The sequence below is a fragment of the Amycolatopsis sp. NPDC026612 genome (genome assembly GCF_040638285.1).
In the GTDB taxonomy this organism is placed as follows: Bacteria; Actinomycetota; Actinomycetes; order Mycobacteriales; family Pseudonocardiaceae; genus Amycolatopsis.
Window position 1 is genome coordinate 114,303 of record NZ_JBEZYB010000003.1, and the last position, 55,464, is coordinate 169,766.

At 71.6% G+C, this 55,464-nt stretch carries 59 protein-coding genes (2 of these 59 running past the window's edge); 36 read left to right on the forward strand and 23 right to left on the reverse strand.

Features of this window, described 5'->3' with window-relative positions:
- A protein-coding gene (locus AB0F15_RS04445) for a hypothetical protein (protein ID WP_360265032.1) crosses the window boundary here: on the reverse strand, window positions 1–296 show its 5' portion. 175 nt of this gene lie to the left of the window's left edge; only the first 296 of its 471 coding nucleotides appear in the window; its start codon is at window positions 294–296; its stop codon lies beyond the left edge, outside the window.
- 140 nt (window positions 297–436) lie between these two features.
- On the opposite strand from AB0F15_RS04445, the gene AB0F15_RS04450 reads away from it, so the two are divergent.
- Entirely contained in the window at window positions 437–937 is a 501-nt protein-coding gene (locus AB0F15_RS04450; protein ID WP_360265035.1) for a GNAT family protein, read from the forward strand.
- 2 nt (window positions 938–939) lie between these two features.
- On the opposite strand, the gene AB0F15_RS04455 is transcribed toward AB0F15_RS04450, so the two are convergent.
- Complete coding sequence (locus AB0F15_RS04455) at window positions 940–1,239, reverse strand: hypothetical protein (RefSeq protein ID WP_360265038.1); 300 nt, start codon at window positions 1,237–1,239, stop codon at window positions 940–942.
- Window positions 1,240–1,312: 73 nt separating this feature from the next.
- Window positions 1,313–2,089 carry an IclR family transcriptional regulator gene (locus tag AB0F15_RS04460; RefSeq protein ID WP_360265041.1) on the reverse strand — a complete coding sequence of 259 codons (777 nt, stop codon included), beginning with the start codon at window positions 2,087–2,089 and terminating at the stop codon, window positions 1,313–1,315.
- 112 nt (window positions 2,090–2,201) lie between these two features.
- Between AB0F15_RS04460 and aceB the strand changes: the two genes are divergently transcribed.
- Together aceB and AB0F15_RS04470 are read left to right on the forward strand one after the other, a co-directional pair.
- Entirely contained in the window at window positions 2,202–3,779 is a 1,578-nt protein-coding gene (gene aceB / locus AB0F15_RS04465; protein WP_360265044.1) for a malate synthase A, read from the forward strand.
- Window positions 3,779–4,966, forward strand: a complete 1,188-nt coding sequence (locus tag AB0F15_RS04470; RefSeq protein WP_360265047.1) for an aldolase — start codon at window positions 3,779–3,781, stop codon at window positions 4,964–4,966. The genes aceB and AB0F15_RS04470 overlap by 1 nt, the downstream gene beginning before the upstream one ends.
- A gap of 10 nt (window positions 4,967–4,976) precedes the next feature.
- On the opposite strand, the gene AB0F15_RS04475 is transcribed toward AB0F15_RS04470, so the two are convergent.
- The gene (locus tag AB0F15_RS04475; RefSeq protein ID WP_360265050.1) at window positions 4,977–6,194 is read right to left on the reverse strand and encodes a DUF2786 domain-containing protein; all 1,218 of its coding nucleotides are present in this window, start codon (window positions 6,192–6,194) and stop codon (window positions 4,977–4,979) included.
- Between the two features lie 93 nt (window positions 6,195–6,287).
- Here AB0F15_RS04475 and dctA point away from each other — a divergent pair, with 93 nt between their 5' ends.
- On the forward strand, window positions 6,288–7,568 hold the full coding sequence (gene dctA / locus AB0F15_RS04480; protein ID WP_360265052.1) for a C4-dicarboxylate transporter DctA: 1,281 nt from the start codon (window positions 6,288–6,290) through the stop codon (window positions 7,566–7,568).
- 39 nt (window positions 7,569–7,607) lie between these two features.
- Window positions 7,608–7,940 (forward strand): DoxX family protein, encoded by a 333-nt coding sequence (locus AB0F15_RS04485; RefSeq protein WP_360265055.1) that lies wholly within the window; start codon window positions 7,608–7,610, stop codon window positions 7,938–7,940.
- On the opposite strand, the gene AB0F15_RS04490 is transcribed toward AB0F15_RS04485, so the two are convergent.
- Both AB0F15_RS04490 and AB0F15_RS04495 read right to left on the reverse strand, forming a co-directional pair.
- Window positions 7,937–8,425 carry a MarR family transcriptional regulator gene (locus AB0F15_RS04490; RefSeq protein WP_360265058.1) on the reverse strand — a complete coding sequence of 163 codons (489 nt, stop codon included), beginning with the start codon at window positions 8,423–8,425 and terminating at the stop codon, window positions 7,937–7,939. The genes AB0F15_RS04485 and AB0F15_RS04490 overlap by 4 nt on opposite strands.
- A gap of 4 nt (window positions 8,426–8,429) precedes the next feature.
- Window positions 8,430–9,764, reverse strand: a complete 1,335-nt coding sequence (locus AB0F15_RS04495; protein ID WP_360265060.1) for a PucR family transcriptional regulator ligand-binding domain-containing protein — start codon at window positions 9,762–9,764, stop codon at window positions 8,430–8,432.
- 137 nt (window positions 9,765–9,901) lie between these two features.
- On the opposite strand from AB0F15_RS04495, the gene AB0F15_RS04500 reads away from it, so the two are divergent.
- Genes AB0F15_RS04500 through pucD form a run of 4 tightly spaced genes read left to right on the forward strand, consistent with a single transcriptional unit; the run spans window position 9,902 to window position 14,818 of the window.
- A complete protein-coding gene (locus tag AB0F15_RS04500; protein ID WP_360265063.1) occupies window positions 9,902–10,765 on the forward strand; it encodes an FAD binding domain-containing protein in 864 nt (287 codons plus the stop codon).
- A complete protein-coding gene (locus AB0F15_RS04505; RefSeq protein WP_360265066.1) occupies window positions 10,756–11,223 on the forward strand; it encodes a (2Fe-2S)-binding protein in 468 nt (155 codons plus the stop codon). The genes AB0F15_RS04500 and AB0F15_RS04505 overlap by 10 nt, the downstream gene beginning before the upstream one ends.
- Window positions 11,220–12,560, forward strand: coding sequence for an 8-oxoguanine deaminase (locus tag AB0F15_RS04510; RefSeq protein ID WP_360265069.1), 1,341 nt, complete (start codon window positions 11,220–11,222; stop codon window positions 12,558–12,560). Before AB0F15_RS04505 ends, AB0F15_RS04510 begins: the two co-directional genes overlap by 4 nt.
- Window positions 12,557–14,818 (forward strand): xanthine dehydrogenase subunit D, encoded by a 2,262-nt coding sequence (gene pucD / locus AB0F15_RS04515; protein ID WP_360265072.1) that lies wholly within the window; start codon window positions 12,557–12,559, stop codon window positions 14,816–14,818. Before AB0F15_RS04510 ends, pucD begins: the two co-directional genes overlap by 4 nt.
- Here pucD and AB0F15_RS04520 read toward each other — a convergent pair whose 3' ends face one another.
- The 6 genes from AB0F15_RS04520 to AB0F15_RS04545 form a co-directional block, all read right to left on the reverse strand.
- Window positions 14,819–16,396 (reverse strand): ricin-type beta-trefoil lectin domain protein, encoded by a 1,578-nt coding sequence (locus tag AB0F15_RS04520; RefSeq protein ID WP_360265075.1) that lies wholly within the window; start codon window positions 16,394–16,396, stop codon window positions 14,819–14,821.
- 116 nt (window positions 16,397–16,512) lie between these two features.
- On the reverse strand, window positions 16,513–17,073 hold the full coding sequence (locus tag AB0F15_RS04525) for a TetR/AcrR family transcriptional regulator (protein ID WP_360265584.1): 561 nt from the start codon (window positions 17,071–17,073) through the stop codon (window positions 16,513–16,515).
- 52 nt (window positions 17,074–17,125) lie between these two features.
- Window positions 17,126–18,007: a factor-independent urate hydroxylase gene (gene pucL, locus AB0F15_RS04530; RefSeq protein ID WP_360265078.1), complete on the reverse strand. Its 882-nt coding sequence runs from the start codon at window positions 18,005–18,007 to the stop codon at window positions 17,126–17,128.
- A gap of 2 nt (window positions 18,008–18,009) precedes the next feature.
- Window positions 18,010–18,327, reverse strand: coding sequence for a hydroxyisourate hydrolase (gene uraH / locus AB0F15_RS04535; protein WP_360265081.1), 318 nt, complete (start codon window positions 18,325–18,327; stop codon window positions 18,010–18,012).
- Window positions 18,324–18,782 (reverse strand): 2-oxo-4-hydroxy-4-carboxy-5-ureidoimidazoline decarboxylase, encoded by a 459-nt coding sequence (gene uraD / locus AB0F15_RS04540; protein WP_360265084.1) that lies wholly within the window; start codon window positions 18,780–18,782, stop codon window positions 18,324–18,326. Before uraD ends, uraH begins: the two co-directional genes overlap by 4 nt.
- A 55-nt stretch (window positions 18,783–18,837) precedes the next feature.
- Window positions 18,838–19,314: a helix-turn-helix domain-containing protein gene (locus tag AB0F15_RS04545; RefSeq protein ID WP_360265087.1), complete on the reverse strand. Its 477-nt coding sequence runs from the start codon at window positions 19,312–19,314 to the stop codon at window positions 18,838–18,840.
- A gap of 129 nt (window positions 19,315–19,443) precedes the next feature.
- On the opposite strand from AB0F15_RS04545, the gene allB reads away from it, so the two are divergent.
- The gene (allB, locus tag AB0F15_RS04550; protein ID WP_360265090.1) at window positions 19,444–20,772 is read left to right on the forward strand and encodes an allantoinase AllB; all 1,329 of its coding nucleotides are present in this window, start codon (window positions 19,444–19,446) and stop codon (window positions 20,770–20,772) included.
- A gap of 1 nt (window position 20,773) precedes the next feature.
- Window positions 20,774–21,787 carry an allantoicase gene (gene alc / locus AB0F15_RS04555; RefSeq protein WP_360265093.1) on the forward strand — a complete coding sequence of 338 codons (1,014 nt, stop codon included), beginning with the start codon at window positions 20,774–20,776 and terminating at the stop codon, window positions 21,785–21,787.
- Here alc and AB0F15_RS04560 read toward each other — a convergent pair.
- The 3 genes from AB0F15_RS04560 to AB0F15_RS04570 all read right to left on the reverse strand — a co-directional run bounded on the left by AB0F15_RS04560 (window position 21,784) and on the right by AB0F15_RS04570 (window position 23,981).
- Window positions 21,784–21,957, reverse strand: coding sequence for a hypothetical protein (locus AB0F15_RS04560; RefSeq protein ID WP_360265096.1), 174 nt, complete (start codon window positions 21,955–21,957; stop codon window positions 21,784–21,786). The genes alc and AB0F15_RS04560 overlap by 4 nt on opposite strands.
- 255 nt (window positions 21,958–22,212) lie before the next feature.
- Window positions 22,213–22,698 carry a CoA-binding protein gene (locus tag AB0F15_RS04565; RefSeq protein WP_360265098.1) on the reverse strand — a complete coding sequence of 162 codons (486 nt, stop codon included), beginning with the start codon at window positions 22,696–22,698 and terminating at the stop codon, window positions 22,213–22,215.
- Complete coding sequence (locus AB0F15_RS04570) at window positions 22,695–23,981, reverse strand: O-acetylhomoserine aminocarboxypropyltransferase/cysteine synthase family protein (protein ID WP_360265101.1); 1,287 nt, start codon at window positions 23,979–23,981, stop codon at window positions 22,695–22,697. The genes AB0F15_RS04565 and AB0F15_RS04570 overlap by 4 nt, the downstream gene beginning before the upstream one ends.
- A gap of 75 nt (window positions 23,982–24,056) precedes the next feature.
- Between AB0F15_RS04570 and AB0F15_RS04575 the strand changes: the two genes are divergently transcribed.
- On the forward strand, window positions 24,057–24,494 hold the full coding sequence (locus AB0F15_RS04575; RefSeq protein ID WP_360265104.1) for a VOC family protein: 438 nt from the start codon (window positions 24,057–24,059) through the stop codon (window positions 24,492–24,494).
- Between the two features lie 3 nt (window positions 24,495–24,497).
- Here AB0F15_RS04575 and AB0F15_RS04580 read toward each other — a convergent pair whose 3' ends face one another.
- Window positions 24,498–25,349, reverse strand: a complete 852-nt coding sequence (locus AB0F15_RS04580) for an SDR family NAD(P)-dependent oxidoreductase (RefSeq protein ID WP_360265107.1) — start codon at window positions 25,347–25,349, stop codon at window positions 24,498–24,500.
- A gap of 70 nt (window positions 25,350–25,419) precedes the next feature.
- Here AB0F15_RS04580 and AB0F15_RS04585 point away from each other — a divergent pair, with 70 nt between their 5' ends.
- Both AB0F15_RS04585 and AB0F15_RS04590 read left to right on the forward strand, forming a co-directional pair.
- Window positions 25,420–26,346: a LysR family transcriptional regulator gene (locus AB0F15_RS04585; protein WP_360265110.1), complete on the forward strand. Its 927-nt coding sequence runs from the start codon at window positions 25,420–25,422 to the stop codon at window positions 26,344–26,346.
- 83 nt (window positions 26,347–26,429) lie between these two features.
- Entirely contained in the window at window positions 26,430–27,284 is an 855-nt protein-coding gene (locus AB0F15_RS04590; RefSeq protein WP_360265113.1) for a sigma-70 family RNA polymerase sigma factor, read from the forward strand.
- Here the strand turns inward: AB0F15_RS04590 and AB0F15_RS04595 are convergent.
- Together AB0F15_RS04595 and AB0F15_RS04600 are read right to left on the reverse strand one after the other, a co-directional pair.
- Window positions 27,281–27,907 carry a (2Fe-2S)-binding protein gene (locus AB0F15_RS04595; RefSeq protein WP_360265116.1) on the reverse strand — a complete coding sequence of 209 codons (627 nt, stop codon included), beginning with the start codon at window positions 27,905–27,907 and terminating at the stop codon, window positions 27,281–27,283. The genes AB0F15_RS04590 and AB0F15_RS04595 overlap by 4 nt on opposite strands.
- 19 nt (window positions 27,908–27,926) lie before the next feature.
- A complete protein-coding gene (locus AB0F15_RS04600) occupies window positions 27,927–28,775 on the reverse strand; it encodes a putative RNA methyltransferase (RefSeq protein WP_360265118.1) in 849 nt (282 codons plus the stop codon).
- Between the two features lie 173 nt (window positions 28,776–28,948).
- Between AB0F15_RS04600 and AB0F15_RS04605 the strand changes: the two genes are divergently transcribed.
- The 4 genes from AB0F15_RS04605 (at window position 28,949) to AB0F15_RS04620 (ending at window position 34,777) form a co-directional block, all read left to right on the forward strand.
- Window positions 28,949–30,337: an ammonium transporter gene (locus tag AB0F15_RS04605; protein WP_360265121.1), complete on the forward strand. Its 1,389-nt coding sequence runs from the start codon at window positions 28,949–28,951 to the stop codon at window positions 30,335–30,337.
- Window positions 30,334–30,672, forward strand: coding sequence for a P-II family nitrogen regulator (locus AB0F15_RS04610; RefSeq protein ID WP_091306756.1), 339 nt, complete (start codon window positions 30,334–30,336; stop codon window positions 30,670–30,672). Before AB0F15_RS04605 ends, AB0F15_RS04610 begins: the two co-directional genes overlap by 4 nt.
- Before the next feature lie 10 nt (window positions 30,673–30,682).
- Complete coding sequence (locus AB0F15_RS04615; RefSeq protein ID WP_360265124.1) at window positions 30,683–32,992, forward strand: [protein-PII] uridylyltransferase; 2,310 nt, start codon at window positions 30,683–30,685, stop codon at window positions 32,990–32,992.
- A 90-nt stretch (window positions 32,993–33,082) separates the two neighbouring features.
- A complete protein-coding gene (locus AB0F15_RS04620) occupies window positions 33,083–34,777 on the forward strand; it encodes a DUF262 domain-containing protein (RefSeq protein ID WP_360265127.1) in 1,695 nt (564 codons plus the stop codon).
- Here the strand turns inward: AB0F15_RS04620 and AB0F15_RS04625 are convergent.
- The 3 genes from AB0F15_RS04625 to AB0F15_RS04635 form a co-directional block, all read right to left on the reverse strand.
- Window positions 34,774–36,078 carry a GGDEF domain-containing protein gene (locus AB0F15_RS04625; RefSeq protein WP_360265129.1) on the reverse strand — a complete coding sequence of 435 codons (1,305 nt, stop codon included), beginning with the start codon at window positions 36,076–36,078 and terminating at the stop codon, window positions 34,774–34,776. The genes AB0F15_RS04620 and AB0F15_RS04625 overlap by 4 nt on opposite strands.
- 195 nt (window positions 36,079–36,273) lie before the next feature.
- The gene (locus AB0F15_RS04630; RefSeq protein ID WP_360265132.1) at window positions 36,274–37,035 is read right to left on the reverse strand and encodes a glucose 1-dehydrogenase; all 762 of its coding nucleotides are present in this window, start codon (window positions 37,033–37,035) and stop codon (window positions 36,274–36,276) included.
- A 32-nt stretch (window positions 37,036–37,067) separates the two neighbouring features.
- Window positions 37,068–37,655, reverse strand: a complete 588-nt coding sequence (locus AB0F15_RS04635) for a TetR/AcrR family transcriptional regulator (protein ID WP_360265135.1) — start codon at window positions 37,653–37,655, stop codon at window positions 37,068–37,070.
- Between the two features lie 121 nt (window positions 37,656–37,776).
- Here AB0F15_RS04635 and AB0F15_RS04640 point away from each other — a divergent pair, with 121 nt between their 5' ends.
- Window positions 37,777–38,139 (forward strand): hypothetical protein, encoded by a 363-nt coding sequence (locus AB0F15_RS04640; RefSeq protein WP_360265138.1) that lies wholly within the window; start codon window positions 37,777–37,779, stop codon window positions 38,137–38,139.
- A 53-nt stretch (window positions 38,140–38,192) separates the two neighbouring features.
- Window positions 38,193–39,074, forward strand: a complete 882-nt coding sequence (locus tag AB0F15_RS04645) for a Ku protein (RefSeq protein ID WP_360265141.1) — start codon at window positions 38,193–38,195, stop codon at window positions 39,072–39,074.
- Window positions 39,075–39,451: 377 nt separating this feature from the next.
- Here AB0F15_RS04645 and AB0F15_RS04650 read toward each other — a convergent pair whose 3' ends face one another.
- Entirely contained in the window at window positions 39,452–39,925 is a 474-nt protein-coding gene (locus tag AB0F15_RS04650; RefSeq protein ID WP_360265144.1) for a MarR family transcriptional regulator, read from the reverse strand.
- Window positions 39,926–39,934: 9 nt separating this feature from the next.
- Complete coding sequence (locus AB0F15_RS04655) at window positions 39,935–41,722, reverse strand: ABC transporter ATP-binding protein (RefSeq protein ID WP_360265147.1); 1,788 nt, start codon at window positions 41,720–41,722, stop codon at window positions 39,935–39,937.
- 196 nt (window positions 41,723–41,918) lie between these two features.
- On the opposite strand from AB0F15_RS04655, the gene ffh reads away from it, so the two are divergent.
- The 16 genes from ffh to AB0F15_RS04735 form a co-directional block, all read left to right on the forward strand.
- A complete protein-coding gene (gene ffh, locus AB0F15_RS04660; protein ID WP_360265149.1) occupies window positions 41,919–43,454 on the forward strand; it encodes a signal recognition particle protein in 1,536 nt (511 codons plus the stop codon).
- Between the two features lie 8 nt (window positions 43,455–43,462).
- Entirely contained in the window at window positions 43,463–44,539 is a 1,077-nt protein-coding gene (locus tag AB0F15_RS04665) for an amidohydrolase family protein (protein WP_360265587.1), read from the forward strand.
- A gap of 46 nt (window positions 44,540–44,585) precedes the next feature.
- Window positions 44,586–45,311, forward strand: a complete 726-nt coding sequence (locus AB0F15_RS04670; protein ID WP_360265151.1) for a type II CAAX endopeptidase family protein — start codon at window positions 44,586–44,588, stop codon at window positions 45,309–45,311.
- A gap of 119 nt (window positions 45,312–45,430) precedes the next feature.
- The gene (locus AB0F15_RS04675) at window positions 45,431–46,231 is read left to right on the forward strand and encodes a type II CAAX endopeptidase family protein (protein ID WP_360265154.1); all 801 of its coding nucleotides are present in this window, start codon (window positions 45,431–45,433) and stop codon (window positions 46,229–46,231) included.
- A gap of 171 nt (window positions 46,232–46,402) precedes the next feature.
- Complete coding sequence (gene rpsP, locus AB0F15_RS04680; protein ID WP_360265157.1) at window positions 46,403–46,846, forward strand: 30S ribosomal protein S16; 444 nt, start codon at window positions 46,403–46,405, stop codon at window positions 46,844–46,846.
- A complete protein-coding gene (locus tag AB0F15_RS04685; RefSeq protein ID WP_003103110.1) occupies window positions 46,843–47,082 on the forward strand; it encodes an RNA-binding protein in 240 nt (79 codons plus the stop codon). The genes rpsP and AB0F15_RS04685 overlap by 4 nt, the downstream gene beginning before the upstream one ends.
- 29 nt (window positions 47,083–47,111) lie before the next feature.
- A complete protein-coding gene (gene rimM, locus AB0F15_RS04690; protein ID WP_360265160.1) occupies window positions 47,112–47,624 on the forward strand; it encodes a ribosome maturation factor RimM in 513 nt (170 codons plus the stop codon).
- Window positions 47,625–47,715: 91 nt separating this feature from the next.
- Window positions 47,716–48,495, forward strand: coding sequence for a tRNA (guanosine(37)-N1)-methyltransferase TrmD (gene trmD, locus AB0F15_RS04695; protein ID WP_360265163.1), 780 nt, complete (start codon window positions 47,716–47,718; stop codon window positions 48,493–48,495).
- Window positions 48,496–48,614: 119 nt separating this feature from the next.
- On the forward strand, window positions 48,615–48,983 hold the full coding sequence (gene rplS / locus AB0F15_RS04700; protein ID WP_020644463.1) for a 50S ribosomal protein L19: 369 nt from the start codon (window positions 48,615–48,617) through the stop codon (window positions 48,981–48,983).
- Window positions 48,984–49,014: 31 nt separating this feature from the next.
- Window positions 49,015–49,953 (forward strand): signal peptidase I, encoded by a 939-nt coding sequence (gene lepB / locus AB0F15_RS04705; RefSeq protein WP_360265167.1) that lies wholly within the window; start codon window positions 49,015–49,017, stop codon window positions 49,951–49,953.
- Window positions 49,954–50,042: 89 nt separating this feature from the next.
- On the forward strand, window positions 50,043–50,885 hold the full coding sequence (locus tag AB0F15_RS04710; protein ID WP_360265589.1) for a ribonuclease HII: 843 nt from the start codon (window positions 50,043–50,045) through the stop codon (window positions 50,883–50,885).
- Window positions 50,882–51,205, forward strand: a complete 324-nt coding sequence (locus AB0F15_RS04715; RefSeq protein ID WP_003096226.1) for a DUF2469 domain-containing protein — start codon at window positions 50,882–50,884, stop codon at window positions 51,203–51,205. Before AB0F15_RS04710 ends, AB0F15_RS04715 begins: the two co-directional genes overlap by 4 nt.
- A 281-nt stretch (window positions 51,206–51,486) precedes the next feature.
- Complete coding sequence (locus tag AB0F15_RS04720) at window positions 51,487–51,864, forward strand: YraN family protein (RefSeq protein ID WP_360265170.1); 378 nt, start codon at window positions 51,487–51,489, stop codon at window positions 51,862–51,864.
- Window positions 51,864–53,375, forward strand: coding sequence for a YifB family Mg chelatase-like AAA ATPase (locus tag AB0F15_RS04725; RefSeq protein WP_360265173.1), 1,512 nt, complete (start codon window positions 51,864–51,866; stop codon window positions 53,373–53,375). The genes AB0F15_RS04720 and AB0F15_RS04725 overlap by 1 nt, the downstream gene beginning before the upstream one ends.
- On the forward strand, window positions 53,372–54,514 hold the full coding sequence (dprA, locus tag AB0F15_RS04730; protein ID WP_360265175.1) for a DNA-processing protein DprA: 1,143 nt from the start codon (window positions 53,372–53,374) through the stop codon (window positions 54,512–54,514). The genes AB0F15_RS04725 and dprA overlap by 4 nt, the downstream gene beginning before the upstream one ends.
- 103 nt (window positions 54,515–54,617) lie before the next feature.
- Window positions 54,618–55,464: the 5' portion of a tyrosine recombinase XerC gene (locus AB0F15_RS04735; RefSeq protein WP_360265178.1), read on the forward strand. 134 nt of this gene lie beyond the right edge of the window; 847 of the gene's 981 nt are visible here — the first part of the coding sequence; its start codon is at window positions 54,618–54,620; its stop codon lies beyond the right edge, outside the window.

Genomic DNA, 55,464 nt, shown 5'->3' on the forward strand with positions numbered 1-55,464 from the left:
GCGCCGAAGTAGCGGCCGCCCGGCAGGGTGAGGCGGGCGGTGTGGCCCAGGACCACCGAAAACGCCGTGCCCGCACGGCTGCCTTCCTCCTGCAGCGTGAGGATCACCGGCGTCCGGCCCTTCGCGGCCAGGTGGTACCGCACGCTGATCTCGACCGTCCCCGTCGGGCTCTTCGCCGGGCGCGGCCACGCGGGTGGTGCGGTCTGCCCGTCGAGCGCGCGGTCGACGAGGCGGTCCAGCAGGTTCGAAGCGGCACCCTGTGCGAGCCAGGCCAAGGCGCCGTTGTTCGGGTCCATGCGGTCCTCCGCGATATTCGGATGACGGCGGCCGTGCGCCGGCGCAGAATCCGGGCATGCCCGGTTGACGCCCGTCCGCTCGTGCCCCTCCTCGTAACAGACGCCCCGAAGCCGTCGTTCGCTACGAGAGAGGACTCATCATGACCGTGATTCACGGCGATCGGGTGCGGCTGCGCCCGATCGGCCCAGCGGATCGCGCCCGTGCGCGCGAAATCCTGGCCACTCCCGAGGTCGCCCGCTGGTGGGGCGAACCCGATCGGGAGGCCGAAGGCCTGTACGAGGTCGAAGAGGGCTACTCCGTCTACGTCATCGAGGACGGCGGTGTGGTCGTCGGGCTGATCCAAAGCTCCGAGGAGCTGGACCCGCAGTACCGCCACGCGGGCATCGACATCGCGGTGCACCCGGATTTCCACGGCCGCGGCATCGGCACGGACGCGATCCGCGCGCTGGCCCGGCACCTGTTCGCCCGCGGCCACCACCGCTTGACGATCGACCCCGCGGCGGCCAACGAGACCGCGATCCGGGTGTACACGAAGGTGGGGTTCCGGCCGGTCGGAGTGCTGCGCCGCTCCGAACGCGGCCCGGACGGCACCTGGCACGACGGCCTGCTGCTGGACCTGCTGAAAGGTGAACTGACCTGAGGTCAGCCCTTGTCGACGACCTGCTGAAGCAGCCGGCTGATCTGCTCCATACCGATGGTCACCTTGGTGAACCCGCTGTCGACCTTGCCTTCGAGGTCGGCGAGTCGCTTGTGGTCTTCGACCTGGGTCTCGCGCAGCGCGCCCGTCGTCCTGATCAAAGCGTTGAGGAGCTGCTTGAACTCGGAGACGTCCCGATCCGCCGCGCCGGCGAGTACGCGAGCCGCGGTGGCGTCCTGCCGGGACTGACGCACCTGTTCCTCCAACGCGGTCACGCGGGCTTCGAGCTCTTCGAGGCTGGCCATGCCGCTTACCTTAGCGGCGGGGCCGGAGCCACTTCGCGGCAAGTCACCGAACGTAATGAATTATCACTCACAGTTAAACTGATAGCGGCGTCTGGGACAGGCTCGCCCCGAGGGCGTCCGCCACCCGCTGCACCGCCGGGGCGATGTGTGCCACCGCCTCGGCGGTCAGCCGGCCCGACGGGCCCGACACCGAAACCGCCGCCGGCACCGGCGCGCCCGGTACCGCCACCGCGACGCACCGCACCCCGAGCTCCTGCTCCGCCTCGTCGAGCGCGTACCCCTGCGAAGCGATCCGCGAGAGCTCCACCGCCAGCGCCTCCGGGTCGGTGAACGTGTGCGCGGTGTACGCGGGCATCCCCGTCCGGCCGAGCAGCTCACGCACCTCGGCCTCGGGCAGGTGCGCCAGCATCGCCTTGCCGACTCCGGTCCCGTGCGGCAACAGCCGCCGCCCGACCTCGGTGAACATGCGCATCGAATGCTTCGAAGGCACCTGCGCCACGTACACGACCTCGTCGCGCTCCAGGACCGCCAGGTTCGCTGTCTCGCCGACCTCTTCGACCAGCTCCGCCAGCAGCGGGCGCGCCCAGGCGCCGAACTGCATGCTCGCGTTCTCGCCGAGCCGGATCAGCCGGGCGCCGAGCGCGTAGCGGCGGTTCGTGTTCTGCCGGACGTACCCCAGGTCGACCAGGGTGCGGATGAGCCGGTGGATCGTCGGCATCGGCAGCCCGGACAACGTCGCCAGCTCGGACAGGCTGGCCTCGCCGCCGGTGTCCGCGAGGTGTTCCAGCAGCTCGAAGGCACGCTGCAGGGACTGGACGCCGCCGTCGCGACCGTTCTTCTCCGCCGGCACGGTGGCCCTCCTTACGTCGGCGTTGAGCTTCCGCTATGCAGAAACTATAGTCCGGCTGGTAGAAAACCGTAGGGCCGTTATCCAAAGATCCGAACCCTCGAGGTGTTTCCCCATGTCTTCTGAAGTCCAGGTGCTGGGCGACCCGGTCGAGCGCGGCGACGAGATCCTCACGCCGGAGGCGCTCGCCTTCCTCGCCGGCCTCCACGACGCCTTCGCCGGCCGCCGCGACGAGCTGCTCCAGGCACGGAGCAAGCGCCGCGAAGAAGCCCGGACCACCGGCAAGCTCGACTTCCTGCCGGAGACCAAGGAGATCCGCGAAGGCGACTGGCAGGTCACCGGCGCGCCGCCCGCGCTGCGGGACCGCCGCGTCGAGATCACCGGGCCGACCGATCGCAAGATGACCATCAACGCCCTCAACTCCGGCGCGAAGGTGTGGCTCGCCGACCTCGAAGACGCCAACACCCCGCACTGGGCGAACGTGGTGTCCGGCCAGGTCAACCTCCACGACGCCGTCCGCGAGACGATCACGCTGGAGAGTGGCGGCAAGAGCTACGCGCTGAAGGACGACGTCGAGCACGCGACGATCGTGGTCCGTCCGCGCGGCTGGCACCTGCCCGAGAGCCACCTGAAGTTCGGCGACCGCGAGGGCGTCGGCGCGCTCGTCGACTTCGGCCTGCACTTCTTCCACAACGCGGCCGAGCTGCTGAAGCGCGGCAAGGGCCCGTACTACTACCTGCCGAAGATGGAGAGCCACCTCGAAGCGCGGCTCTGGAACGACGTCTTCACCCACGCCGAGCAGACCCTCGGCATCGAGCACGGCACCGTCCGCGCCACCGTGCTGATCGAGACGATCCCGGCCGCGTTCGAGATGGAAGAGATCCTCTACGAGCTGCGCGAGCACGCCTCGGGCCTGAACGCGGGCCGCTGGGACTACCTGTTCAGCGTCATCAAGTACTTCCGCGACGCGGGCGAGAAGTTCGTGCTGCCGGACCGCAACTCCGTCACCATGACCGCGCCGTTCATGCGCGCCTACACCGAACTGCTGGTGCGCACCTGCCACAAGCGCGGCGCCTTCGCGATCGGCGGCATGGCCGCGTTCATCCCGAGCAAGGATCCCGAGACCAACAAGGGCGCCTTCGAAAAGGTCCACGCGGACAAGTCGCGCGAGGCCGGCGACGGCTTCGACGGCTCCTGGGTCGCGCACCCGGGCATGGTCGAGCTGTGCAAGGAGGAGTTCGACAAGGTCCTCGGCGACCGGCCGAACCAGCTCGACCGCACCCGCGACGAGGTGAGCGTCACCGCCGACCAGCTGCTCGACGTCGCTTCGACGCCGGGCGGGGCGACGGCGGCGGGCCTGCGCGCCGCGGTGGACGTCGGCCTCCGCTACATCGCGTCCTGGCTGGGCGGCAACGGCGCGGCGGCCATCCACAACCTGATGGAGGACGCCGCCACCGCCGAGATCTCGCGCTCGCAGATCTGGCAGTGGGTCAAGAACGGGACCACTTTGGACAGTGGCGACGCCGTCACGGCGGAGCTGGTGCGCGGCGTGCTGGCCGACGTCCGCGGCGAGCTGGCCGGCGAGCTCAAGCCGGAGCTGCTGGAGCCCGCGGTGGAGCTGTTCGAGCAGGTCGCGCTGGCCGACGAGTTCCCGGACTTCCTGACGCTGCCCGCGTACGAGCGGATCAAGTAGTGCGGCTTTCCGAGGACGTCTACGACGCCGCCGACGCGCGCCTGGCTGCGGCCGACGCGCGCGTCGCGGCGTCGTATCCGGGGGAGCGGCCGGGACGCCAGCCCGTGCACACGGTCTACGTGCCGGCGTCGCGGTACAAGACACGCCTGGTCGCCGACTGGGGCAAGCAGGCGATGCGGGTCTTCATCGAGCACGCGGACCTGCTCGGCCTCGACGCCGACGGGTACGAACGCGTCCGCGCGAAGCTGCTCACCGAGCCGATCGAGGACCTGCGGATCGACTTCGAGGACGGCTACGGCCGGGTGCCGGACGACGTCGAGGACACCGCCGCCCTGGCGGCCGGGCAGACCCTGGCGACGACCGGCGGGACACCGTTCTGCGGCATCCGCTTCAAGAGCTTCGAAGCGGCGACGCGCCGGCGGGGCATCCGCACCCTGGACCTCTTCCTCACGGGCTTGCTGGACAACGGGCCGCTGCCGCCCGGCTTCGTCGTCACGCTGCCGAAGGTGACGGCGGTCGACCAGGTCTCGGCGGCCGCGGAAGTGCTGGAGCGGCTGGAATCCGCGTACGACCTGCCCGGGAAGACGCTGCGGTTCGAGGTCCAGATCGAGACGTCCCAGTCCATTGTGGACGCCGACGGGACGCTGTCGGTGGCGCGGATCGTGCACGCGGCCGACGGCCGGTGCTCGGGCCTGCACTACGGGACGTACGACTACAGCGCGGGCATCGGCATCGCGGCGGCGTACCAGAGCATGGAGCACCCGGCGGCCGACCTGGCCAAGGGACTGATGCAGGTCGCGGCGGCCGGCACCGGCGTCCGCCTCTCGGACGGCTCGACCAACCGGCTCCCGGTCGGCGACGCGCTGCCCACCGCGTGGGCCGAGCACCTGCGGCTCGTCCGCCGTTCCCTGGAACGCGGCTTCTACCAGGGCTGGGACCTGCACCCCCACCAGCTGCCGACGCGCTTCGCGGCGACGTACAAGTTCTACCGCGAAGGCTTCCCGGAAGCGGTGGAGCGATTGCGCGCGTACGCGGCGAAGACGGCCGGAGGCGTGCTGGACGAGCCGGCGACGGCCCAGGCGCTGGCCGGCTACCTGCTGCGGGGCCTCGACTGCGGCGCGCTGGACGAGAGCGAGCCGGTGTTCGGGCGTCCGGAGCTGGAGAAGTACGCGCGCCGGGAGGCCTGAGCAGCGGCCGTCAGGAGTGCAGCCGGGCGCGGTCGGCGGCGGCCCGGCCCTCGCCCCAGCCGTCGTGGCTGCGCACGGTCACCGACTTGGTCACCACCTCCGGGAAGAGCGTGGCGAAGGTCGTTGCCACCCTCTTCTCGTGGGACGCCAGCACCGGCAGCAGACGGGCCGGGTCGGGGGACCCGGCGAGCGTGGTCTCCGCCGCCTTCTCGAGCCGCTCGCCGATCCGGGTGGCGTACGAGACCAGGAAGGACTGCCGGAACTCCCGGGACCGGCGCCCGCGGTCGTCCTGGCCGCCGGCGATCATGGCGCGGGTCGCCTGGACGAGCAGGGACGTCGTCAGCAGCGCGACGGCGTCCAGGTCGGCTTCGTCGCCGACGACGGTGACGAAGCCCCAGCGCGGTTCGAAGACGGCTTGGCAGCGGTTCGCCTTCGCGACCACGTGGGCCAGCAGCGACTTCGCGTCGAGGTACGGCGTGTCCAGCCAGAGCCGGCGGGAGGCCGGCGCATCGGGCACCGCCGCACCGGCCTCGACCAGCACGCGGTCGAGGGCGTGGCGGGTCATCAGCTCCTGCGCCTTCGCCGAAAGGGCCTCGGCTTCCTCCGGGAAGGAGCTCGACTCCGCCTTGGCCAGCAGCGCGCGGACCCGGCCGAGCTTCTTCTCGTCGACGGCGTGGTGTGAAGCCGGCCGCTGCCGCGTCGCGGTTCCCGGCGGCGGCAGGACGACGGTCACCGGCGGCAGGGTTGTCAGCAGGCCCAGGGCTTCGAGCACCGCCGTCACCGCCTCGGCCGGGGTGAGGAGGTGCTTCGCGGCCCACTGCGCGAGGTGCGGTCCGGTGTCCGTCCACCAGCGGACGGCGCCCGTCTCGGCGAGCTGGTCCCGCCATTCCGGGTGCACGGTCCCGGCCGCGAACTGCCCGGCGTAGGCGGCGAGCGTGTCGAGCACGTACGAGACGGCGAACTCGTCGACGCGGCGGCTCGCGGCCTGCCGGAGGTCCTCCGGCAGCCAGCCGGCCCGGCACGCCCGGCCGATCAGCTGCTGCCCGGCGAGATCCGCCCCCTGGGCCAGTTCGCCGGGGAGGTCGAAGCCCGGTGCCAGCCGGCGGGCGGAGTCCCCGGCGCGCGCGGTGTCGTGGGCGGCGGCGAGCAGCGCGTCGGCGAAACCTCCGGCCGTCGTCGGCAGCTCACCGACGTCGGTCCGGCGCCCTCCGCGCTTCTGCTTGGCCACGCCGCCGAGTCTGCCCCAGCGGTGTTTCCGGCCGTCGGATAGGTCACGAAAATGCTTAACACCGTGGGAACATCGGACGTCTAGGGTCCCGCCATGGCGGAGAACAAGAAGCGGTGGTGGACGTCCCCGTTCGGGCAGCTGCTCGTGGCCGTGGTCGCGGGGGTGCTCGTCGGGCACCTCTGGCCGGGGTTCGGCGCCCAGCTGAAGCCGGTCGGCGACGGGTTCATCCGGCTGATCAAGATGATCATCGCCCCGCTGATCTTCTGCGTCGTGGTGACCGGGATCGCGGCGGTGGGCGACCTCAAAGCGGTCGGACGAATCGGCCTCAAAGCCATCGTCTACTTCGAAGTCGTCACGACGTTCGCGTTGCTGTTCGGGCTGGTCGTGGCGAACGTCTTCCGGCCCGGCGCCGGCCTGGACATCAACCCGGCGACCCTCGACCCGAACGCCGTCGCCGCCCAGACCAAGGGCGGGCAGCTGCCGTCGATCGGGGACTTCCTCCTGCACACCATCCCCGACAGCGCGGTGAACGCGTTCGCGCAGAACCAGCTGCTGCAGGTGCTGGTGTTCGCGGTCTTCTTCGGGCTGGCGCTGGCCGCGATCGGGCGCGAGCGGGCGCCGCTCGTCCTGGACTTCGTCGACCAGGTGCAGAAGGTCATCTTCAAGGTGATGGGCTGGATCATGCGGGTCGCGCCACTGGGCGCGTTCGGCGCGATGGCGTTCATCATCGGCCAGTACGGCCTGTCCACGCTCGGCACATACGCGCGGCTGATCGCCGCGTGCTACGGCGCGGCCGCGCTCTTCACGCTGGTCCTCGCCGCGATTTCCCGCTTCTACGCCGGGGTCTCGGTCTGGAAGTTCCTCCGCTACGCGCGGGAAGAGTTCCTGCTCGCGCTCGGCACGGCGTCGACGGAGTCGGTGCTGCCGCGGATCATGGGCAAGCTGACCGACGCGGGCTGCTCGCGCGCGGCGACCGGGCTGGTCGTGCCGACCGGGTACTCGTTCAACCTCGACGGCGCGACCATCTACCTGTCGATCTGCACGGTGTTCCTGGCGCAGGCGTTCGGCGTGGAGATGTCGCTCGGGCAGCAGCTGCTGGCGGTGCTGATCCTGATGCTGACGTCGAAGGGCATGGCGGGCGTCCCGGGGTCGAGCTTCCTCGCCCTGTCGGCGACGGCCGCGGCGATCGGCGCGTTCCCGGTGGCCGGGGTGGCTCTGCTGCTGGGCGCGGACCGCCTGATGGATTCGATGCGCGTGTTCGTCAACCTGCTCGGCAACTGCGTGGCGACGTTCGTGGTGGCGAAGTCCGAAGGTCAGCTGGACCGGGCCAAGCTGGCGGAGACCCTGGACGGCGTGACGCCGGTCGCGGCCTGACCCCGGTCACCTTCCCGGTGGCGGGCCCGTCGAGAGGGTATGCACACCGCCGTCCTGCTCACGACGATCATCCTCAACGCCGGCATGGGCCTCGCCGACCTGGTCAAGGCCCGGTTCGTGCTCGCCACCTCGGCGGCCGTGGACGTCCCGCCCGGCTGGCTGCCGCTGCTCGGCACCCTGAAACTCGCCGGGGCCGCCGGCCTGCTGCTCGGCCTGCTCGGGGTCGAGCCGATCGGCGTGGCCGCGGCGATCGGGCTCGTGCTGTTCTTCGTCGGGGCGATCGTCGCCCACGTCCGCGCGCGCCGGTTCGCGACCGGCGTGGCCCCGCTGGCGTTCCTCGGGTTGGCGGTGGCGTCGCTGCTGGCGGTCTAACGCAGCCGCGGGAGCGCGTCGCGGGCGAACCGGTTCAAGGTCCGCAGGTCTTCGGTGAACCGCTCCCGGTGCTGCTCGGGCAGGGGCCGGAAGAAGAACTGCTCGACGTTCTCCACGTGCAGCCGGCTGGCCCGCACGGTCGTCTCTTCGCCGAGCGCGGTCAAGCGCACCAGCCGGCCCCGCCGGTCGCCCGGGGAAGCCGTGCGGGTCACCAGCCCGAGCGCTTCCATCCGGTCGACCAGCCGGGTCGCGCCCCCGGTCGTGAGCACCTGTTCCTGGGCGATGGAGCGCATGGTCAGCCCGTCCTCGCCCGTCCGGCCCACGGTCAGCAGCACCTCGTACATCAGCTGCGTGATCCCGCAGTCACGCTCCAGCGCCCGGCCCAGCAGGTAGCCGAGCCGGTCCGCCGCGCCCCGCAGCTGCCCGAAGGCCTGCACGCGGGCGTCGTCCGCCGCCTGCCGGGCCGACGTGATTTCGGGGTCCACGCCCTCATCCTCCCGGCTGCTCGCCCGCGCGCAAGGCGAGGTAGACGTCGAGCTGGTCGGTGAACTCGGTCAGGTCCGCCCCGAGCAGCTCGCCCGCACGGCCGATGCGGTAGCGCAGCGTGTTGACGTGGACGTGCAGGGCCTTCGCCGCCCGCGTCGGCGAGCCGGAGCACTCGAGGAACACCCGGACCGTGTGCACCAGCTCCGTGTGCTGCTCGGCGTCGTAGGCCAGCAGCGGCCCGAGCACCCGGCGGCGCAGCGCCGCGCGCAGCCCGTCCGGGACGCCGGCCAGCAGCAGCTGGTGCACGTCCACCTCGCCGGCCTGGACGACCGCCACCCGGCCCGGGCGCCGCGCCGCCACTTCCAAGGCGTACCGCGCGCTCTCCCCGGCCTCCTCCCGCGGCCCGGGATCGCTGATGCCGCACAAGATCCGCTTCGCCCGGAGCAGGGGTTCCACAGCGGACAGCCCGGCCGTGGACGGCGACGGCGCGGTCGCCGCGAACGACGTGTCCCCGGTGGACTCGAGCAGCCGCGCGCCGGGCAGCAGGTCGCCCAGGACGTCCCGGCTCTCGTCGCTGCCTTCGGTCCGCAACGCCACGACGCACACCTCGCCGGGCAACGACGGCTCGGGCCGCGGGGCCCGCGCCCGCGTGACCCCGACGAGCCCCGCCACCTCCTCGGCCAGTTCGGCCTGCCCGGTGCTCAGCGGCCCGGCGACGGCGAGCAGCCACGGCACCGCGTGCCGTCCTTCGACCGGGACCACCGTCAGCGGCCCGGGCTCGCGCGCCGCGTACCGGTGGACGACGTCGACGGCCGGCATCGGCAGCGGTGCCGTCCCGGCGACCAGCCGGCCCAGCCCCGACACCACCCAGCACGGCAGCCCCAGTTCCGCCGAAGCGCGCTCCAGCAGCGTCTCGACCGGCGCCTCCGCGGCGGCCTGCAAACGTTTGCGCGCACTGTCGGACGCCGCCGCCAGCGCCAGCACCACCTGCTCGGTGATCACCGAGAACGACAGGTCGGCGGGCACTTCCAGCAGCGGGATCCGGTGCCGGACGCAGGCGTCGACCACGTCGTCCGGTATCCCACCCGAGTCGGCGCCGGACGCGGCCAGCGCCGCCGCCCCCGACCGGGCCAGCGCGGCCACGAACGACTCGGCGTCGCCCGGTGCCCGCCACCAGAGCAGGCCGGAAAGCACCAGCTCACCGGCCGACAGGTACCGTCCGGGGTCGGACAGCTCCGTGACGTAGATGCGCGTCACCGGCCGGTCGAGCAGATCGCTCCCGGCCCGGGGGCGCAGCCGCAGGCCCGGCAGGTTCAGCAGAGTTTTCACGGTCGTCATCAGGCTTGTAGGAAAGCACAACCGCCCCGGCGTTCGCTCCTGTGCGTTTCATGCGTGCTGCCGTTGCCGCCCGGCCGTGATCCGTCGTCTACTGGTCTATCGCCCTCACGACGGAGCACCGTCTCTAAGGAGCAGCAGTGGAGTTCCTGCGTCCCGCGACGCTCGCGGAGGCACTGGCCGCCAAGGCCGAGCGGCCGGCCGCCGTGCCGATCGCCGGCGGCACCGACGTCATGGTCGAGCTGAACTTCGACCACCGGCGTCCCGAAGCCCTGCTCGACCTCACCCGGGTGGGCGAACTGGCGGAGTGGTCCACAACGGACGGAACCGTCCGGCTCGGCGCCGGCGTCCCGTACAGCCGCGTCATCACCGAACTGGGTGAATCCCTCCCCGCACTGGCCATGGCCTCGCGCACGGTCGGGTCACCGCAGATCCGCAACCGCGGCACGGTCGGCGGCAACCTCGGCGCCGCCTCGCCGGCCGGCGACACCCACCCGGTGCTGCTCGCCCTGGACGCGCGGATCGAGGTGGCCTCCGTCCGGGGGACCCGCCTGATCCGGGCGGAGGAGTTCTACGTCGGCGTGAAACGGCACGCCCTCGAGCCGGACGAGCTGATCACCGCCGTCCACCTGCCCGCCCACGCCGGGCCGCAGCAGTTCGCCAAGGTCGGCACGCGCAACGCCATGGTCATCGCGGTCTGCTCCTTCGCGCTGTCGCTGCGCGACGGCCGGGTGGGCGCGGCCATCGGGTCGGCCGCCCCGACCCCGCGCCGCGCCCGGGAAGCCGAAGACTTCCTGGCCGCCGAGCTGCCGTGGACGTCGGCCGAGCCGCTGCCGGACTCCCTGAAACGCCGGTTCGGCGACCTGGCCGCCGCGGCCGCCGCGCCGATCGACGACGTCCGGGGCAGCGCCGCGTATCGGAAGCACGCGCTGGGGGTACTCGCCCGGCGTACGTTGACCTGGGCCTGGGACGAACACCGGACGGGGGAGCGCGCATGCGCCTGAATGTGACGATCAACGGCGAGCCGCGGCAGGCGGACGACGTCTGGGAAGGCGAAAGCCTGCTCTACGTGCTCCGCGAGCGGCTCGGCCTCCCCGGCTCGAAAAACGCCTGCGAACAGGGTGAATGCGGGTCGTGCACGGTCTACCTCGACGACGTCCCGGTGTGCGCGTGCCTGGTCGCGGCCGGGCAGGCCGAGGGCCGCGGGGTGCGCACGGTCGAGGGACTGGCCGACGGCGACACCCTGCACCCCGTCCAGCAGTCCTTTGTGGACGCAGGCGCGGTCCAGTGCGGCTTCTGCACACCGGGCCTGGTCGTCGCCGCGCACGACCTGCTGAACCGCGTCCCCGACCCGGCCGACGAGGAGATCCGCGAAGCGCTGGCCGGCAACCTCTGCCGCTGCACCGGCTACGAGAAGATCCTCGACGCGGTGCGCGCGGCGGCGAAGGGGGGTGTCGCGTGAGGACGCTCATCGCGAACGCGGCGATCGCCACCGTCACCGGCGAGGAGTACGCGAGCGGGCACGTCGTGCTCGAGAACGACCGGATCGCCGAGGTCGGCGACGGCGTGTACACCGGCGAGTTCGACGAACGCATCGAGGCCGACGGCTGCCTGATCACCCCCGGCCTGATCAACACCCACCACCACCTCTACCAGTGGGCCACCCGCGGCATGGCCGCCGACCACACGCTCTTCGAGTGGCTGGTCGCGCTCTACCCGGTCTGGGGCCGCCTCGACGACGGGATCACGCACGCCGCCGGCACCGCCGGGATGGCCCGGCTCGCGCTGACCGGCTGCACCACCGTCGCCGACCACCACTACGTCTTCCCGTGCGACGGCGGCGACCAGGTCGCGGCACTCGCCGCGGCCCGCCAGCGCATCGGCGTCCGGCTGCACGTGGTCCGTGGCTCGATGGACCGCGGCGAGTCCGACGGCGGCCTCCCGCCGGACAACCTCGTCGAGACGACCGAGGACGCGCTGACCGGCACCGAAGCGGCGATCGGCCGCTTCCACGACGACTCGCCGGGCGCCCACCTGCAGATCGCCGTCGGCCCGTGCTCACCGTTCTCGGTCACCGAGCGGCTGATGTCCGGCGCGGCCGAGCTGGCGCGGCGCACCGGCGTCCGCCTGCACACCCACCTCGCCGAGACCGTCGACGAGGAGAAGCAGTGCCTCGCCGAGGTCGGCTGCACGCCCGCCGAGTACGCCGACAAGCTCGGCTGGCTCGCCGACGACGTCTGGCTGGCCCACACCATCCACCTCGCGCCCGACGCGATCCGCCGCTTCGGGGCGACCGGCACCGGCTCGGCGCACTGCCCGACGTCCAACGGCCGCCTCGGGGCGGGCATCGCCCCGGTCCGCGACCTGCTGGACGCGGGGGTGGCGGTCGGCCTCGGTGTCGACGGGGCGGCCTCCAGCGAGTCCGGCGGTCTCGCGGAGGAGCTCCACCAGGCGCTGCTGCAGGCGCGCCAGCGCGGCGGCCCGCGGGGGCTGACCACGCGGGAAGCGCTGTGGATGGGCACGATGGGCGGCGCCCGCTGCCTCGGCCGCGCGGACGACCTGGGCTCCCTGGAACCCGGGAAGCTCGCCGACCTGGCCGTCTGGGATCTGACCGGGCTGAACTACGCCGGCATCACCGATCCGGTCGCGGCGCTGGTGCTCGGCACCACGCCGCCGCTGCGCCGGCTGTTCGTGGGCGGCAAGACCGTCGTCGAGGACGGCACCCTGCGCGAAGCCGACGAGGCCGCCATCGCCCGTGAGCTGGCCGCCGCGAGCGCTCGCCTGCGGGAGGGCCGATGACCAGCACCACGTCCGTCACGACGACGACCGCGAACGGCGTCGGTACGTCGCCGCAGCGCCCCGACGGCATCGTCAAGGTCCGCGGGGAGTTCGCCTACTCCTCGGATCTCTGGCACGAGGACATGGTGTGGGGCGTGACGCTGCGCAGCCCGCACCCGTACGCCCGGATCACCGGCATCGACATCGCGGAAGCCCTGGCCGTGCCCGGCGTCCACGCGGTGCTGACGCACGAGGACGTCCCCGGAGTCAACCGCTACGGCCTCGAGCACACCGACCAGCCGGTGCTCGCGTCCGACGTCGTGCGCTACCAGGGCGAGCCGGTGGCGCTGGTCGCCGCCGACCACCCCGAGACCGCGCGCCGCGCCATGAAACGGATCGTCGTCTCCTACGAGGAACTGGAGCCGGTGACGGACTCCGAAGCGGCCGTTGCGGGCGAAGGCCCTTCGCTGCACGAAGGCGGCAACGTCGTGCGGCACGTGAAGATCCGCCGCGGCCCGCAGAACGTCACGGCCGACGTCGTCGTCTCCGGTGTCTACGAGGTCGGCATGCAGGACCAGGCCTTCCTCGGCCCGGAGTCCGGGCTCGCCGTGCCGGACACCGAAGGCGGCGTCGACCTGTACGTGGCGACGCAGTGGCTGCACGTCGACCAGCAGCAGATCGTCGCCGCGCTGGGGCTCCCGATCGAAAAGGTTCGGCTGACCCTCGGCGGCGTCGGCGGCGCGTTCGGCGGCCGCGAAGACCTGTCGATGCAGGTGCACGCGTGCCTGCTGGCGCTGCACACCGGCAAGCCGGTGAAGATGGTCTACAACCGCGAAGAATCCTTCTACGGGCACGTCCACCGCCACCCGGCGAAGATGTACTACGAGCACGGCGCTTCCCGCGACGGACGTCTCGTGTACGTGAAGACGCGGTTGTTCCTCGACGGCGGGGCGTACGCGTCCTCGACCGGGGCGGTGGTCGCGAACGCCGGGACGCTCGGCGTCGGTCCGTACACAGTGGACAGTGTGTCGGTGGACTGCTGGGGCACCTACACCAACAACCCGCCGTGCGGTGCCATGCGCGGGTTCGGCGCGGTGCAGGCGGCGTTCGGCTACGAGTCCCAGATGGACAAGCTCGCGGCGGCCTGCGGCCTCGACCCGGTGGAGATCCGCGTCCGCAACGCGATGAGCGAGGGCGACCTGATGCCGACCGGCCAGGTCGTCGACGCGGAAGCGCCGGTCGCCGAGCTCCTCGAGCGCGTGCGGGCCATGCCGATGCCGCCGGAACGGCCGTTCGACCTGCGGCACATGCCGGGCGGGGTGTCCAACACGACGCACGGCGAGGGCGTCGTCCGCGGTGTCGGGTACGCCGTCGGGATCAAGAACGTCTGCTTCTCCGAAGGCTTCGACGACTACTCGACCGCCCGCGTGCGCCTGCAGCTGGTCGGCGGGGAGCCGGCCGCGACCGTGCACACCGCGGCCTGCGAGGTCGGCCAGGGCCTGGTGACGATCATGCAGCAGATCGTGCGGACCGAGCTGGGCGTCGACCAGGTGACGGTCCTGCCGATGGACACCTCCATCGGCAACGGCGGCTCGACGTCGGCGTCTCGCCAGACCTACGTCACCGGCGGCGCCGTGCGGGCCGCGTGCGCGGCGGTGCGGGCCCGGCTGCTGTCCGGGTTCGACCAGCGGGTCCGGGTCGTCGGCGGCAAGCTCGTCGCGGCCGACGGCCAGGTGCTCGCCGACCTGGCGGACGTCCTCGGGGACGAGAGCTACGACGAAACCGTGGAGTGGCGGCACCGGCCGACCACCCCGATCGATCCGGAAACCGGGCAGGGCACCGCGCACGTGCAGTACGCGTTCGCCGCGCACCGGGCGGTCGTCGACGTCGACACCGAACTGGGCCTGGTCAAGGTGGTCGCGCTGGACTGCGCCCAGGACGTCGGCAAGGCGCTGAACCCGCAGGCCGTGCTGGGCCAGATCCAGGGCGGCTCGGCGCAGGGGCTCGGGCTCGCGGTGATGGAGGAGATCCAGACCTCCGGCGGGAAGATCCGGAACCCCTCCTTCACCGACTACCTGATCCCGACCGTGCTGGACATGCCGCCGATGACCATCGACGTCCTCGAACGCCCCGACCCGCACGCGCCGTACGGGCTGCGCGGGGTCGGCGAGCCGCCGACGATCTCGTCGACCCCGGCGATCGTGGCCGCGATCCGGGCCGCGACCGGGCTGGCGCTCCCGCGCGTCCCGGTGCGGCCGGAACACCTCACCGGCACTTGATCACCGCTTGAGGGCCCAGTTCTGGTTGGCGTCGTCGTTGCAGTTCCACAGTTCGAGCCGGGTGCCGTTGACGTTGCCGGCGGGCTTGTCGCCGCCGGTGACGTCGACGCACAGGCCGGCCTGCGTGATGGACCCGTCGGCCTCGAGCCGGAACTTCTGGTTCCCGCCGCCGTGGCAGGTCCAGGCGACGAGCTTGGTCCCGGCCGCGGAGGTGCCGCCACTGGCGTCGAGGCAGAGGCCGTTCGCCTTGAGCTCACCGGCACTGGTGAACGTCCAGGCCTGGTTGCCGCCGCCGTCGCAGTCCCAGATGTCGACCTGGGGGCCGGGCGTGGGGGCGGTGCCGTTGATGTCGATGCAGCGGGCCGAGGACGCCCCCTGAACCGGCTGGCTCGTCCCGATGCTGGTGCCGGACGCGTCCGCCTGCACGCGGTAGATCACGGTGCTGTGCGACGGGACACTGGCGCTGATCGTGCCGGTGCTGGTGGTCAGCTCCTTCGACCACAGGTTGGTCAGCCGGTAGCTCGGCGCGGCGGGCAGCCCGGCCGCGGTCGCCGTCGTCGAAACGGTCTTCGTGCTGCTGTTCTCGTTGAGCAGCACCACGGCGACGTCGCCGTCCTCGAGGGGTTTCGCCAGGACGTCCAAGCCGCCCCCGGTCGCGATGCGCTTGGCCTGCTTGCCGAGCGGGTCCTGGTCGACGGCGATGACGTCTCCGTTGAGGTACGTCGAGAAGGTGGCGACGCTCGCGGAGCGGAGGTCGGCGCCCGCGATCAGCGGTGCGGCCATCGCCGCCCACAGCGTGAAGTGCGCGCGGTCCTCCTGGAAGTCCATGCCGTCGCCGACTTCGAGCATGTCCGGGTCGTTCCAGGCGCCCGGCTTGGCGGCGGACGCGAGCCCGGCGTTCTGGTGGTAGATCGAGTCGATGCTGCCCCAGTTGTTGGTGATGTCGCCGGTGGTGCGCCACAGGTTGCCCACGTCCGGCGCCCAGGTCGACGGCGCGAAGTTCCCCCACTCGCAGATGCTGTAGGCGATCGGGCGGCCGGTGGCCTTCAGCGCGTCGCGCATCGCGGAGTAGCGGCGGATGTAGTCCTGCTGGGTGTCGCTGCCGGAGCTGCCGCAGTTGTCGTACTTGAGGTAGTCGACGCCCCAGCTCGCGAAGCGGTTCGCGTCGGCTCGCTCGTGCCCGAGGCTGCCGGGGTAGTGCTGGCAGGTTTCGGTGCCCGCGCTCTCGTAGATGCCGAACTTCATGCCGCGGGCGTGGACGTAGTCGCCGAGCGCCTTGAGGCCGCCCGGGAACTTCGCGGGATCGGCGACCAGGTTGCCGTCCGCGTCGCGGGACCGGGTCATCCAGCAGTCGTCGAGGTTGACGTAGGTGTAGCCGCGGTCGCGCATCCCGGAGCTGACCATCAGGTCGGTGGTCTGCTTGACGAGGGTCTCGTCGATGGTGCACTCGAAGGTGTTCCAGGTGTTCCACCCCATCGGCGGGGTGCGCGCCAGGCCGTTCTCGAGGGCCTGGGCGGGCGAGCCGGTGATCGAGACGGCGGCTACGACGGTGGCGAGGACGGCGAGGACACGGCGCATGGCGGCTCCAACCGGACGACGGTGTGAGGCAGGAGGACTAGACCACTGCGCAGCAGCATCCTGTCGGGTGCTGGGCGGGTCAAGCGCCATGGTGGTGATTTGTGTTCGACTACCGACTAAAGTTGTGTGTTCTCTTGGAGAAGTCGCCGGGCCACGTCGACGGTCGCGGCTCCCGCGACGGCCATGGCTTCGGTGTCGCGCAGCGAGCGGCAGAGGACGAACGCGCCTTCGAGGTTGTTGACGGCGGTGATCGTCAGCGTCCGGGCGGCCGGGTGGCCGAGCCCGAACCGGGCGAACTTCTCGGTGCCGGCGTCGATCCAGGCGGTGAAGACGTCGGCCGTGGCCTTCCGGAGCGGCTCGTTCGTGGCGGCGACCTCGAGGGCGACGGTCGCGATCGGGCAGCCCTCGACGTAATCGGTGGCTTCGAGGGTCGCGACCCCGGCGGCGAAGAAGGCCTCGATGCCGCTCACGAGGTCTTCGGCCGGTGCGATGAAGAGGTCGAACAGCGCGATGTAGGCGAGTCCCGAGGTGCGGATGACTTCTTCGCCGAGCTGCTCCTTGCCGCCGGGGAAGAAGTGGTAGAGCGAGCCGAAGGGCGCGTTGGCCTCGCTGACGATCTGCTTCAGGCCGGTCCCGGCGTAGCCGTTGCGCCGGAAGAGCTCGGCGCCGGCGGCCATGATGCGTTCCTTGGTCCCTGCCACCCCTCGATGATAGAGCGTTCTATCAAATTCAGTGGAGGTCCCAGGCCGGACCCGCGTCCTCGGCGTCGTCGCGCAGGATGGTGCCCTCGATCAGCCCGTACGGCCGGTCCGCGGCGTAGAACACCTCGTTGTCGTTCTTCAGCCCGAACGGGCTCAGGTCCACCAGGAAGTGGTGCTTGTTCGGCAGCGACAGCCGGACCTCCGCGACCTCTTCGCGGGCCTTCAGCACGGCCTCGCCCATCGCGTACAGCGTCTGCTGCAACGAAAGACTGTGCTTCGTGGCGAACGTCTCCAGCATGATCCGCCGGATCTCGCGGTGGCTCTCCGCCCAGTCGGCGTCCTCGCCCTGGTAGCGCCACTTCGCCGTGACGGCGGTGGCGAGGATCCGGTCGCCGGTTTCGGCCAGCGTCGTGTACTGGTCGCGCGGGAAGCCGTGGAACTCCGAACCGGTCGACTTGAGCAGCGTGAGGCCGTCGATGCCGGACACGACCCACGCGCGGCCGTCCTGAACCGTGACGGCGGTGGTGCGCCGCTCGTCCCCGCTGCGGCTGAACGCGTGTTCGTGCGGTTCGCCGCCGACCGGGATCCGGTCCCAGCCGTGCTCGTCGATCTTGACCCGCGCGCCGGTGATGTTGTCCTGCGTGCCGGTGAAGTGCCGGGCCAGGCGCAGGCCGAAGTCCTCGATCTCGCCGACCGGTGCCTCTTTCGCGAAGGCGTACACGGTGTTCTTCTGCGTGTCGGTCGCGAGCACCCCGGCGTTGTCGCCGGTCAGGTGCGTGGCAGCCAGCTCGCCGCGCAGCGACGTCGACACGGTGAGGTCCTTCAGGTGGTGCACCGGGCCGTCGCGGCGCACCGTCACCAAGCGGACTTCCGCCTTGCCGTACTGGTTGGGGCCCAGGGTGATGGCCACGGTCAGCTCCCTCGGTAGGTCGAATAGGCGAACGGGCTGAGCAGGAGCGGCACGTGGTGGTGCGCGGTGCCGTCGGTGATCCGGAAGGTCAGGGCGACCTCCGGGAAGAAGGCGTCCGGGCCCAGGTGGGCGCCGGTGTCGAAGACCAGGCGGTAGACGCCCGGCTCCAGGGTTTCGGGGCCGAGGTCGCGGACGCGGCCGTCGTCGTCGGTGCGGCCCTCGGCGATCGGCTTGCCGTCGGCGGTCTCGAACCGGACGGCGATCCCCGGTGCGGGGCGGCCCTTCGCCGTGTCGAGGACGTGGGTCGTCACGAGGCTCACGCGGTCACCGCCTTGGCCAGCCGCAGTTCGGCGATCTTGAGCAGCTCGCGGCCGGCGACGGCCAGCTCGGTCGCGGGGTCGTTGCCGAGCCGCTCGCGCAGGATCTTCAGCAGTTCTTCTCCGCTGCGGCCGCTGGCGCAGACCAGGTACACGTGGCCGAACCTGGCTTCGTACTCGGCGTTCGCGGCGGCGAACGCGTCCGCATTGTCCACACCGGACTGTTCCGACCGCGCCCAGCCCGCCGCGGGCTTTTCACCGATCCGCGGGTGCGCGGCCATCGCCTGCCGGATTTCGTCGCTGCTCAGCGGCAGGTCGGCGGCGGCTTTGAGGGCGTCGAGATCGGCGTACGGGCGCCCGGCGACCACGGCGTCGACCCAGCGCGGGACGGCGAGGCAGGCCGTCAGCAGCGGACGTACTACGCCGGCGTCGGTGGTGTTGAACTCGGTGAGCAGCACGAGCTGACCGTACGTCGGTGCCGGAGTTCCGTCAACATTTTGTTGAAAGCGCTGGTCAGTCGGCTTCCCGGTTGAGGTAGTTGTAGACGGTGAACCGCGTGACCCCGAGCGCGTCGGCCACCGACGAGACGGATTTCCGCAGGCCGAAGGCGCCGCGTTCGCGCAGCAGCCGCACGGCGCGCTGCTTGCCCGCGCGGTCGAGTTCGCCCAGCTTGGCGCCCAGTTCGCGCTCGACGTCGGCGATGAGCCGGGCCAGCGCGTCGTTCAGTTCGACGACGGGTGCGCTCCCGTGGTCGTCGGCGCGGCGCAGCTGCAGCGTGACCCGGGTGGCGCCGCCCTCCAGAGCCGCCTTCGCAATCGCCGGAAGGGCTTCGAGCAACTCGTTCGCCTCGCCGCGGGCGAGGGTGCCGAGCGGGCCGAAATCGGTGTCCAGCCCGGCTTCCGCGGCGGCGTCGCGGGCGGCGACGGCGTGTTCGGGGGGCGCCCCCTCGCCGTGGAACGGTTCGCTGGTGAACTCCGCTTCAAGGCGCACGAGAATGACCGTAACGCGTCACGTCCGTCGTTGACGAGCGGCGCGCGCCGTGGTTACTGTCGTTGTGCGAAACCGCCTTTCCGTACTGTGAAATCGGCGGTGCTCATTCTCCCGGCGAAGGGTTCTCGGATGGATCTTGTGGTGCGCGCCGCCCGGGCCGTGACGCCCGAGGGCGAGGTCCCGGCGACCGTCGGCGTCGAGAGCGGGCGGATCGTCGCGCTCGAACCCGGCGGCGCCCGGCTGCGCGGGGATCGCGTCCTCGACCTCGGCGACGACGTCGTGCTGCTGCCGGGACTGGTCGACACGCACGTCCACGTCAACGATCCCGGCCGCGCGGAGTGGGAGGGCTTCGAAACGGCGACCCGCGCGGCCGCGGCGGGCGGGGTGACCACGATCGTGGACATGCCGCTGAACAGCCTGCCGCCGACGGTCGACGTCGCGGCCCTCGAGGTGAAGCGCCAGGCCGCGGCCGGCCGGGTCCACGTCGACGTCGGCTTCTGGGGTGGCGCGATTCCCGGCAACGCCGCCGATCTGCGGGGCCTGCACGACGCCGGGGTGTTCGGGTTCAAGTGCTTCCTGCTGCACTCCGGCGTCGACGAGTTTCCGCCCCTGGACCCGGCCGGGCTCGACGAAGCGTTGCGGGAGCTGAGTTCCTTCGACGCGCTCATGATCGTCCACGCCGAAGACGCCCACGAGATCGACGAGGCACCCGAGCCGCACGGCGGTCGCTATGTCGACTTTCTCCATTCGCGGCCGCGGCAGGCGGAGAACCTCGCCGTTGCGCACGTGATCGAGGCCGCTCGCCGCCACTCGGCGCGGGCGCACATCCTGCACCTGTCCTCTTCGGACGCTCTGCCGCTGATCGCTTCGGCGCGTCGCGACGGCGTGGCCCTGACGGCGGAAACCTGCCCGCACTACCTCAGTTTCGTCGCCGAGGAAATCCGCGACGGCGCGACGCAGTTCAAGTGCTGCCCGCCGATCCGGGAAGCGGCCAACCGGGAGCTGCTCTGGCAGGGGCTCGCCGACGGCGTCATCGACACGATCGTCAGCGACCATTCGCCGTGCACGCCGGAGCTGAAGCGCTTCGACAGCGGCGACTTCGGCGAAGCGTGGGGCGGGATTTCCAGCCTGCAGCTGGGGCTGCCGGCGATCTGGACGCAGGCGCGGCAGCGCGGGTTCGCGCTCACCGACGTCGCCGGATGGATGGCCGAGCGCCCGGCCGCGCAGGCCGGGATGCGCCGCAAGGGCCGGCTGGCGGTCGGTCACGACGCCGACTTCTGCGTGTTCGCGCCGGACGAGGCGTTCGTCGTCGACGTCGCGAAACTGAAGCACCGCAACCCGGTCAGCGCGTACGACCGGCGCCCGCTCGCCGGCGTCGTGCGCTCGACGTGGCTGCAGGGCACCGAAATCACCGGCGACGAGCCGCGGGGCGCGTTGCTGACCCGGGGGAACTGCTGAAATGGAGGCCGCCTTGTCCGACCGTCCGGAGTGGACAGAACTGCCCGACCTCGCGTCCCGCCGCTTCGGCGGCACGGTGATGTGGGCGACCGACGAGCTGTTCGCCGAGAAGGAGAACCTGGTCAACCCCTGGGCGCCGGCGCACCGCGCGGAGACGTTCGGGCCGAAGGGCCAGGTCTACGACGGCTGGGAGACCCGCCGCCACCGCGAACCGGGCGACGACCAGGCGATCGTGCGGCTCGGCCTGGCCGGCACGATCACCGGCGTCGTCGTCGACACGGCGTTCTTCAAGGGCAACTACCCGCCGTTCGTCTCGGTCGAGGCGACGTCGCTCCCGGGCTACCCGTCGGCTGCGGAGGTGGCAGCGGCCGACTGGGACCCGCTGGTCGACTGTGCCCCGGCGGCCGGGCACACGGAGAACTTTTACGCGGTCAACGGTTCGCGGCGGTACACGCACGTCCGGTTGACGCAGCACCCGGACGGCGGCGTGGCGCGCCTGCGCGTGTACGGCGCCCCGATCCCGGACCCCGCGCTGCTCGACCTGGACGCCCTCGACCTGGCGGCGCTGGAGAACGGCGCGATCGTGACGGGGTGCAGCAACCGGTTCTATTCGTCGCCGAACAACATCCTGTCGCCCGGGCTGGCGGCGCACCAGGCGGAGGGCTGGGAGACGGCCCGCCGCCGCGACGACGGCAACGACTGGGTGACGCTCCGCCTGGCGGGCGCGGGCATCGTCCGGTTCGTGGAGCTGGACACGAGCAACCTCAAGGGCAACGCGCCGGGCTGGGCGTCGGTGAGCGGCCGCGACACGTACGGCGAGTGGGTTTCGTTGCTGCCGAAGACCCGCCTCCAGCCGGACACGCGCCACCGCTTCGCGCTACCGGACGCCCCGGAGGTGACGGAGGCGCGCCTCGACATCTACCCGGACGGCGGACTGGCGCGGCTGAGGCTGTTCGGCCGGCTCACGGAAGCGGGCCGGGCGAACCTCGAGGCGCGGTTCGCGAAGACGCGCTAGCTCGCATCCGGCCGGTTGAGGTAGGCCGAGGCCAGCGACAGGACGCAAGCGCACCCGACGATCGCGCTCACCCACCAGGGCAGGCCGGCCACGATGCTCCAGACGAAGCCCGCCGCCGCCAGGAGGGCGACGAGGATGTTCCGGAACTGCAGCGGGGTCGGTTTGGCCATGCCGCCAGCCTCTCACGGCGCTGTGCCGGACCTGCGCTCTCCCCTGGGTCGTGAGTGGTAAGGAGGGTTAGAACCCTCCTTACCACTCACGACCGGACCCCAGGCCTCCGCGTGCTCCCCGGGGCGGGCCGAAGGTCGGGTCGGTGAGCAGCCGGCCGCCGCCGAGGTGCCGGAGGCCGTCGGGCCGCCGGAGAACGTGATCCCCCAAGTCATACTTCGCCAACAGCGGGAACGGCCGTTCTCTTCCCGTGACGCTTAGGGCGCCGACTGCCGCCGGGAGCTGATCACGCCGGTGTTGAACCCGGCCAGGTGCAGGCCGCCGGCGAAGCGGGCGTGCTCGATCTTCACGCACCGGTTCATCACGACGTCCAGCCCCGCCTCGCGGGCCCGGTCGGCCACCGGCTCGTGCCACAGCCCGAGCTGCAGCCACAGCGTCCGCGCGCCGGCGGCGATCACCTCGTCGGCGACCTGGGGCAGGTCGTCGTGCTTGCGGAACACGCTGACCAGGTCCGGTTCGCCCGGGACGTCCTCGAGCGAGGCGTACACCGGCCTCCCGAAGAGCGTGTCCAGGCGCGGGTTGACGAAGTTCACCTGGTAGCGCGTCGACGAAAGCAGGTACGTCGCGACGAAGTAGCTGGGCCGCGCCGGGTTGGCCGACGCGCCGACCAGCGTCACCGACTTCGTCCGCTTCAGGATCGCGCGCCGCTCGACGGCGCCGACGTGGTGGACGCTGTGGGTCATCCGGCCACCGCCTTGGCCAGTGCCTGGTCGAGGTCCCAGAGGATGTCGTCGACGTCCTCGAGCCCGACCGAGAGCCGGATCAGGTCCGGCCCGACGCCGGCGGCCGCGAGCTGCTCTTCCGACAGCTGCGCGTGCGTGGTCGACGCCGGGTGGATGACGAGCGTCCGCGCGTCCCCGACGTTCGCCAGGTGCGACAGCAGTTCCACCGATTCGACGAACTTCTCGCCGGCCGCCCGGCCGCCGTCGATGCCGAAGGAGAACACCGCACCCGGGCCGGCGGGGAGGTACTTCCGCGCCAGGGCGTGCTGCGGGTGCGACGGCAGCCCGGCGTAGGACACCCAGGCCACGCGCGGGTCCGCTTCGAGGTACTCGGCGACCACCTTGGTGTTGGCGACGTGCGAGTCCATCCGCTGGGGCAGCGTCTCGACCCCTTGCAGCAGCAGGAAGGCCGAGTGCGGCGACAGGACCGCGCCGATGTCCCGCAGCTGCTCGGCACGCAGCCGGGTGCAGAACGCGTACTCGCCGAAGTTCTCCCAGTACCTGAGGCCGCCGTAGCTGTCGACGGGCTCGGTCATCCGCGGGAACTTCCCGTTGCCCCAGTCGAACTTCCCGGATTCGACGACGATCCCGCCGAGCGTCGTCCCGTGACCGCCGAGGAACTTCGTCGCCGAGTGCAGCACGATGTCCGCGCCGTGCTCGATCGGGCGGCACAGGTACGGCGTCGCGAGCGTCGCGTCGACGACCAGCGGGATGTCGTGGGCGTGCGCGAGGTCCGCGAGCGCGGCGAGGTCGGCGATGCCGCCGCCGGGGTTGCCGATCACCTCGGTGTAGAGCAGCCGGGTCCGGTCGGTGATGGCGGCGGCGTAGTCGTCGATGCACCCGCTGACGAAGCTCGTCTCGACGCCGAAGCGCCGGAGCGTGCCGGTGAGCTGGGTGACGGTGCCGCCGTAGAGGCCGCTCGCCGACACGATGTGGTCGCCCGCTTCGGTGAGCGCGCTGAAGGTGAGGAACTCCGCGGCCTGCCCGCTGGCGGTGGCGACGCCGCCGATGGCCCCTTCGAGGCTGGCGATCCGCTCCTCGAACGCGGCGACGGTCGGATTCCCGATCCGGCTGTAGACGTTCCCGTACTTCTGCAGCGCGAACAGGTTCGCGGCGTCGGCGGCGTCCTCGAAGACGAAGCTCGTGGTCTGGTAGATCGGCACGGCCCGCGCCCCGGTCGCCGGGTCGGGTGTGCCGCCCGCGTGCAGGGCGCGGGTGCGGAAGCCCCAGCTGCGTTCACTCATCGGGGCTCACGGTAGCCGCATCATCCCCCGGATGACACGCCATCCCGGGGCGTGGGCGCGGTTACGCTCCAGTCCGTGACGGTGCGCTGGAGCGTGACGATCGACTGCGCGGAACCCCGCGTGCTGGCGAGGTTCTGGGCGGTGGCCCTCGGCTACATCGAGCGCCCGCCCCCGGCGGGGTTCGCGAGCTGGGAAACGTGGTTCGCCGAGCACGGCGTGCCCGAGGCGGAATGGGACGACGGCGCGTACCTGACCGATCCGGAAGGCGTGCTGCCGGGATTGAGCTTCCTCAAGGTGCCCGAAGGCAAGATCGCGAAGAACCGCCTCCACCTGGACGTCCAGGCCGGTGGCGGCCGCGAGGTGCCGTGGGAGACGCGCTGGGAGCGGGTCGTCGAGGCGGTCGCCCGGCTCACCGCCGCGGGCGCGACGGTCCTGCGCCAGGACGAGCTGGACGGCCGTCCGGACCACCTCGTGATGGCCGATCCGGAGGGCAACGAGTTCTGCGTGCTCTGACGGTCAGCCGATCAGACCCGCGTGACGAGCCGGGCTGCCACCCCGCCACGGCAGCACCTGTCCGAACCGGACCAGCTCGCCGTAGGTCGCCGGGTCGACGTCGGCGAACACCAGGTCCAGTACCGCCCGCGCCGCCTCGTCCGGCGTCTGCGCCTGGCTGAAGTCGCTGAACCACGGCCGTGACGCCCGGGTGTCCACCAGTCCCGGGCAGACCGCCGCCACCAAAGTCCCGTCGGCGAGGTCGCGGTCTCGGCGTTCGGCCGCCACCGCGCGGACCGCCGCGACCTGGGCGACCTTCGACGGCACGTTGATCCAGTCCGGCCAGCCCGGCTCGGCGGCCGTGCCGCCGTGGATCGCCGCGCGCCAGTCTTCGACCGCTTTCTCCACTTCGTCCAGGGAGACGCCGTCGAACCGCGGGCGCAGCGGCTCGGGCAGGTGGCCGAGGGTGCCCAGCGAGCTGGCCACGACCAGCAGCCGCCCGCCCGGCCGCAGGGCCGGCCCGAACGACCGCAGCACCGCGTGGGTGCCGCCGTTCGCGACGTCGAGGAAGACGTCGGCCTGCTCGGCCTGCGGACGGCCGGGATCGAGCGGGCCGACGGCGTTCGAGAGCACGATGTCGACCGGCTCGGCGAAGCGGGCGACAGCGGCGGCGTCGGAGACGTCGAGGACGCGGCCCTCGACCCGGCTGCGCGTCGCCGGATCCGCGGCGACGGCGGAGGCAGCCGAGGCCACCCGACCGGCGTCGCGGCCGGTGAGCAGGACGAGGTCTTCCGGAGCGAGCCGGGCGGCGAGCCCGCGGGCGAGGGCGAAGCCGAGGCCCTGGTTGGCTCCGGTCACCAGGGCGATGCGTGTCATACCCGCACGCTAAGCCCGCCGACACCATGCGAAAAGCGAGAATTTGGCAACCATGGTATGCGTAAACGTCATGGACTTCGGTGACGTTTCCCTGGTCGCCCTGCGCGTGTTCCGCGAGGTCGCCGAGCGCGGCACGCTCACCGCGGCCGCGGCGGCACTGGGCTACACGCAGTCCGCGGTGTCGCGGCAGATCGCGTCCCTCGAACGGGTGGCCCGGACACCCGTGCTGGAGCGACGGCCCGGTGGCGTCCGCCTCACCGCCGCCGGGACCATCGTGCTGCGGCGGGCCATCGCGGTGCTCGACGAGATCGACGCGGCCGGGCGCGAGCTGGCCGGGCTGCCCGCCGACGCCGGGACGGTGCGGCTGGGCTGGTTCCCCAGCGCGGGTGCGGTGCTGGTGCCGCGCGCCGTCGCCGAACTGCGGCGTACGCACCCCGCGGTCACCGTCGTCACCCGGGAGGGCACGACCCCCGTCCTCGTCCGGGCGCTGCGCGCGGGCACGGTCGACCTGGCCGTGCTCGGCTCGGTCCCGCCGTTCCGGCCGCCGGACGCCGAGACACCGGCATTGCGCCTGGAGACGCTCGCCGAGCGCAGCCTCTGCCTCGCGGTACCGGCGGGCCACCCGCTGGCCGGCGCCGGCCCGGTCGACGTCGCGGACCTGCGCGGGCAGCGCTGGATCGCCGGGCCGCCGTCGGGGGAGGAGACGCTGATGGGAGTGTGGCCGGGGCTGGACGAGCGGCCCGAGATCGCCCACACCGCCCGCGACTGGCTGGCCAAGCTGAACCTGGTCGCCGCCGGCTGCGGGCTGACGACGTTGCCCGCTTCGCTGGCCGAGGCCGTGCCGCCCGGGGTCCGGGTGGTGACGGTGCGCGGCGGCCCGTCGGAGCGGCGGCGCGTGGTCCTCGCGCGGCGGCCGGGAGCGGTGCCGGAACCGGCGGCGCTGCTGGCCGCGGCCCTGCGCCGGGCGGCCGCCGCCGTGCCGGATCCGCCGGGATGACCGAGGTCACTCCCGGTCCGGTCACATCGCCGGCCGCCGCGGGGTCTACTGCTACGACCGGCGAGCGGAAGGAACGGGACACGGTGGACGCGCTGACGGAGCGGTTCGAGCGGGAGCGGCCGCGGCTGCGGGCGGTCGCCTACCGGATGCTGGGTTCGGCGGCCGAGGCCGACGACGCCGTCCAGGAGGCGTGGCTGCGGTTGCACCGCACCGACGCCGGCGAGATCGAGAACCTCCCCGCCTGGCTGACGACCGTGGTCGCCCGCGTCTGCCTGTCCCTGCTGCGCACCCGCCGCAACCACCGCGAGGAGCCCTTGGACGGGCAGCCGGAGCCGGACGACGACCGCCGCGACCCGGGGCAGGAGGCGGAGCTGGCCGACTCGGTCGGGCTGGCGCTGCTGGTGGTCCTCGACGCGCTGGGGCCGGCCGAGCGGGTGGCGTTCGTGCTGCACGACATGTTCGCGGTGCCGTTCGACGAGATCGCGCCGGTGATCGGCAAGACCCCGGCCGCCACCCGGCAGCTCGCGAGCCGCGCCCGCCGCCGGGTCAAGGGCGGGACTACGCCGGACGCGGACCTGCCCCGGCGGCGCAAGGTCGTCGAAGCGTTCCTGGCGGCCTCCCGCGGTGGCGACTTCGAAGCCCTGCTCGCGCTGCTCGACCCGGACGTGGTGCTGCACGCCGACCGGTTCGCGGGTCCCACCCCGGCGCCGATCGTGCTGCGCGGGGTCGAGAGCGTGCGCCGGGGCGCGGTGCTGGCGTCCGAACGGGCCCGCGCGAGCGAACTCGCCCTGGTCGACGGCGTGCCCGGCCTGCTCATGGTGCGCGACGGGCGCCTGGTCGTCGTCCTGGCGTTCCGCGTCGAGGGCGACCGCATCACGGGCATCGACGTCATCGCGGACCCGGACCGGCTGGCCGCGTTGGAGCTGGCGGTGCTCTAACCCAGGGCAGCGCGAAGGCGGGCTTCGCGCTCTTCGGGCGTCTGACGCGGGCAGCTCACGCACTTGGGGTTGCCGGCTTCGTAGATCAGGCAGCACGAAGCCCGGCGTACGGCGGGGGTGCGGCCGACGCGGACGAACCGCGGCTTCGGCAGGCCCAGGTCGATCGCGGCCACCAGCGGCTCGGCGAGGGTCATCGCGCGCTCCGGATCCGGCGTCCACAGCAGCCGGTTGGCGATGGAGTCGGTGGCGATCGCCCCGAGTGCGCGCCCGCGGGCCCCGCTGACGGCGGCGATGGTCGTGATCGCGGTGCCGAGGGCGCCGGTGAGTGCGGCGCCCAGCTCGGGCAGCCCGCCGTCGAGGGAACGGGTGGACCGGGCGCCGAGGAACCGCCCGTCCGCGACGAGGTCGAGTTCGACGGCGTCCAGGGAGGGGTCCACCGGAGTCCCGGCCACCAGGCCCTCGACCGCCGGCCCGACCAGCACCGACGACAGCGAGTACCACCAGATCGTGCCGAGCACCTCCGGCCGCGCGCAGCCGTACAGCTTCGCCGCGCCGCCGATGCGGGCCCGCACCCACTCGGCGTCCGCGAGCCGGGTCGCGGACGCGGTCCAGTCGGGCTTCACCCGCCCCAGCCTTCCAGACTCAGCGCCGCCGGTAGGTGGAGACCGTGAACGACACCGTGACGAGCTGCGGCTCGTGCAGCGCGTCGAGGCGCTCCCGGCGGCCCCCGCGGTCCAGGTGGAACGCGGCGGGGCCCATCTCGACCGCCTGGCGCACCTGCCGCGGCGTCAGCTCCACCTCGCGCCGGATCTCCGTGCGGTCCGCGCGCGTGAAGTACGCGCCGAGGGTGGTGTCCAGGCGCTCGTCCTTGCGGTCGTCGACGGCCAGGACCAGGTCGCCCAGCTCGCGGAGGTGGTCCGGGGCCGGGGCCGCGACGACCAGCAGGCCGCCGGGCCGCAGCACGCGCTGGAACTCCGGCCCGTTGCGCGGCGCGAAGACGTTCAGCACGACCGACGCCACCTCGTCGCCCACCGGCCACGGCTCCCACAGGTTCCACACCGCCGCGCCCAGCCGCGGGTGCGCCCGGGCCGCGCGGCGCAGGGCGACCGCCGAGACGTCCAGCGCGAGGCCGAACGCCCCCGACGCCTCCAGGACCCGCGCCAGGTAGTACCCCGTGCCCGCGCCGGCGTCGATCACGAGCCCGCCGGCCTCCGCGCACACGCGGGCCAGCTCGTCCGCCAGCGGCTCGTAGGCGCCCGAAGCGAGGAAGTCCGCACGCGCCGCGACCATCGGCGCGGTGTCCGCCGTCCCGGCCGGGATTCGCGCGTGCAACAGGTTCACGTAACCCTGGCGCGCTAGATCGAATGAGTGGCGGTTCTCGCAACTCAGTGTGCGTCCCGTTACCCCGATCGGGTCACCGCACACCGAACATCGCAGTGCTGCGACGACCCGGGGTGGCAGTGGGTCATTCCCGTGGTCGGCCGGTGTCATGGGGGTATTCGACCACGACGTTTCACAACCGGACACCCGAGGAGGGGTACTGGGAAACCTGGCCGTAACAACCGGGCGCGGACAGTTCACGCGGGCGAAACCTCGCGAGCCGCCTCGTGAAACACCGCGCGCCAAAACTGCCATCGCACCAACCCAGGGCACGGGAGGACGATGTGCTGAACGCAGGAGACACCGCATGGGTACTGGCCAGCGCCGCGCTGGTCATGCTCATGACCCCAGGACTGGCGTTCTTCTATGGCGGCATGGTCCGCGCGAAGAGCGTCCTCAACATGCTGATGATGAACTTCATCGCGCTGGCCGTCGTGGGGGTGCTGTGGGCCCTGTACGGCTTCTCGATGTCCTTCGGCGACGACGCCTTCGGAGGTTTCCTCGGTAACTTCCACTTCGCCGGCCTCGAGAACACCTTCGGGAAGCTCGCCGGCTTCGCGGTCGCCGCGACCGACACGACGCCGGCCGTCGCCTGGCCCGGCTCGGACGGGCTGCCCGTCCTCGCCTTCGTGATGTTCCAGCTGATGTTCGCGATCATCACGCCCGCGCTGATCTCCGGCGCCATCGCCGACCGCGCGAAGTTCTGGGGCTGGACGCTGTTCGTCGTCATCTGGGTGACGGTCGTGTACTTCCCGGTCGCGCACTGGGTGTTCTCGTTCAACGGCTTCATCGGCGAGAACGCCGTCGGCGGCTGGATCGCCAACAACCTCAAGGCACTCGACTTCGCCGGTGGCACCGCGGTCCACATCAACGCCGGTGCCGCGGGCCTGGCGCTGGCGATCGTGCTCGGCAAGCGCAAGGGCTGGCCGAAGGACACCGGCCGCCCGCACAACGTGCCGTTCGTGCTCCTCGGCGCTTCGCTGCTGTGGTTCGGCTGGTACGGCTTCAACGCGGGTTCGGCGCTGGCCGCCAACGACCTCGCCGCCGTCGCGTTCACCAACACCACCGTCGCCACCGCCGCCGCCGTGCTCGGCTGGCTGATCGTGGAGCAGCTCAAGTTCGGCAAGCCGACCACCCTCGGCGCGGCTTCCGGTGCGGTCGCCGGCCTGGTCGCCATCACCCCGGCGTGTGGTTTCGTGAGCCCGCTCGGGGCCATCGCGATCGGCCTCATCGCCGGCGTGCTCTGTGCGCTCGCCATCTCGCTCAAGTTCAAGTTCGGCTTCGACGACTCGCTCGACGTCGTCGGCGTCCACCTGGTCGGCGGCATCGTCGGCACCCTGCTGATCGGCTTCTTCGGCACCACCAGCGTCAACGCGCTCGGTGCGGACGGCCTCTTCTACGGCGGTGGGTTCACCCAGCTGGGTCGCCAGGCCGCGGCCGCCGGTGCGGTGCTCGCGTACTCCTTCGTGCTTTCCTTCATCATCGGCTTCGCCATCAAGAAGGCCGGCGGCTTCCGCGTCAGCACCGAGGACGAGATCACCGGCATCGACGAGGCCCAGCACGCGGAGAGCGCGTACGACTTCACCGGGTCCAGCGGCGGCATCGGCCAGCCGACGACCTTCCCGGTCAAGTCCGCCACCGGCAACGCGAAACTGGAGGAGAGCAAGGCATGAAGCTCATCACGGCGATTGTGAAGCCGTTCACGCTCGACGACGTCCGCTCCGCGCTGGAGCAGCTGGGCGTGCTGGGTATGACGGTCAGCGAGGTCCAGGGATATGGCCGGCAGAAGGGCCACACCGAGGTCTACCGCGGTGCCGAGTACTCGGTCGACTTCGTGGCCAAGCTGAAGGTCGAGGTCGTCACCGACGACACCAACGTGGAGAAGGTCCTGGAGGCCATCACCACGGCCGCGCACACCGGCAAGATCGGTGACGGCAAGCTGTGGGTGACGCCCGTGGAGACCGTCATCCGGGTACGGACCGGCGAGCGCGGCACGGACGCTCTATAAGGCGTCTGGGATGGCCGACGGGGGCGAACTGGTCAAGGCCACCGAGCGTTTGCTCGAGGGCAGGCACGGGAGGCTGGGGGCGTCCGCACTGCGGGCGGCCCTGGTCGACCTCTACGAGTTCTGGCTGGGCAGGGGAGCCTCGGCGGCCGGCGTCGACACCGCGGAACCGGGTGTCGCGCTGGTCGCCGTGGGCGGGCTCGGCCGACGGGAGCTGGTGCCGTTCTCCGATCTGGACCTGCTGCTGGTGCACAACGGCAACAGCGGCGTCGGGGAGATCGCGGACGCGCTCTGGTATCCGTTGTGGGACGCCAAAATCGGGCTGGACCACTCGGTCCGCACGCCCGGCGAGGCGCTGAAGGTCGCTTCGGAGGACCTTCGGGTGGCGATGGGCCTGCTCGACGCCCGGCACCTCGCCGGGGACGCCGAGCTGGCCGGCCGCCTGGTTTCCGCGGCGCGGGACCAGTGGCGCCGCACCGCGCGCAAGCAGATCCCGGACATGACGGCGTCGGTCCGGCAGCGCTGGGCCCGCAGCGGCGAGATCGCGCAGTCCGCCGAACCGGACCTCAAGCACGGCCGGGGCGGGCTGCGGGACTTCGCCGTCCTGGAAGCGCTCGCCGCGGCGCAGCTCACCGCGCGGCCGGGGGAGGAGCTCCTGGAAGCGAAGGGGCTCCTGCTCGACGTGCGCACCGAGCTGCGGCGGGAGATCCGCCGCGAACGGGACGTCCTGTCCGCGCCGGAGGCCGAGCTGGTCGCCGCCGAGCTCGGCTTCGGCGACCGGTTCACCTTGGCCCGCAAGCTTTCCGGCGCGGGCCGCACGATCGCGTACGCACTGGACGTCGCGCTCCGGTCCACTGTGGATCCACCGAAGACGCGCTTCGGACGGCGGCCGGCCCGGACCCCGCTGGCCGAAAACGTGGTGCTGCACGGCAACGAGGTCGCGCTGGCCCGCGACGCCGTCCCGGCGAAGGACCCGGCGCTGCTGCTGCGGGTCGCCGCCGCGTCGGCGCGCACCGGCAAGCCGATCGCGCTCGGCACGCTCAAGGCGCTGGCCGAGTCGGCACCCGAGCTGCGGGCGCCGTGGCCTGCGGAGGCGCTGAACGCGCTGGTGGAACTGCTGGGCGCGGGCGAAGGCCTGGTCGACGCGGTCGAGTCGCTCGACCGGACCGGCCTCTGGTCCCGGTTGTTCCCGGAGTGGGGCGCGGTCCGCGACCTGCCGCCGCGCTCGCCGGTGCACCAGTGGACGGTCGACCGGCACCTGATCCGCACCTGCGTCGAGGCGGCCAAGCTGACGACCACGGTGTCGCGCCCGGACCTGCTGCTGATCGGCGCGCTGCTGCACGACATCGGCAAGGGCCGCGACGCGGACCATTCGGAGCTGGGCGCCAAGATCTCCGCCCAGGTCGCGACCCGGCTGGGGCTCGGCCCGGCGGACGCGGCGACGGTGTCGGCGATGGTCCGCCACCACCTGCTGCTGCCGCACACGGCGACGCGGCGCGACATCAGCGAACCGGCCACGGTGACGCGGGTGGTGAAGACCCTGGACGGCGACCTCGTCCTGGTCGAGCTGCTGCACGCGCTCACCCAGGCCGATTCGCTGGCCACCGGCCCCGGCGTCTGGACGGACTGGAAGGCGCGGCTGCTGGCCGAGCTCGTGTCCGGTTGCGAGGAAGTGCTGCGGGGCAAGGGGTTCACCGCACCGGAACCGATGGACGCCGAACAGCGCGAGCTCGTCGCCCAGGCTGTGGCGTCGGGGACCGGGGAGATCCGGATCAGCTCCCACGGCAAGGTGGTGACCGTGCTGCTGGCGGTGCCGGCCCGCGCGGAACTGCTGGCCCCGGCGGCGGGCGTGCTGGCGCTGAACTCCCTGGAGGTGCACTCGGCGGTCCTGCGCGGCCACGACGGCGGCCGCGCGGGGGTGTTCACGGCCTCCCCGAAGTTCGGTTCACTGCCGGACGCGACGCTGCTGCGCGAGCAGTTCGCCCGCGCGGTGGCGGGAACGCTGCCGCTGACGCAGCGCCTGGCGGCGAAGGAACGCGACTACGCCGCCCCGGCCCCGGTCGCCCCGAAGGTGGTCTGGTTCGACGACGAGACGACCGGCCCCGACACGGTGGTCCTCGAGCTGCGCGCGACCGACCGGATCGGCCTGCTGTTCCGGGTGGCGGGCGCATTGCGCCGCTGCGACGCGGAGGTCCGCTGGGCCAAGGCATCGACCCTCGGCGGCGCGGTGGTGGACTCGTTCGCGGTGACACCCCGCAGCGGCCGCATCGAGCCGGGCTGGCGCCGAGAGGTGGAGCAGGCCGTCCTGACGGCGGCCTCCTGACCGCACTGTTCGAAGCTGCGGGCGCTCCGCAGCTTCGAACAATGCGGTAACTCCTGTAACAAGCGGTCCGCCGGCTCCGAGTTCATTCACGTGGCCGGGACCAAGATCCAAGCAGCTGAGCACACCGTCGGAGAGATCTTCGACGACCCCTACCAATTCACCATTCCCCGCTACCAGCGTCCCTACGCTTGGACGACGGAGCAGGCCGGGGAGATGTTCGACGACCTCCTGGCCGCTTCTCAGGCGAAGGACTCGCTGGCCGAGTCCGATCCGTATTTCCTGGGCAGCATCGTCCTCGTCAAGGCGGAGAAGCAGCCGCCTGCCGACGTGGTCGACGGGCAGCAACGCCTGACGACCTTGACGGTGCTCCTCAGCGTCCTCCGCGAATACGTCTCGCCGGAATTCGCTGCTTCGCTCGACAAGCGCATCTTCCAGAAAGGTGACCCGATCAAGGGCACCGCCGACCAACCCCGTCTCCGCCTGCGAGATCAGGACCAGGGATTCTTCGAGAAGTACATCCAGCAGCGATCGGGCAACCACCTGGTGCCGGCTCTGCGGAACGTGAGTCCCGACAGCCGACTCCGGCTGGTCGAGAACGCGCTCCTGCTCAAGTCCCGGTTGAGCGCCTTGGAGATCGCGGAACGCGAGCGGCTGGTCTCCTTCATCGACGGGTACACCTACCTCGTCGTCGTGGCGACGGTCGACTTCGAATCCGCCTACCGCATCTTCTCGGTTCTCAACGAGCGCGGCCTGGATCTCACGCACACCGACATCCTGAAGTCGGAGATCATCGGGGCGATCCCCGACGCGGATCAAGACGCGTACACGAACAAGTGGGTACAGGAGGAGAGTGACCTCGGGCGCGACGGCTTCGCCGACCTCTTTTCCCACATCCGGATGGTGTACGCGAAGACCAAGGCGCGCGAGTCGATCCTGAAGGAGTTCCGCGCGTCCGTGCTGCAGAAGGTGCCGGACGGCAAGGAGTTCATCGACGACGTGCTCGTCCCCTTCTCCGACGCCTTCGAAGTGGTCACCCGGGCGAGTTACACCGGGGGACAGGACGCCGAGGCGATCAACCGGCTGCTGGGCTGGCTGAACCAGCTCGGCAACACGGACTGGATCCCGCCGGCCATCAGCTGCTTCAGCCGGCCGACCGCCGATTCGGCGTCGCTGCTCCGCTTCCTGACCGACCTCGAACGGCTCGCCGGCAGCATGCTCGTCCGCCGCGTGGACATCACCCGCCGGGTCGAGCGCTACGGTCGCGTTCTCGACTGGATGGAGAACGGTCGCGACCTCTGGTCGGCCGAGTCGCCGCTCCAGCTGTCCGCCGCCGAACAGACCGAAACCCTCGCCAGGCTGGACGCCGAGATCTACACCGTTCTGCGGGTTCGCCTCTACGTCTTGCAGCGCCTGGATTCTGCCCTGTCGGACGGCGGGGCGAGCTACGACCACTACCCGTTGATCAGCGTGGAACACGTCCTGCCGCAGAATCCGGCGCACGGCAGTGAGTGGACCACGGCCTTCACCGCGCAGGAGCGGGCGTACTGGGTGCACCGCCTCGCCAACCTGGTCCTTCTCTCCAGGAGGAAGAACTCCGCGGCGGGCAACCTCGAGTTCGCGGCGAAGAAGACCAAGTACTTCGAGAAGACGAGCTGGGCGCCGTTCGTGCTCACGTCCCAGGTGCTGGCGAGCGACGCGTGGACCCCGGCCGTGCTCGAGGAGCGTCAGGAGATCCTGCTGAAGGTGCTCGGTGACCTCTGGCGGCTGGAGGCGGCGGCCTCCTAAGCCGTCGCCGTGCCGTCGGCCACCTGGTTGCGGCCCGCGTCCTTGGCGCGGTACAGGGCGCGGTCCGCGGCCTGCAGCAGGCGGTCGACGGCCGTTCCGCCGTCGGGGTAGGTCGCCACGCCGATCGAAGCCGAGAGGCTGCCGATGACGCGGGCGTGGTTGTCGTCGGCGTATTCCACCTTCAGCACTTCGATCGCCGACCGGATGCGCTCGGCCACCGCCAGCACCGCCGCCGGGCCGATGTCCGGGAGCAGGACCACGAATTCCTCGCCGCCGAACCGGCCGACCGAGTCGTAGTCGCGGACCGCGCTCTTGATCGTCGCCGCCACCGCGCGCAGCACCTGGTCGCCCGCCAGGTGGCCGTGCTCGTCGTTGATCAGCTTGAAGTGGTCCAGGTCGATCATCAGCACGCCGAACGTGCTCCGCGTGGTGCGCTGCGCCCGCGCCAGTTCGCGCGAAGCGAGCAAGTGCCATCCGGTCGTGTTGAACACGCCCGTTTTCTCGTCGGTCGTAGCGGCGATCTCGAGCTGCTTGACCAGCACCGCCCGGTGCAGGACCAGCAGCGGCGGCACGATCGCGACGGCCAGCGCGGGCAGCGTCGCCAGCGTCAGCGCCGTCAGCATGCCCAGGCACAGCGTCGCGACTTCGAGGAGGTTGTCGCCGACGCTGCCGAAAAGCGCTTTCACCGAGCGCGTCGTGATCGTCAGCGCCGGGATGATCGTGAACGCCGCCACGGCGAAGTACGTCACCGCGGCGAGCGCGACGGCCGTGATGCCGTGCCAGCCCGACGTCAGCGCGGCGGACATGTCGCCGACGCCGGTGGCGGCGAGCACGGAGGCCGCCGAATAGCAGGTGAGCACGACCAAGGTCGCGTTCAGGATCGTGCGGAAGGGCGGGACCTGACGCAGCCGGTACCAGCTCCGGGTGGCCAGGTGCGCGTAGAGGACGGCGACGAGCACGGCGACGAGCGCCGGGGGCAGCAGCAACACCCCGGCGAACGTCCACACCGACGTCATGTTGATGTACGGCGGCCCGTGCACGCGCCGCCGCATCCGCTCGACCTTGCGACCCAGTTCCGCCTGCACGACACCCAGCGCGACCAGCAAGCCGAGGAACAACAGGTGGCGGCGCGCCGGTGGGCTCGCGATCGAGGTCGCCACGGTGGCGGCGGCCGCGACGCTTTCGACGAAGAAGCAGTAGGCGATCAGGGAGCGGCGCTGGCGCCAAAGCGCCCACGCGCGCAGCCTGAACGGAGCAGGCTGCAGCCGGCGGGTTTGGCCGGCCGCGGAACCGTTGCCCATACTCACCGCACTGCGCCCCCACGTGGCTGCCCGGACGGATCCCGAAGGTCGACCAGAAGAATAGTCGACATCCGGGCCTCCGGTCAGCCGAACGGCGCCGGATGAGAAAGGGGGACGCCATGCGCAACCGCGATTCCTGAAAACAGGGCCGATCGGCCGTCCATCCCCCCGGAAACCGGATCGGGTGGGAGCCGCTCAGGCGGTCGCGCCGCCGTCGACCACCAGGTCGTGCCCCACGGTGAACGCGGCTTCGTCCGAAGCCAGCCACAGCACCGCGGCGGCCACTTCGGCGGTGGCGCCCACCCGGCCCAGGGGGATCGCGTTCTTCAGCCGCGCGGCGCGGCCGGCGTCCGTCTCGCCGGGGCGCCGGGACATGTCCGTGTCGGTCGCACCCGGGCTGACGGCGTTGATGCGGACGCCGTCGGCGATGTGGTCGCGCGCCGCCGTCCTGGTCAGCGCGCTCACCGCGGCCTTCGACGCAGCGTAGGCCCCCATGTTCGGCAGCCTGCCGTGCGCGCCGATGTTCGACGCCATGTTGACGATCGCGCCGCCGCCGTGCGCCCGCATGTGCGAGACCTCGTGCTTCAGGCACAGCCACGTCCCGGTGACGTTCGTGCCGATCACCGCGGCGAAGTCGTCCTCGCCGAGATCCGCGGCCGGTGCCGGCGACCCGAGGACGCCCGCGTTGTTGAACGCGACGTCGAGCCCGCCGTGCCGCGCGACGACCGTCTCCACCATCCGGGCCACGTCCACGGAGTCGGTCACGTCGACGGTCACCGCGCTCGCGTCGCCGCCGATCTCCCGCACCGCCGCCGCGAGCCGCTGCTCGTCGCGCCCGGCGACGACCACCGTCGCGCCTTCGGCGGCGAACGCCCGTGCCGTCGCCCGTCCGATGCCCGAGCCGCCGCCCGTCACGAGGACGGCCTTGCCCGTGAATCGGGCCCCCCTTGTGTGCATCGTGGGCATCGTGCGCCTTCTTTCTAGTCCGATCATTCTTGAATGAGGAGACGCATGGCCTGTGAGACGGCCGCGTGCACCCGGCTCGCCGCGTCCGTGCCCTTGCCGAGGACGCGCAATCCCTGAAGCACGGTGAGCAGGAATCGCGCCAGTGTCGCCGGGTCGCTTCCGCCGGGGAGTTCGTCCTGGGCCCTGGCGCGTTCCAGCGCCATGGTGAGGGCGACCTCGAGGATGTCCCAGCTGCGTTCGACCAGCCGGGCGACTTCGGGGTCGCGGGGGAGCAGCTCGATCGCCGCGTTGACGACGAAGCAGCCCATTCTCGTTTCGTCGCCGAGGATTTCCGCTGCGTAGCCGTCGAAGAGCCGGCGCACCGCGGCCACGCCGGAGCCCGGTTCCGACAGCTGGGTCACGACCTGTGCGTCGGTTCGTTCCGCGTAGCGCTTCAACGCGGTGACGTAGAGGTCGTGCTTCGTGCCGAAGGTGGCGTACAGGCTGGCCTTGGCGACGCCGAGGTGGGTGACGAGCTCGCTGACCGACGTCGCCTCGTAGCCCTGGCGCCGGAAGAGCGTGAGCGCGCTGTCGCAGGCTTCGCCGACGTCGAACTCCTTGACGCGGGACATGATCGAAACCCTAGCCGTATCGAGAACGATCGGTCAAATATGCGGGCGGCGGTGTGTCGCGTCCGGTGACGGCGCGTGCGGTGGCACTATGGCTGCTCTGACCGGCCCGAGGGGATGAGCGATGCAAGATCGGCTGATGCTGCCGCCGACCGTCGTCGCCACCCACCTGCGCTCCTGCGCCGAGGAACTCGCCGCCGGCCTGCGCTGCGGCGGCCCGGGTGCCACGACGGCCGAGCTCACCGACGTCGTCGCCCAGCTGGTCGCCGGCCAGGAAGCCATCTCCCACGCGCTCGCCGGCCTCGCCGCGCGCGTCGAAGGCGGTTCGGACGCCCTCGCCGCGGCCCCGCCGCTGGACGTCGAGGTGGTCACCGAGGTGCTCCGCGCGGCCGCCATCGCCTCCCGTTGTTCGGCCGAAGCGCTCGACGAGGTCACGCCCTCGTTCGAATGTGTGAGCGAATCCGTCTCGCCTGACACCCGTTTGTAGCTGTCGATCCGCCTGGGCCGCTGGCTAGCCTGGGAGCTGCGGAGGTGGCACGGATGCGCGCAGTTTGGACGGGCACGATCGGGTTCGGGAGTTACGCCATTCCGGTGAAGGCGTACAGCGCCACCGAGGAGCGGGAGATCCCGCTGCACCAGGTGCACGAGCCCGACGGCGGCCGCGTCCGGGTCAAGCGCGTGTGCGAGATCGACGGCGCCGAGGTGCCGCCCGAGGAGATGATCCGCGGTTACCCCGTTCCGGGTGGCGACGTCGTCCTGCTGTCCGACCACGAGCTGGCGTCGCTGCCGATGCCGGGCCGCACGATCGCCATCCGCGGGTTCGCACCGCCGGCCGACGTCGACCCGATCTGGTTCGCGAAGAGCTACTACCTCGAACCCGAACCGGCGGGCACGAAGCCGTACGTGCTGTTCAGCGAGGCGCTGCAGCAGTCCGGCCGGCTCGCGCTGGTTTCGGTGGCGCTGCGCCGCCGCGAGACGCTCGGCGCGCTGCGCGTGCGCGACCAGGTGATCCTGCTCGAAACGATGCGGTGGCCGGACGAGGTGCGCACCCCCGACTTCCCGTTCCAGCACGCCGACGTCGACATCCGGCCCGGCGAGCTGCGGCGCGCGGTGCACCTGATCGAGGAGCTGACCGGCGAATTCGACCCCGGTCGCTACCCCGACCGTTACCGCGAAGCCTTCCAAGCGTTGGTCCAGGCGAAGCTCGACGGCGCCGAGGTCGTCCAGCCGACGGCCGCCGAACAGGCCGAGGGCGTCACCCGGCTGCTGGCGGCACTGCAGGAGAGCGCCGCCGAAGCGGAAGACGCGCGCAACGCCGCCGTCGCGAAGGCCAAAGCGGCCGCGTCGAGGGCCGCGAAGGCGCGTACAACGGCGAAGCGGGCCGCAACACGCGGCCGCGGACGCACGAAGACGTCCGGCTGAGTATTACTACCCACGGGTAATTGAGGGTTCTCACACTGAACCCGCCGGTCGCGGCGCGGCAGACTTCCTTCTGCCAGCGGATACCGGATCGCTGGTGAGGGGGGAAGTCCGGACGGCCCCTGGGGAGGTGAGCCGTCCTGGCGCCAGGGTTCCGGGGCGGGCCGGAGGAGGAGCGGCCCGTTCCCGGAACCCGTCCCGCACCGCGGGGAGGCGGCGCGGGCAAGGGGGTGTCCGAAGGCTGCCGTGGGGGGATCGAGGGGTCTCCACGGCAGCTTTCCTGATCCGGCCAAAAGCAGGCCGGCCTTCGAGCGGTACGTGCCGTTGCCACGAAAGTCATCCGGCCGTGACTGTGGTCGGATCAGGAAAGAACGGCACAGTCAGGCCTCCGCCACCCGGATCAGCAGGTCGGCGGCCAGCCTGAGCAGCTGACGCTCGGTCGGCGACAGCGTCGACTCGATCGCGTCGGCCAGCCACCGTTCCCGCTGGCTGCTGTACTCGCGCAGCACGGCCAGGCCCTCCGGGGTGATGCTGACCCGGGAGCGGCGCCCGTCGTCGGGATCCGGCGTCCGCGTGATCAGCCCGCGGAGGATGAGCGACGCCAGGATCCGGGTCAGCGACTGCGGCTGCAGCCGTTCCGCCTCGGCCAGCTCGGTCGGCGTCTGCGTGCCTGCCCGGTAGAGCCGGCTCAGCACCGCGAGCACCGCCGGGCCCGGGCTGCTCCCGTCCACCTCGGCACGCATCCGCCAGTTCAGCCGCCCGACGCCTTCGCGCACCCGCCGGGACAGCTCGGCGAGCTCGGCGCCGGTCCGGGCGGCGGTGTCGTCGAGGGTCCGGGCCGGTTCGGGGTGCATGGCCCCACATTAGGTGGTTCCGCGCACCAGCCGGGCATAACGCCCGTCGCGTGTCAGCAGCTCTTCGTGCGTCCCGCGTTCCACGATCCGGCCCTCGTCCAGCACCACGATCTGGTCGGCGTGCTCCACTGTGGACAGCCGGTGCGCGATCGTCAGCGTCGTGCGGCCCGCGGCGAGCCGGTCGAGCTCGGCCTGCACCGAGCGCTCCGTGCGGGTGTCGAGCGCGCTGGTCGCCTCGTCGAGGATGAGCACCGGCGGGTTGCGCAGCAGGATCCGCGCGATCGCCATCCGCTGCTTCTCGCCCCCGGAAAACCGGTAGCCGCGCTGGCCGACGACCGTGTCGTAGCCCTCGGGCAAGCCGGCCAGGGTGTCGTGGATGTGCGCGGCCTTCGCCGCCTGCTCGATCTCCTCGTCGGTCGCGTCCGGCCGGGCGAAGCGCAGGTTCTCCCGCACGGTGTCGTGGAAGAGGTAGGTCTCCTGCGACACCATCCCGACCCCGGCGGCCAGCGAGGCCAGCGTGACGTCCCGGACGTCGACGCCGTCGATCTTCACCGTCCCTTCGCTCACCTCGTACAGCCGCGCCACCAGGTACGCGAGCGTCGTCTTGCCCGAGCCGGTCGAGCCGACCAGCGCCGTCGTGGTCCCGGCCGGGACGTCGAGGTCGATGTCCTTCAGCGTCAGCGGGCCGGCTGTGTCCGATTCGTCGTAGCGGAAGGAGACGCCGCGCATCGAGACGTCACCGCGGCGCACGGCCAGCTCGCCCGCCCCCGGCTTGTCCGCGATCTCCACCGGCAGGTCCAGCACCTCGAAGATGCGGCCGAACAGCGCTTTCGACGTCGCCACGTTCTGGCCGATCGTCTGCATCGCGCTCGCCGGGGCGACCAGCCGGTTGAGCATGCTGGTGAACGCCACGACGGTGCCGAGCGAGATCGGCGACGCGCCGCCCGCCAGCGCCAGCCCGGCGATCCAGTAGACCAGCGCCGGGATCACCGTCAGGCTCATCGCCCGCGACGCCGTCTGCCAGCGGCCGGCCAGCGCGGCGGCCCGTTCCAGCGCCGCGATTTCCCGCGACTCCGCCCCGAAGCGCTCCCGCATCGCCCGTTCGTTGCCCATCGTCTTGGCGAGCAGGACCCCGGTGACCGACAGGGACTCCTCGACCATGGTCGTCAGCCGGGCCATCCGCCGCGTGCGGCCGCGGGCCAGGTTCCGCCGCTTCTTGCCCAGCCGCAGCGTGAACAGCAGGAACAGCGGCACGACGACCAGGGACAGCGCCGCGAGCTGCCAGTCGAGCGCGACCAGGGCCACCGTGATGGCGATCGTCGTGGTCGCGTTCTGCACCATCGACCCGGCGGTCGTGGTGATCACGTTGTCGACCCCGCCGATGTCGTTGAACACCCGCGAGAGCACTTCGCCGCTCTTCGTCCGCGTGAAGAAGCCGAGCGACATCCGCTGCAGGTGGCCGTACACCGAGACGCGCAGCTCGTTCATGACCCGTTGCCCGATGGTGTTGGACAGCCCGGTGGTGGCGACGCCGAGGGAGCCGCTGCCGACCGCGCAGACGATCATCCCGGCCGCCAGCAGGCTGATCAGCAGCGTGTCCCGGTGCGGCAGGGCGTCGTCGAGGATCTCCCGCAGGAGGAACGGCGAGACGACGCCGAGGCCGGCCTGCACGACGATCAGCGCGAACAGCGCGCCGAGCGGCCCCCGGTGGGGGCGGAACAGCCCGGCGATCCGCCGCAGCGGCACGGGTTCGTCGGCGTCGGTGGCCGGTTCGCGGAGGACGGGCACGGATGTCATACACGTATGTTTACCAAAAACGGGCGGTGACGCCAGTCATTTTGGCGCAGTTGACCGGAAGTGGGACGCAAACTTGGTAAACTTAGGCTTACTACTGACTGCGTACCCGCGAAGCGGGCAAGCCGGAGCGACTACCCTCGACGGAGCCGGCCCGGTCCGGCGCGCCACTCTCGACCCAGCTGGAGCGTGCACACCCGTGTTCGACACCCTGTCCGATCGGCTCACCGCCGCCCTGCAGACGCTCACGCGCAAGGGCAAGCTGTCCGACGCCGACATCGACGCCACCGCGCGCGAGATCCGTATCGCGCTGCTGGAGGCCGACGTCGCCCTCGGCGTGGTCAAGACCTTCATCGCGAAGATCAAGGAACGGGCGAAGGGCGCCGAGGTCTCCCAGGCCCTCAACCCCGCGCAGCAGGTCATCAAGATCGTCAACGAGGAGCTCGTCGGGATCCTCGGCGGCGAGACACGCCGGCTCAACCTGGCCAAGACCCCGCCGACGGTGATCATGCTCGCCGGCCTCCAGGGCGCCGGTAAGACGACCCTCGCCGGCAAGCTCGCGCTCTGGCTGAAGAAGCAGGGCCACGCGCCGCTGCTGGTCGCCTGCGACCTCCAGCGGCCCAACGCCGTCACGCAGCTGCAGGTGGTCGGCGAGCGCGCCGGCGTCACGACGTTCGCCCCCGAGCCGGGCAACGGCGTCGGCGACCCGGTCGACGTCGCCCGCCGCGCCATCGCCGAGGCCAGGCACGCGCAGTACGACGTCGTCGTGGTCGACACCGCGGGCCGCCTCGGCGTCGACGAAGAGCTGATGAAGCAGGCCGCCGACATCCGCGACGCGGTCCAGCCCGACGAGACGCTGTTCGTCGTCGACGCGATGATCGGCCAGGACGCCGTGACCACGGCCGAGGCGTTCCGCGACGGCGTCGGCTTCAGCGGTGTCGTGCTCACCAAGCTCGACGGTGACGCCCGCGGTGGTGCCGCGCTGAGCGTCCGCGAGGTCACCGGCCAGCCGATCCTCTTCGCCTCCAACGGCGAGAAGCTCGAGGACTTCGACACCTTCCACCCGGACCGGATGGCGTCGCGGATCCTCGGCATGGGTGACGTGCTCACCCTGATCGAGCACGCCGAGCAGGCCTTCGACCAGAAGCAGGCCGAGAAGGCCGCGGAAAAGCTGTCGAGCGGCCAGCTCACCCTGGAGGACTTCCTCGAGCAGATGCTCGCGGTCCGCAAGATGGGCCCGATCGGCAACCTCCTCGGCATGCTGCCCGGCGCCGGCCAGATGAAGGACCAGCTGGCCCAGGTCGACGACAAGCACCTGGACAAGCTGCAGGCGATCATCCGCGGCATGACCCCGGCCGAGCGCGAAGACCCGAAGATGATCAACGGGTCGCGGCGGCTGCGCATCGCCAACGGCTCCGGCGTCACCGTCCGCGAAGTCAACGACCTGGTCAACCGGTTCTTCGAGGCCCGCAAGATGATGGCCCAGATGGCGGGCCGGTTCGGCTTCGGCGGCGGGGGCGGCTCCAAGAACCGCAAGGGCAAGAAGGGCAAGAAGGGCCGCGGCCCGACGCAGCCCAGGGTCCGCGGCGGCTTCCCCGGCGGCATGCCGATGCTGCCTCCCGGTGGGCAGCTGCCCGGCGGGATGCCGGACCTCTCACAGCTCGGCGGCATGAACGACGTCCCGGGCTTCGACCCGACGAAGTTCAAGCTGCCGAAGAACCCCAAGGACAATTGAGCAGCGCTTTGAGGAAGTCGCTGCACGCCGCCGGGGTGATCCTGCCCGGCGGCGAGCCGGGGGAGCTGTGGATCACCGGCGGCCGGATCTCGTTCGAGCCGTCGCCGGGCGCCGAGACCCTCGGCCGGGACGTCTTCCTCGTGCCCGGCTTGGCCGACGCACACTGCCACCCGGGGATCGGCGTCGGCGGTCCGGTCTCGCTCGACGAGGCAGCCGCCCAAGCGGTCACCGACCGGAACGCCGGGACGCTGCTCATCCGCGACTGCGGCCTGCCGATCGACGTCCGGCCGTTGCAACGGCGGGCGGACCTGCCGTCGATCATCCGCGCCGGGCAGCACCTCGCGCTGGCCAAGCGGTACATCCCCGGCCTCGGCATCGAACTGGACGACCCGGCGCAGCTGCCGGCTGCGGTCGCCCAGCAGGCCCGGGACGGCGACGGCTGGGTCAAGCTCGTCGGCGACTGGATCGACCGCGGCGCCGGCGACCTCGCGCCGCTGTGGCCGGACGACGTCCTGGCCGAAGCCGTCAAGGTCGCGCACGACCACGGTGCCCGCGTCACCGCGCACGTGTTCGGCGAAGCGGCGCTGCCCGGGCTGATCGCGTCCGGCATCGACTGCCTGGAACACGGCACCGGCCTCAGCGCGGACCAGCTGGCCGAGCTGGCGCGCAACGACGTCGCGCTGGTGCCGACGCTGATCAACATCGAGAACTTCCCCCAGATCGCCGACAAGGCGGGCAAGTACCCGGCGTACGCGGCCCACATGCGCGCGTTGCGCGCCGGCGTGGGGGAGATGGTCGCTTCCGCCGTCGAAGCCGGTGTACGCGTCTACGCGGGCAGCGACGCCGGTGGCATGGTCGAGCACGGCAGGCTCGTCGACGAGATCGAGGCGCTGCACCGCGCGGGCATGACCCGCGAGCAGGCCCTCGCGAGCGCGTCCTGGGCCGCCCGCGACTGGCTCGGCCACCCCGGGATCGCCGACGGCGCACCCGCCGACCTGCTCGTCTACCCGAGCGACCCGCGGGAGGCCCTGGGCGTCCTCCGGCATCCTTCGCACATCGTGCTCGGCGGCGTCGTGTACGCGTAGACCCCCGCCGATTTCCTTGCGGGGACGGCACTTTAGCGTGGGGCGCGTGACGGACGACGACGGCGCACGGCGCGTGCTGGGTGCGCACTGGTGTTTCGTGGCGTTCTTCGCGGGGATCGCCGGCTACTACCTGGCCAACCTGATCATCGCCGCGGCGGTCAACCGCAACGTCGGCGAGTTCGACCCCCTCGAACTGCACGACATCGGCCCGCTCCTGCTCCTGGCGTTCGTGCCCAACCTCCTGCTCGGCCTCGGCCCGGCGGCGGGCTCGTGGCTCTGGGGCCACGGGCTGCGCACCGACTTCGGCCTCAAACCGACCTGGCGCGACGTCCGGATCGGCCTCGCGTGCGGCGTGCTCGCGCTGGTCGTCGGCTACCTGCTCAACCTGATGCTGATCGCCGTCTACGGCGCCGACGACGTCTCCGACAGCCCGCTGACCGACCTCGCCGACACCTTCGGCGGCGACACCGTGTGGCTGGTGCTCGCCGCGGTGATCGTCATCGCCGGCGCCCCGATCACCGAGGAACTCCTGGTCCGCGGCACGCTGTGGAACGCGTTGTCGTTCCACCGGGTTCCGCCGTGGGTGGTGCTCGTGCTCACCTCGCTCGTGTTCGCCCAGCTGCACGGCGAACCGACCCGCACCATCGCCCTGTTCGGCCAGGGCATCGCGCTCGGACTGGCCCGGCACCTGTCCGGCCGGGTCAGCGCGGGGGTGATCGCCCACGCGGCCAACAACCTCCCGCCCGCGGTGCTCCTGTTCGTCGCGCACTGAGCGTTTCGTCGCGCACTGGACGTTGCGAAGATCGATGGACAGTAGCTGGACGGATACTGTGAGATCACATCCCGGCGGCTAGGCTCGACTCAGGAGCCGAGCGACGCGGAGGGCAAGGCGTGACCACTTCCCAGCCCCGGGACCCGGCTCCCGACGCCACACCGTTCCCCGACCCCGGGGAACCCGCCGCGACCGCCTTCCTGCCGCCCCCGCGGCACCGGTGGGGCTTCGGTGCCTTCCTGCTCGTCGAGGCGGTGCTGCTGGCGTCCGCGGCCTTCGTGTCCGTCCTGGTCGGCGACACCGGCCCCGGCCCGCTGCCGATGCGGATCGTGCTGCTGGGCACCATGCTGCCGACGATGATCGCGGCCGGCGTGGCCGTGCTGATCACCGTCGTGCGCGGCAACGGACCCGTGGCCGACCTGCGGCTCGAGTGGCGCTGGGCCGACGTGAAGACCGGGTTCCGGTACGGCTGCGTCGGGCTCGTCTTCACCACCCTCGGCGCCTACCTCTGGACCCGGCTGGTCGGCAACGCCAACGCGACCTCGGCGATCAGCGCGCTGGTCGAGGACCGCCGGATGTCGATTCCGGCGGCCTTGGTGATGTTCGTCTACCTCTGGCTGCTCGGCCCGATCTGCGAGGAGATCATTTACCGGGGCCTGCTCTGGGGCGCCGCCGAACAGCTGCAGTGGCGCAGCGAGCGCTGGGGGCGCGTCGCGGCTTTCCTGCTCTCCACGGCGGTGTTCGCGGCCAGCCACCTCGAGCCGCTGCGGACGACGTTGCTGCTGGTCATCGCGGTGCCGATCGGCCTGGCCCGGCTGGTCACCGGCCGCCTGCCGGGCAGTATCGTCGCGCACCAGGTCAACAACTTCCTCCCGGCGCTCACCATCCTGCTCGGAGCGCTCGGCGTGGCCTCTTTCTGAGCCTGTTTCCCGGTGCGCCGACGCCGTCTGGCAGAATGGTGCACTGCCTGCTTCCGCCGGACCCTCTCACCGTGCGAAAGCTCCTGACCTTCGGGTGCCCGCGACCGTGTCCCCACTCGGACCGCGTGCGCCCAGCCCAGCACCAGAGAGATTCGAGGAGAACCCACACCCGTGGCCGTCAAGATCAAGCTGCAGCGCCTCGGCAAGATCCGTGCGCCGTACTACCGCATCATCGTTGCCGACGCGCGCACCCGCCGGGACGGCAAGGCCATCGAGACGATCGGCAAGTACCACCCGAAGGAAGAGCCGAGCCTGATCGAGGTCGTCTCCGAGCGCGCCCAGTACTGGCTGGGTGTCGGCGCGCAGCCGACCGAGCCGGTCCAGCGCCTGCTGGAGATCACCGGTGACTGGCAGAAGTTCAAGGGTCTGCCCGGTACCGAGGGCACCCTGAGGGTGGCCGAGCCGAAGCCGTCCAAGCAGGACCTGTTCAACGCGGCGCTGGCCGCGGCCGGCGATGAGCCCTCCACCGAGGCCACCACGCCGAAGAAGAAGTCCGCCCCGAAGAAGGCCGAGGCCGAGAAGGCGGAGGCCGCTGAGGGCGAGAAGTCCGAGTGAGTTTCCTCGCGGACTCCCTCGAGCACCTGGTGCGTGGGATCGTCGACAACCCGGACGAGGTCCGGGTCGAGCTGCTGACCACGCGCCGTGGCCGCACGCTCGAGGTGCACGTGCACCCCGACGACCTCGGCAAGGTGATCGGCCGGGGTGGTCGCACAGCGACCGCTCTGCGCACCGTCATGGGCGGCATCGGTGGCCGCGGCGTCCGCGTGGACGTCGTCGACACCGATCGCTGATCCTCGCTGAACAGATTCGAACGGTCAGGATGGACGTCGTAGTCGGCCGCATCGCGAAGGCGCACGGCATCCGCGGTGAACTCGCCGTGGACGTGCGCACGGACTCGCCGGAAGAGCGGTTCAAGATCGGTGTGGCCGTCACGACGAAGCTGCGTGACGGCAGCAAAAGGGAACTCACCATCGCAGCCGCCCGCGAACACAGCGGGCGGCTGCTGGTGCGTTTCGAGGAGGTCCTGACCCGCGACGTCGCCGAGACGCTGCGGGGCGCGCTCCTGCTCGCCGACACGGACACGCTGCCCCCGACCGAGGACCCAGACGAGTTCTACGACCACGAGCTGGCCGGCCTGCGGGCCGAGCTCGCCGACGGCACGCTCGTCGGCACGGTCGTCGAAGTCGTCCACTCGCCCGCCGGCGAGCTCCTGGAGCTCGACGTCGACGGCCGCGAGGTGCTGGTGCCGTTCGTCCGCGCGATCGTCCCGACGGTGGACGTCGACGGCGGCCGGGTCGTGCTCGACCCGCCGGAAGGGCTCCTGGACGCCTGAGAACCTTATTCAGCCGTCGGTCGGCGCGAGAGTCACGCAGGCAGGCGCGCTTCGGTTCGTAGCGCCGACCTAACCAGAATAAGGTTCTGAGATGCGGATCGACGTCGTCACGATCTTCCCCGAATACCTCGACCCGCTGCGCGCCGCGCTGCTGGGCCGGGCGATCGACCGCGGCCTGATCGAAGTCGGCGTGCACGACCTGCGCGACTGGACCCAGGACGTGCACCGCGCGGTCGACGACGCGCCGTACGGCGGCGGCCCCGGCATGGTCATGAAGCCGCAGATCTGGGGTCCGGCCCTGGACGACGTCTGCGGTCCCGCGACGCGCCTCGTCGTGCCGACCCCGGCCGGCCGGCCGTTCACCCAGGAACTGGCGCACGCCTACGCGTCGGAGAAGCACCTGGTGTTCGCGTGCGGCCGCTACGAGGGCATCGACCAGCGGGTCGTCGACGACGCGGCCCGGCGGATGCCGGTCGACGAGGTGTCGATCGGCGACTACGTCCTGGTCGGTGGCGAAGCGGCGGTGCTGGTCATGGTCGAGGCCGTCGTCCGGCTGCTGCCGGGGGTGCTCGGCAACGCGCGCTCGGCCGCCGAGGACTCGTTCTCCGACGGCCTGCTCGAAGGGCCCAGCTACACGCGCCCGGAGGTGTGGCGGGACCTCGCCGTGCCGGACGTGCTGCGGTCCGGGAACCACGCCCTGATCGACCGCTGGCGGCGTGACCAGGCCCTCGAGCGCACGGCCCGCCGGCGCCCCGATCTCCTGGCACAGCTGCCCGAAGGTAGTCTCGACAAGCACGACCGAGGGGTCCTGGAGGGCTTGGGCCCCGAGCGGGCCGAGGGCCGGTTCCAGCGGCCCGATCCCGGTCTGTAAACTTGACCGGTGCCGTGGGCGCGAGTAAAGCCCACCAACAGCCCCCTGGTCGCCCGCAGCGGCACCGTTGCGCGCCGGGATCTGTACGCAAGCCATACGAAGACGAGGACGGACCACCGATGAACACCCTGGACGCGCTGGACAAGCAGTCGCTGCGTTCCGACATCCCGGACTTCCGCCCGGGCGACACGCTCAAGGTGCACGTCCGCGTCATCGAGGGCAACCGCGAGCGCAACCAGGTCTTCCAGGGCGTCGTGATCCGCCGTCAGGGCGGTGGCATCCGGGAGACCTTCACCGTGCGCAAGGTGTCCTTCGGCGTCGGCGTGGAGCGCACCTTCCCGGTGCACTCGCCGAACATCGCTCAGGTCGAGGTCCACAAGCGCGGCGACGTGCGGCGCGCGAAGCTGTACTACCTGCGTGACCTGCGCGGCAAGAAGGCCAAGATCAAGGAGCGCCGCGAGAACCGCGAGACGGCCTCGGCTAACTGAGTCACAACCCGGTTACCGGTAGCCTGACGACGTGGCCGAACCCGTGTCCCAGAACGCTCCTGAGGATGACCCCGATCGCTCCGAAGAGGACAAGCCCCGGCTGTCCCGCTCCGAGGAGCGCGGGGGTTCCCGTCGGCGAGCCAAGCCCGCCAAGAAACGGTCGTTCTGGAAGGAACTGCCGATCCTGCTCGTGATCGCCTTGGTGCTCACGATCCTGATCCAGACATTCCTCGCGAAGGTCTTCATGATCCCTTCGGGGTCCATGGAGGCCACTCTGCACGGGTGTCCGGGCTGCACCGGTGACCGGATCCTGGTCGACCGGGTCACCTACGACTTCACCGAGCCCTCCCCGGGCGACGTGGTCGTGTTCAAGGGCCCGCCGGCGTGGGTCAACAACGAGATCGCGCCGCAGGAGTCGAGCAACATCGTCGTCCGCGGCCTGCAGGGGCTCGGTTCGCTGGTCGGGTTCGCCCCGCCGGACGAGCGTGACTTCGTCAAGCGGGTGATCGCGGTCGGCGGCCAGACCGTCCAGTGCTGCGACCCGCAGGGCCGCATGATCGTGGACGGCAAGGCACTCGACGAGCCGTACATCTACTGGGACAACCCGTCGAACCAGGAGCAGAAGACCTTCGAGCCGGTCAAGGTTCCGGCCGGGATGGTCTGGGTGCAGGGCGACAACCGCAACAACTCCGACGACTCCCGGTACCAGGGCGGCGGCGGCGTGAACGGCGCGGTGCCCGTGGACAACATCATCGGCAAGGCGCGGATCATCGTCCTCCCGCCGGGCCGGTGGGGCGGGATCACCGACCACAACCCGCAGGAGTCGGCCCAGCCGGTGGCGCTCGGCGCGCCGGCCTGGCAGAGCGGGCTTCCGCTCGGTGCCGGGATCGCGGCGGCTTGGCCGGCGTTGTTCGTCGGGCGCAAGCTGAAGTCCGGCCTGCGCCGGGCGGCGGCCGGGCGGAAACCCTAGCCACCGATCCTTGTCGGCAGACGGGTGATCCAGCCTTGACACTTCCCGTTCCCCTGACGGCGGCCGAGCCGATCCGGCCACCGCGAGCCGTGGTGCGCGGCGACCTCTTCTGGGGGCTGCAGGGCGCGCTCGATCGCCGTGGCCTCGGCCCGGTCGCCGGCGTGGACGAAGCCGGAGCCGGCGCCTGCGCGGGGCCGCTGGTGGTCGCGGCCTGCGTGCTCAAACAGGGCGACGCGGCGAAGCTGGCCGAGCTGACGGACTCCAAGCTGATGACGGCCAAGGCGCGCGACCGGGTCTACGACCTGGTCCTCGCCCGGGCCGTCGACTACTCGGTGATCGTCGTCCCGACGGAAGAGGTCGACCTCTACGGCATCCGGGTGATGAATCTGGAGGGTATGCGCCGTGCCGCGGCGGCGCTCCGCGTGGCCCCGGGCTACATCCTCACCGACGGATTCCGGGTCCCCGGCCTGACGGCCCCGAACGCGGCGGTCATCAAGGGCGACCGGTCGGTGGCGTGCATCGCGGCCGCATCGGTGCTGGCGAAGGTGACGCGGGACCGCATCATGGCGGGCTACCACGACGACCTCCCGCACTACGGTTTCAACGTGCACAAGGGTTACAGCACGGCCGACCACCTGGCGGCGCTGCGCGAACACGGGCCCAGCGACGTCCACCGCTGGTCGTACACGAACGTGGCCACGGTGGCCGTCAAGCACGGCGTGCGGCCCGCGCGGCCGGTCCTGCTGACCTACGCGGCGCTGGAAAATGCCATGGAGACGCCCGGCGCGGCCGGCCTGGCCGCGGTCCTCGACGAGGCATTAGAGCCACAACTCAGCCTGCCGTTGCATGCCCCGGCGGCGGGTGTGGGTCACAATGAACGCTCCGCCGGCGGAGCAGCAGCACGATCCCGAGGAGGGGCGCGGATTTCATGAGCGCAGAGGATCTCGAGAAGTACGAGACCGAGATGGAGCTCTCGCTGTACCGCGAGTACCGCGACATCGTCGGCCAGTTCTCGTACGTGGTGGAGACCGAGCGGCGGTTCTACCTGGCGAATGCGGTGGACGTCCAGGTCCGCGACGGCGGCGGCGAGGTGTACTTCGAGGTCCGCATGTCCGACGCGTGGGTCTGGGACATGTACCGCCCCGCCCGCTTCGTCAAGCACGTCCGGGTCATCACGTTCAAGGACGTCAACGTGGAGGAGCTGGACAAGCCGGACCTCCGGCTCCCCGAGGACGGTCCGTTCTCGGGCTGAGAATCAGGTAGGTGTACCGGCGAAACCGCGCCCTCCGTGGCGCGGTTTCGCCGGTTTCTGCGGTCGTTCCGGACCCCGGTCGCCATAGCAGAGGGGGCCGACGAGTTCGGGGCGATCGCGGCCCCGTGTGGGCAAGTTGTCCACATCCCCCCGGTTGTCCACAGCTGAGCGATCCTGGGCTGGTCTCTTCGGGTCGCGCCCTGGCACCGTGGATCGCACACGCACCGTGATCGCCGGGACCGCCCTGGTGACCGGCGCAGGTCAGCGAGGGGGCGAACACGATGACGGGCACCGATCAGCTCGCGAGACACCGGCGGGACTTCGGCACCTGGGGCGAGGATCTGGCCGCCCGGTACCTGCAGGACCGCGGCCTGGTCCTGCTCGGCCGGAACTGGCGGTGCCGCGAGGGTGAGATCGACCTGATCCTCACCGACCGGGCCCGGGTCATCTTCTGCGAGGTCAAAACCCGGTCCGGGACCGAATTCGGGCTGCCGTCCGAGACGGTCGGCGAGGAGAAGGCCGGGCGGGTGCGCCGAGCCGCGCAACGCTGGCTGCGCCAGCTCCGCATCGGGTGGTGCCCCGTCCGCTACGACGTCGTCACCGTCCTCGCCGAACCAGGCACCCGCCCGCGGCTGGAGCACATCGAGGCGGCGTTCTGATGCCGATCGCGAAGTCATGGTCCGCGGCACTCCTGGGCATCGACGGCCGGGTGATCGAGATCGAGGCCGACCTCGGTGGCGGGTTGAGCCGTGTCACGCTCGTCGGGCTGCCCGACGCCGGGTTGCGCGAGGCGAAAGACCGGGTCCGGTCGGCCGTCCGCAACTCCGGGCAGCCCTGGCCCGACGGCAAGGTCACGCTCGGCCTGTCTCCCGCGAACCTGCCGAAGGTCGGCTCCGCCTACGACCTGGGTATCGCGGCGGCTGTCCTCGCGGCGTCGGGCGCTGTCCCGGCGACCCGGCTGCTCGGCACCGTGCTGCTGGGCGAGCTCGCCTTGGACGGCCGGATCCGCGGGGTCCGCGGCATCCTGCCGGGCCTGCTGGCGGCGCGCACGGCCGGTTACGGACGCGCCGTCGTGCCGGTGGACTCCCTCGCCGAGGCGGGACTGGTGGACGGCATCGAGGTCGTGGGCGGCGCCCACCTGCGCGATCTGGTGGCCTGGCTGAAGGGCGAAATCGACTTGGCGCACCCGGAACCGGCCGGCGCCACGACACCGCCGGAGGTGCCGGACCTGGCCGACGTCGTCGGTCAGCCGGAGGCGCGGTGGGCCCTGGAGGTCGCGGCGGCGGGCGGGCACCACCTTCTGCTGACCGGACCGCCCGGGGTGGGCAAGACGATGCTGGCGAAGCGGTTGCCCGGCCTCCTGCCGCGGCTGTCGCCGGAGGAGTCCCTGGAAGTGACAGCGGTGCATTCGGTCGACGGCTCGTTGTCGAAGTCGTCGCCGCTGGTCACGGTCCCGCCGTTCGTCGCCCCGCACTATTCGATCTCCATCGCGGCGCTGATCGGCGGCGGCAGCGGCATCGCCTCGCCCGGCGCGATCAGCCGGGCCCACCGCGGCGTGCTGTTCCTCGACGAGGTCTGCGAGTTCGGCGCGCAGTGCCTCGAGTCGCTGCGGACGGTGCTCGAAGAGGGCGAGGTGCGCATCGCCCGCGTCAAGGGCTCGATCACCTACCCGGCGCGGTTCCAGCTCGTGCTGGCCACGAATCCGTGTGCGTGCGCGCCACCGAAGGACACGGACTGCGTGTGCACCCCGAGCGCCCGCCGTCGCTACCTCGCCCGGCTTTCCGGCCCGCTCCTCGACCGCGTCGACCTGCGCGTCCGGCTGCGTCCGCTGAGCACGCTCACCGCGCACGACTCGGGCGCGGCGGAGCCGACGGAAGCCGTCCGCGCCAGGGTGCTCAGGGCTCGTGAACGTGCCACGCACCGATGGCGGGAGCACGGCTGGTCGTCCAACTCGGAGGTGCCCGGCCCGGTGCTGCGCCGCGAGTTCACGCTGCCGGCAGACGCCACGAGCCTGCTCGACCGAGCCATGAACCGCGGCGCCTTGACCGGCCGCGGCGCCGACCGTTGCCTGCGCATCGCCTGGACCCTGGCCGACCTGGACGGCGAGCCCCGCCCGGGCACCGAACAGATCGGCTCGGCGCTGGCCTTCCGGGAGCGGGTGGCGGCATGAGCGTCGATGAGCTGCGGCACGCTCGTGCCTACCTGGTGCGCGTGGCCGAACCGCCGGCGGCCGCCCTCGTCGGCTTCGTCGCCGAGTGCGGGCCGATCGAGGCGGCCGCGCGGGTTCGGCGGGGCGATTGCCCCGCCGAAGTTCTCAAGGTGACCGAGGCTCGACGGGGCTACGACCTCGTCGCCCAGGACTTCGCCCGAGCCGCCGCGGCAGGTGCTCGGCTGGTCGTGCCCGAGGACGACGAGTGGCCCGCCTGGCCGCTGCTCGCCCTGGACCTCGCCGCCCGGCGGGGGGTGGCCGAAGCCGTGCCGCCGTTGGCCTTGTGGGTGGCCGGCGATGTCGCGCTCGGCACCGCCGCCGATCGGGCCGTGGCCGTCGTCGGGGCCCGGGCCGCGACCGACTACGGCGAACACCACGCCGCCGAGTTCGCGTACGGGCTGGCCGGGCGAGGCGTGCCGGTGTTCTCGGGCGCGGCGTACGGCATCGACGGGGCGGCGCACCGGGGCACGCTCGCCGCCGAAGGGGTGACCGTCGCCGTGCTGGGATGCGCCGTCGATGCCGGCTATCCGGCGGGCCACGTCGGCCTGCTGAACCGGATCGTCCGCGGCGGCGGCGCGGTCGTCAGCGAGTACCCGCCCGGCACCCCGCCGGCGCGGCACCGCTTCCTCGTCCGAAACCGGCTCATCGCCGCCCTCACCGAAGGGACCTTGGTGGTCGAGGCGGGACGGCGCAGCGGCGCCCGCAACACCGCCAGTACCGCCGGCGCGCTCGGCAAGGTCGTGATGGCGCTGCCGGGACCGGTCTCTTCCGGGATGTCCGTCGGCTGTCACGAACTGATCCGCGACGCACGGGCGACGCTGGTCTCGACCGTCGACGAGGTTCTCGAGACCGTCGGCCGCTTCGGCGCCGCCGAAGACACCGTCCCGGGCCGGCCGAAACGACGCACCGACCGGTTGGGAGCCGAGGCCTTGCGTGCTTTCGAGGCACTGGCTGTGCGCGCCGACCGGTCCGACGCCCAGATCGCGGCCGAATCCGGGCTCCCGCTGCGACGGGTGCGGGCTTTGCTGCCGGAACTGGAAATCGACGGATTCGCCGTCCGCGGGGAAGCCGGCTGGCGACGACGGAAGGAAAGCGCGTGACCACCACGAAATCCGGGCGAAATCGTCGACCGTGTTCGGCCGGTTCGGTGCGGACGCGTGGCGATCCTTGACCGAGGGCGGTTGTTCGCGCAGCGTGACATCCATGCCGCCACCACGCTCCGGCCGGGCCCGCCGTCCCGACCTGCGCGCGCTCCGGGCCGCGCTGCCCGAGCCCGTGCGGGCCGTCGTCACCGCCTACGAACGGCACCTCGGGCTCGAACGCGGCCTGTCCGCGCACACCGTCCGGGCGTACGTCGGCGATGCGGTGTCGTTGCTGGGCTTCGTCGTGGACGGCGGAGGTGGGCTCCCCGAGCTGGACCTCGCCCGGCTGCGGGCGTGGCTCGCCGCGCAGCAGTCCGGCGGGGCGAGCCGGACGACGCTCGCCCGGCGTGCCGCGTCGGCACGGACGTTCACCGCTTGGGCGCACCGCACCGGCGTCCTGGCCACGGACCCGGGCGGCAGGCTCGCCGCCCCGCGGGCGCACCGCACCCTGCCCGGGGTGCTGCGCGCCGCACAGGCGGGGGAGGTGATGCAGGCGTCGGCGGCCGGCGCGGCGCAACGCGATCCGATCGCCCTCCGTGATCGCGCGATCGTCGAACTGCTCTACGCCACCGGCATCCGCGTGTCGGAGTTGTGCGGGCTGGACGTCGGCGAAGCCGATTTCTCCCGTCGTGTCGTGACGGTGCTGGGCAAGGGCGGCAAAGAACGCGTCGTCCCCTTCGGCATCCCGGCGGCGGGGGCGCTCGCGGACTGGATCGACGATGGGCGGCCGAAGATCGTCGCCGAAACCGGTGGTGAGAGCGCCGAAGCCGCGCTTTTCCTCGGTGTCCGGGGCAAACGCGTCGACCCGCGAGCGGTGCGGCGTGTCGTGCACGACGCCGTCACGGCGGTGCCCGGAACGGTCGACATGGGGCCTCATGGCCTGCGGCATTCCGCCGCGACGCATCTGC

Bases quoted from the DNA above. Each gene is read 5' to 3' on its own strand.
- AB0F15_RS04450 (WP_360265035.1), top strand. From the start codon at position 437: ATGACCGTGATTCACGGCGATCGGGTGCGGCTGCGCCCGATCGGCCCA.
- AB0F15_RS04455 (WP_360265038.1), bottom strand. From the start codon at position 1,239: ATGGCCAGCCTCGAAGAGCTCGAAGCCCGCGTGACCGCGTTGGAGGAA.
- aceB (WP_360265044.1), top strand. From the start codon at position 2,202: ATGTCTTCTGAAGTCCAGGTGCTGGGCGACCCGGTCGAGCGCGGCGAC.
- dctA (WP_360265052.1), top strand. From the start codon at position 6,288: ATGGCGGAGAACAAGAAGCGGTGGTGGACGTCCCCGTTCGGGCAGCTG.
- AB0F15_RS04485 (WP_360265055.1), top strand. From the start codon at position 7,608: ATGCACACCGCCGTCCTGCTCACGACGATCATCCTCAACGCCGGCATG.
- AB0F15_RS04495 (WP_360265060.1), bottom strand. From the start codon at position 9,764: ATGACGACCGTGAAAACTCTGCTGAACCTGCCGGGCCTGCGGCTGCGC.
- AB0F15_RS04505 (WP_360265066.1), top strand. From the start codon at position 10,756: ATGCGCCTGAATGTGACGATCAACGGCGAGCCGCGGCAGGCGGACGAC.
- pucD (WP_360265072.1), top strand. From the start codon at position 12,557: ATGACCAGCACCACGTCCGTCACGACGACGACCGCGAACGGCGTCGGT.
- AB0F15_RS04520 (WP_360265075.1), bottom strand. From the start codon at position 16,396: ATGCGCCGTGTCCTCGCCGTCCTCGCCACCGTCGTAGCCGCCGTCTCG.
- AB0F15_RS04525 (WP_360265584.1), bottom strand. From the start codon at position 17,073: ATGGCCGCCGGCGCCGAGCTCTTCCGGCGCAACGGCTACGCCGGGACC.
- allB (WP_360265090.1), top strand. From the start codon at position 19,444: ATGGATCTTGTGGTGCGCGCCGCCCGGGCCGTGACGCCCGAGGGCGAG.
- alc (WP_360265093.1), top strand. From the start codon at position 20,774: ATGGAGGCCGCCTTGTCCGACCGTCCGGAGTGGACAGAACTGCCCGAC.
- AB0F15_RS04560 (WP_360265096.1), bottom strand. From the start codon at position 21,957: ATGGCCAAACCGACCCCGCTGCAGTTCCGGAACATCCTCGTCGCCCTC.
- AB0F15_RS04565 (WP_360265098.1), bottom strand. From the start codon at position 22,698: ATGACCCACAGCGTCCACCACGTCGGCGCCGTCGAGCGGCGCGCGATC.
- AB0F15_RS04570 (WP_360265101.1), bottom strand. From the start codon at position 23,981: ATGAGTGAACGCAGCTGGGGCTTCCGCACCCGCGCCCTGCACGCGGGC.
- AB0F15_RS04580 (WP_360265107.1), bottom strand. From the start codon at position 25,349: ATGACACGCATCGCCCTGGTGACCGGAGCCAACCAGGGCCTCGGCTTC.
- AB0F15_RS04585 (WP_360265110.1), top strand. From the start codon at position 25,420: ATGGACTTCGGTGACGTTTCCCTGGTCGCCCTGCGCGTGTTCCGCGAG.
- AB0F15_RS04600 (WP_360265118.1), bottom strand. From the start codon at position 28,775: ATGACACCGGCCGACCACGGGAATGACCCACTGCCACCCCGGGTCGTC.
- AB0F15_RS04610 (WP_091306756.1), top strand. From the start codon at position 30,334: ATGAAGCTCATCACGGCGATTGTGAAGCCGTTCACGCTCGACGACGTC.
- AB0F15_RS04615 (WP_360265124.1), top strand. From the start codon at position 30,683: ATGGCCGACGGGGGCGAACTGGTCAAGGCCACCGAGCGTTTGCTCGAG.
- AB0F15_RS04625 (WP_360265129.1), bottom strand. From the start codon at position 36,078: ATGGGCAACGGTTCCGCGGCCGGCCAAACCCGCCGGCTGCAGCCTGCT.
- AB0F15_RS04630 (WP_360265132.1), bottom strand. From the start codon at position 37,035: ATGCACACAAGGGGGGCCCGATTCACGGGCAAGGCCGTCCTCGTGACG.
- AB0F15_RS04635 (WP_360265135.1), bottom strand. From the start codon at position 37,655: ATGTCCCGCGTCAAGGAGTTCGACGTCGGCGAAGCCTGCGACAGCGCG.
- AB0F15_RS04640 (WP_360265138.1), top strand. From the start codon at position 37,777: ATGCAAGATCGGCTGATGCTGCCGCCGACCGTCGTCGCCACCCACCTG.
- AB0F15_RS04645 (WP_360265141.1), top strand. From the start codon at position 38,193: ATGCGCGCAGTTTGGACGGGCACGATCGGGTTCGGGAGTTACGCCATT.
- AB0F15_RS04650 (WP_360265144.1), bottom strand. From the start codon at position 39,925: ATGCACCCCGAACCGGCCCGGACCCTCGACGACACCGCCGCCCGGACC.
- AB0F15_RS04655 (WP_360265147.1), bottom strand. From the start codon at position 41,722: ATGACATCCGTGCCCGTCCTCCGCGAACCGGCCACCGACGCCGACGAA.
- rimM (WP_360265160.1), top strand. From the start codon at position 47,112: ATGGACGTCGTAGTCGGCCGCATCGCGAAGGCGCACGGCATCCGCGGT.
- trmD (WP_360265163.1), top strand. From the start codon at position 47,716: ATGCGGATCGACGTCGTCACGATCTTCCCCGAATACCTCGACCCGCTG.
- rplS (WP_020644463.1), top strand. From the start codon at position 48,615: ATGAACACCCTGGACGCGCTGGACAAGCAGTCGCTGCGTTCCGACATC.
- AB0F15_RS04715 (WP_003096226.1), top strand. From the start codon at position 50,882: ATGAGCGCAGAGGATCTCGAGAAGTACGAGACCGAGATGGAGCTCTCG.
- AB0F15_RS04720 (WP_360265170.1), top strand. From the start codon at position 51,487: ATGACGGGCACCGATCAGCTCGCGAGACACCGGCGGGACTTCGGCACC.
- AB0F15_RS04725 (WP_360265173.1), top strand. From the start codon at position 51,864: ATGCCGATCGCGAAGTCATGGTCCGCGGCACTCCTGGGCATCGACGGC.
- dprA (WP_360265175.1), top strand. From the start codon at position 53,372: ATGAGCGTCGATGAGCTGCGGCACGCTCGTGCCTACCTGGTGCGCGTG.